Origin of the sequence: Pseudomonas putida (assembly GCF_001976065.1) — a bacterium.
Taxonomy (GTDB): Bacteria; Pseudomonadota; Gammaproteobacteria; order Pseudomonadales; family Pseudomonadaceae; genus Aquipseudomonas; species Aquipseudomonas serbica.
Genome location: NZ_MNAH01000007.1, coordinates 283,531 through 341,201 on the forward strand (window position 1 = coordinate 283,531; position 57,671 = coordinate 341,201).

The 57,671-nt window shown below is 62.5% G+C and carries 39 protein-coding genes and 1 pseudogene (2 of these 40 only partly in view); 22 read left to right on the top strand and 18 right to left on the bottom strand.

Annotated features, from left to right (window positions below):
• Nucleotides 1–362: the final stretch of a quinone-dependent dihydroorotate dehydrogenase gene (locus tag BKX96_RS23370; protein ID WP_077185604.1), read on the top strand. Its footprint begins 658 nt before the window's first position; 362 of the gene's 1,020 nt are visible here — the last part of the coding sequence; its start codon lies off the left edge, out of view; it ends in the stop codon at nt 360–362.
• Nucleotides 363–553: 191 nt separating this feature from the next.
• On the opposite strand, the gene rmf is transcribed toward BKX96_RS23370, so the two are convergent.
• Nucleotides 554–769 (bottom strand): ribosome modulation factor, encoded by a 216-nt coding sequence (gene rmf, locus BKX96_RS23375; RefSeq protein WP_003223300.1) that lies wholly within the window; start codon nt 767–769, stop codon nt 554–556.
• Nucleotides 770–1,298: 529 nt separating this feature from the next.
• Between rmf and rlmKL the strand changes: the two genes are divergently transcribed.
• Complete coding sequence (gene rlmKL, locus BKX96_RS23385; protein ID WP_046816192.1) at nt 1,299–3,569, top strand: bifunctional 23S rRNA (guanine(2069)-N(7))-methyltransferase RlmK/23S rRNA (guanine(2445)-N(2))-methyltransferase RlmL; 2,271 nt, start codon at nt 1,299–1,301, stop codon at nt 3,567–3,569.
• Nucleotides 3,570–3,588: 19 nt separating this feature from the next.
• Here the strand turns inward: rlmKL and BKX96_RS33285 are convergent.
• Nucleotides 3,589–3,669, bottom strand: a pseudogene (locus BKX96_RS33285) (outer membrane lipoprotein carrier protein LolA); the annotation flags it as partial.
• A gap of 106 nt (nt 3,670–3,775) precedes the next feature.
• Between BKX96_RS33285 and BKX96_RS23390 the strand changes: the two are divergent.
• Nucleotides 3,776–6,175, top strand: a complete 2,400-nt coding sequence (locus BKX96_RS23390) for a sensor domain-containing diguanylate cyclase (protein ID WP_046816193.1) — start codon at nt 3,776–3,778, stop codon at nt 6,173–6,175.
• A gap of 68 nt (nt 6,176–6,243) precedes the next feature.
• Here BKX96_RS23390 and dacB read toward each other — a convergent pair whose 3' ends face one another.
• Entirely contained in the window at nt 6,244–7,704 is a 1,461-nt protein-coding gene (gene dacB, locus BKX96_RS23395) for a D-alanyl-D-alanine carboxypeptidase/D-alanyl-D-alanine endopeptidase (protein ID WP_046816194.1), read from the bottom strand.
• 233 nt (nt 7,705–7,937) lie between these two features.
• On the opposite strand from dacB, the gene BKX96_RS23400 reads away from it, so the two are divergent.
• Nucleotides 7,938–8,282: a YggL family protein gene (locus BKX96_RS23400; protein ID WP_077185575.1), complete on the top strand. Its 345-nt coding sequence runs from the start codon at nt 7,938–7,940 to the stop codon at nt 8,280–8,282.
• A gap of 87 nt (nt 8,283–8,369) precedes the next feature.
• Here the strand turns inward: BKX96_RS23400 and BKX96_RS23405 are convergent, their stop codons facing one another.
• Nucleotides 8,370–9,560, bottom strand: coding sequence for a benzoate/H(+) symporter BenE family transporter (locus tag BKX96_RS23405; protein ID WP_077185576.1), 1,191 nt, complete (start codon nt 9,558–9,560; stop codon nt 8,370–8,372).
• A 355-nt stretch (nt 9,561–9,915) separates the two neighbouring features.
• On the opposite strand from BKX96_RS23405, the gene BKX96_RS23410 reads away from it, so the two are divergent.
• Nucleotides 9,916–10,680 carry a GntR family transcriptional regulator gene (locus tag BKX96_RS23410; protein WP_046816196.1) on the top strand — a complete coding sequence of 255 codons (765 nt, stop codon included), beginning with the start codon at nt 9,916–9,918 and terminating at the stop codon, nt 10,678–10,680.
• A 163-nt stretch (nt 10,681–10,843) separates the two neighbouring features.
• On the opposite strand, the gene guaD is transcribed toward BKX96_RS23410, so the two are convergent.
• The 4 genes from guaD to xdhA all read right to left on the bottom strand — a co-directional run bounded on the left by guaD (nt 10,844) and on the right by xdhA (nt 16,992).
• Nucleotides 10,844–12,148 carry a guanine deaminase gene (gene guaD, locus BKX96_RS23415; RefSeq protein ID WP_046816197.1) on the bottom strand — a complete coding sequence of 435 codons (1,305 nt, stop codon included), beginning with the start codon at nt 12,146–12,148 and terminating at the stop codon, nt 10,844–10,846.
• 25 nt (nt 12,149–12,173) lie between these two features.
• Nucleotides 12,174–13,031, bottom strand: a complete 858-nt coding sequence (xdhC, locus tag BKX96_RS23420) for a xanthine dehydrogenase accessory protein XdhC (protein WP_046816198.1) — start codon at nt 13,029–13,031, stop codon at nt 12,174–12,176.
• Nucleotides 13,032–13,145: 114 nt separating this feature from the next.
• Nucleotides 13,146–15,545 (bottom strand): xanthine dehydrogenase molybdopterin binding subunit, encoded by a 2,400-nt coding sequence (gene xdhB, locus BKX96_RS23425; RefSeq protein WP_077185577.1) that lies wholly within the window; start codon nt 15,543–15,545, stop codon nt 13,146–13,148.
• Nucleotides 15,538–16,992 carry a xanthine dehydrogenase small subunit gene (gene xdhA, locus BKX96_RS23430; RefSeq protein WP_046816200.1) on the bottom strand — a complete coding sequence of 485 codons (1,455 nt, stop codon included), beginning with the start codon at nt 16,990–16,992 and terminating at the stop codon, nt 15,538–15,540. The genes xdhB and xdhA overlap by 8 nt, the downstream gene beginning before the upstream one ends.
• 265 nt (nt 16,993–17,257) lie before the next feature.
• Between xdhA and BKX96_RS23435 the strand changes: the two genes are divergently transcribed.
• From BKX96_RS23435 to BKX96_RS23475, 9 genes are all read left to right on the top strand, one after another.
• Nucleotides 17,258–17,917, top strand: coding sequence for a GntR family transcriptional regulator (locus BKX96_RS23435; protein ID WP_046816201.1), 660 nt, complete (start codon nt 17,258–17,260; stop codon nt 17,915–17,917).
• 2 nt (nt 17,918–17,919) lie between these two features.
• Nucleotides 17,920–21,408 carry a chromosome segregation protein SMC gene (gene smc, locus BKX96_RS23440; RefSeq protein ID WP_046816202.1) on the top strand — a complete coding sequence of 1,163 codons (3,489 nt, stop codon included), beginning with the start codon at nt 17,920–17,922 and terminating at the stop codon, nt 21,406–21,408.
• Nucleotides 21,409–21,663: 255 nt separating this feature from the next.
• Entirely contained in the window at nt 21,664–22,518 is an 855-nt protein-coding gene (gene zipA, locus BKX96_RS23445) for a cell division protein ZipA (protein ID WP_077185578.1), read from the top strand.
• Between the two features lie 164 nt (nt 22,519–22,682).
• A complete protein-coding gene (gene ligA / locus BKX96_RS23450) occupies nt 22,683–25,040 on the top strand; it encodes an NAD-dependent DNA ligase LigA (protein WP_077185579.1) in 2,358 nt (785 codons plus the stop codon).
• 293 nt (nt 25,041–25,333) lie between these two features.
• On the top strand, nt 25,334–26,497 hold the full coding sequence (locus tag BKX96_RS23455) for a zinc-binding metallopeptidase family protein (RefSeq protein WP_077185580.1): 1,164 nt from the start codon (nt 25,334–25,336) through the stop codon (nt 26,495–26,497).
• Nucleotides 26,498–26,584: 87 nt separating this feature from the next.
• Entirely contained in the window at nt 26,585–26,893 is a 309-nt protein-coding gene (locus BKX96_RS23460; protein WP_046816208.1) for a PepSY domain-containing protein, read from the top strand.
• Nucleotides 26,893–27,216, top strand: a complete 324-nt coding sequence (locus BKX96_RS23465) for a PepSY domain-containing protein (protein WP_077185581.1) — start codon at nt 26,893–26,895, stop codon at nt 27,214–27,216. Before BKX96_RS23460 ends, BKX96_RS23465 begins: the two co-directional genes overlap by 1 nt.
• A gap of 3 nt (nt 27,217–27,219) precedes the next feature.
• Nucleotides 27,220–27,888 carry a response regulator transcription factor gene (locus BKX96_RS23470; protein ID WP_046816210.1) on the top strand — a complete coding sequence of 223 codons (669 nt, stop codon included), beginning with the start codon at nt 27,220–27,222 and terminating at the stop codon, nt 27,886–27,888.
• Nucleotides 27,885–29,198 carry a sensor histidine kinase gene (locus BKX96_RS23475; RefSeq protein WP_046816211.1) on the top strand — a complete coding sequence of 438 codons (1,314 nt, stop codon included), beginning with the start codon at nt 27,885–27,887 and terminating at the stop codon, nt 29,196–29,198. The genes BKX96_RS23470 and BKX96_RS23475 overlap by 4 nt, the downstream gene beginning before the upstream one ends.
• A gap of 13 nt (nt 29,199–29,211) precedes the next feature.
• Here the strand turns inward: BKX96_RS23475 and dusA are convergent, their stop codons facing one another.
• The 3 genes from dusA to BKX96_RS23490 form a co-directional block, all read right to left on the bottom strand.
• Nucleotides 29,212–30,207 carry a tRNA dihydrouridine(20/20a) synthase DusA gene (dusA, locus tag BKX96_RS23480; protein WP_046816212.1) on the bottom strand — a complete coding sequence of 332 codons (996 nt, stop codon included), beginning with the start codon at nt 30,205–30,207 and terminating at the stop codon, nt 29,212–29,214.
• 208 nt (nt 30,208–30,415) lie between these two features.
• A complete protein-coding gene (locus tag BKX96_RS23485; RefSeq protein ID WP_046816215.1) occupies nt 30,416–30,700 on the bottom strand; it encodes a type II toxin-antitoxin system RelE/ParE family toxin in 285 nt (94 codons plus the stop codon).
• Complete coding sequence (locus BKX96_RS23490; RefSeq protein WP_046816216.1) at nt 30,690–30,932, bottom strand: CopG family ribbon-helix-helix protein; 243 nt, start codon at nt 30,930–30,932, stop codon at nt 30,690–30,692. The genes BKX96_RS23485 and BKX96_RS23490 overlap by 11 nt, the downstream gene beginning before the upstream one ends.
• 530 nt (nt 30,933–31,462) lie before the next feature.
• Here BKX96_RS23490 and BKX96_RS23495 point away from each other — a divergent pair.
• Nucleotides 31,463–31,681 carry a hypothetical protein gene (locus tag BKX96_RS23495; protein ID WP_077185582.1) on the top strand — a complete coding sequence of 73 codons (219 nt, stop codon included), beginning with the start codon at nt 31,463–31,465 and terminating at the stop codon, nt 31,679–31,681.
• Nucleotides 31,682–31,720: 39 nt separating this feature from the next.
• Here BKX96_RS23495 and BKX96_RS23500 read toward each other — a convergent pair whose 3' ends face one another.
• Nucleotides 31,721–32,275 carry an RNA polymerase factor sigma-70 gene (locus BKX96_RS23500; RefSeq protein WP_077185583.1) on the bottom strand — a complete coding sequence of 185 codons (555 nt, stop codon included), beginning with the start codon at nt 32,273–32,275 and terminating at the stop codon, nt 31,721–31,723.
• A 373-nt stretch (nt 32,276–32,648) separates the two neighbouring features.
• Here BKX96_RS23500 and BKX96_RS23505 point away from each other — a divergent pair, with 373 nt between their 5' ends.
• Both BKX96_RS23505 and BKX96_RS23510 read left to right on the top strand, forming a co-directional pair.
• The gene (locus BKX96_RS23505; RefSeq protein ID WP_077185584.1) at nt 32,649–45,644 is read left to right on the top strand and encodes a non-ribosomal peptide synthetase; all 12,996 of its coding nucleotides are present in this window, start codon (nt 32,649–32,651) and stop codon (nt 45,642–45,644) included.
• A gap of 180 nt (nt 45,645–45,824) precedes the next feature.
• Nucleotides 45,825–46,649 (top strand): alpha/beta fold hydrolase, encoded by an 825-nt coding sequence (locus BKX96_RS23510; RefSeq protein ID WP_077185585.1) that lies wholly within the window; start codon nt 45,825–45,827, stop codon nt 46,647–46,649.
• A 90-nt stretch (nt 46,650–46,739) separates the two neighbouring features.
• On the opposite strand, the gene dsbG is transcribed toward BKX96_RS23510, so the two are convergent.
• The 3 genes from dsbG to dsbD are packed head-to-tail and all read right to left on the bottom strand — an operon-like array spanning nt 46,740 to nt 50,073.
• Nucleotides 46,740–47,507, bottom strand: coding sequence for a thiol:disulfide interchange protein DsbG (dsbG, locus tag BKX96_RS23515; protein ID WP_046816221.1), 768 nt, complete (start codon nt 47,505–47,507; stop codon nt 46,740–46,742).
• The gene (locus BKX96_RS23520) at nt 47,483–48,337 is read right to left on the bottom strand and encodes a TlpA family protein disulfide reductase (RefSeq protein ID WP_046816222.1); all 855 of its coding nucleotides are present in this window, start codon (nt 48,335–48,337) and stop codon (nt 47,483–47,485) included. Before BKX96_RS23520 ends, dsbG begins: the two co-directional genes overlap by 25 nt.
• Complete coding sequence (dsbD, locus tag BKX96_RS23525) at nt 48,337–50,073, bottom strand: protein-disulfide reductase DsbD (RefSeq protein WP_077185586.1); 1,737 nt, start codon at nt 50,071–50,073, stop codon at nt 48,337–48,339. Before dsbD ends, BKX96_RS23520 begins: the two co-directional genes overlap by 1 nt.
• Nucleotides 50,074–50,227: 154 nt before the next feature.
• Here dsbD and BKX96_RS23530 point away from each other — a divergent pair, with 154 nt between their 5' ends.
• From BKX96_RS23530 to BKX96_RS23550, 5 genes are all read left to right on the top strand, one after another.
• Nucleotides 50,228–50,908: a response regulator gene (locus BKX96_RS23530; protein WP_034151358.1), complete on the top strand. Its 681-nt coding sequence runs from the start codon at nt 50,228–50,230 to the stop codon at nt 50,906–50,908.
• Nucleotides 50,905–52,230, top strand: a complete 1,326-nt coding sequence (locus BKX96_RS23535; protein WP_046816225.1) for an ATP-binding protein — start codon at nt 50,905–50,907, stop codon at nt 52,228–52,230. Before BKX96_RS23530 ends, BKX96_RS23535 begins: the two co-directional genes overlap by 4 nt.
• Nucleotides 52,231–52,321: 91 nt before the next feature.
• Nucleotides 52,322–52,843 carry a GNAT family N-acetyltransferase gene (locus tag BKX96_RS23540; RefSeq protein WP_077185587.1) on the top strand — a complete coding sequence of 174 codons (522 nt, stop codon included), beginning with the start codon at nt 52,322–52,324 and terminating at the stop codon, nt 52,841–52,843.
• A 41-nt stretch (nt 52,844–52,884) separates the two neighbouring features.
• A complete protein-coding gene (locus BKX96_RS23545) occupies nt 52,885–54,297 on the top strand; it encodes an aspartate aminotransferase family protein (protein WP_046816227.1) in 1,413 nt (470 codons plus the stop codon).
• Nucleotides 54,298–54,378: 81 nt separating this feature from the next.
• Nucleotides 54,379–54,606 (top strand): MbtH family protein, encoded by a 228-nt coding sequence (locus BKX96_RS23550; RefSeq protein ID WP_077185588.1) that lies wholly within the window; start codon nt 54,379–54,381, stop codon nt 54,604–54,606.
• An 803-nt stretch (nt 54,607–55,409) separates the two neighbouring features.
• On the opposite strand, the gene BKX96_RS23555 is transcribed toward BKX96_RS23550, so the two are convergent.
• The 3 genes in view from BKX96_RS23555 to BKX96_RS23565 are tightly spaced (each overlapping or abutting the next) and all read right to left on the bottom strand, a layout consistent with a single transcriptional unit that may run on beyond the window.
• Nucleotides 55,410–56,312: a metal ABC transporter solute-binding protein, Zn/Mn family gene (locus tag BKX96_RS23555; protein ID WP_077185589.1), complete on the bottom strand. Its 903-nt coding sequence runs from the start codon at nt 56,310–56,312 to the stop codon at nt 55,410–55,412.
• Nucleotides 56,313–57,212, bottom strand: coding sequence for a metal ABC transporter permease (locus BKX96_RS23560; RefSeq protein WP_060540999.1), 900 nt, complete (start codon nt 57,210–57,212; stop codon nt 56,313–56,315). It lies immediately after the preceding gene.
• A protein-coding gene (locus BKX96_RS23565; RefSeq protein WP_077185590.1) for a metal ABC transporter ATP-binding protein crosses the window boundary here: on the bottom strand, nt 57,212–57,671 show its 3' portion. It continues 386 nt past the right edge of the window; 460 of the gene's 846 nt are visible here — the last part of the coding sequence; its start codon lies beyond the right edge, outside the window — the gene reads right to left on this strand; the stop codon is at nt 57,212–57,214. The genes BKX96_RS23560 and BKX96_RS23565 overlap by 1 nt, the downstream gene beginning before the upstream one ends.

Consider the following 57,671-nt stretch of genomic DNA (forward strand, 5'->3'; position numbering starts at 1 on the left):
ACATGACCGACGAAGAAACCGCTCAGGTTGCACAGGCGTTGATCGAAACCGGAATGGACGCGGTCATCGCCACCAATACCACCCTGAGCCGCGTGGGCGTGGAAGGCATGGAGCATGGTGACGAGGCGGGTGGTCTGTCCGGTGCACCGGTGCGTGACAAGAGCACCCACACCGTGAAGGTTCTGGCTTCGGAGCTGGGTGGCCGCTTGCCGATCATCGCAGCGGGTGGCATCACCGAAGGCAAACACGCCGCCGAGAAGATCAACGCCGGTGCAAGCCTGGTGCAGATCTACTCCGGCTTTATCTACAAGGGCCCGGCGCTCATCCGCGAGTCGGTTGACGCCATCGCTGCCCTGCGCTGATCCCTGTAAGAGCCGGCTTGCCGGCGATGACGATCTCAAGGACGCCATCGCCAGCAAGCCGGGTCTCGAATTACAGGCATAAAAAAGGGCCCCTTTAAAGGAGCCCCTGGGCCGTAGCCCGCCGTCCGGATGGGACGTGCGTGGTTAATTCGCTACATAATCAGATTGTGTGTCGGAGTGTCTGCCCTGTGTTAGCCGACGGCGTGAAGTTCGTTGAGTCTGTGGATTCCCGCAGTGCCGGTCATACCGTCCCAGTTGTCGCCGCGTCCTTCTCGCCAGCCGTTAATCCAGGCTTGGCGTACCGACGGTAGAGTAAATGGGCAAAGCTCACGGGATTTACCACCAACGCCATATTGATATCCGCGCAAAAATGCTCTTTCCAACGGATCACGCTTAAGTCTTCTCATAGGGTGTTGCCCTCACTTGTTGACTGTATTTATCGCGTCGACCTCAATCGAGGTCTGGCAGAAAAAACTCTGCCGTTGGGGGCTCGTTGCCGGCGTGACGAGCCAAGGTGTTGACGTCATTGCGGCGCCAACCTGTGTTGAGTTCTAACCAATGCGTCACATCGAGGGAATGATCGTTTTGTCATAAGGACGTAACCGTTAAGGTGGTATGGCACTAAGTAACATGATGTTTGTGGCGTCTTTATTGATCAAACCCCGGTATGATCGGCCCTGCGTTGGATGATCAGGTTAATCCTTTGCTGAGAATGCCTCCCGTTGCCGGGACGGACTATTCGACGAAGGGTCGACTTATGTCATTTTGTTGCATCAACTTTTTTATCTGTCCTTGCATCTAAGCTCATTTAACCCGGGCAGCAAGGGTGGAACGGCACACCTTCGTGCCACGCGGGCGCTCTTCGAGAAAAGCGCCTGATTGAAAACCGGTCCGGCAATGCGTTGCCGGTCCACTCAGCAAAGGCTCCGAATTCTCATGTCCGATCGTTTCGAACTCTTCCTCACTTGCCCTAAAGGCCTTGAAGGCCTGCTCATCGAGGAAGCCGTCGGGCTTGGCCTTGAGGAAGCGCGTGAGCACACGTCTGCCGTGCGTGGCATGGCCACCATGGAAACCGCTTACCGTCTGTGCCTGTGGTCGCGCCTGGCCAACCGGGTACTGCTGGTACTCAAGCGTTTCCCGATGAAAGACGCCGAAGACCTGTACCACGGCGTGCTGGACATCGAGTGGCAAGACCATATGCTCAATGACGGCACCCTGGCCGTCGAATTCAGCGGTCACGGCTCAGGCATCGACAACACCCACTTCGGCGCCTTGAAGGTCAAGGACGCCATCGTCGACAAACTGCGCACCCCGCAGGGCGATCGTCCGTCCATCGACAAGCTCAACCCGGACCTGCGCATCCATCTGCGCCTGGATCGCGGTGAAGCGATCCTTTCGCTCGACCTGTCCGGCCATAGCCTGCACCAGCGCGGCTATCGCCTGCAGCAAGGTGCGGCACCGCTGAAGGAAAACCTGGCAGCGGCGATCCTGATCCGTTCCGGCTGGCCGCGTATTGCAGCGGAAGGTGGCGCCCTGGCTGACCCGATGTGCGGGGTGGGCACCTTTCTGGTCGAAGCGGCGATGATCGCTGCCGACATCGCGCCGAACCTGCGCCGCGAGCAATGGGGTTTCACCGCCTGGCTCGGCCATGTGCCGGCGTTGTGGAAAAAACTCCATGAAGAAGCCAGTGAACGTGCGGCGGCCGGCCTGGCCAAGCCACCGTTGTGGATTCGCGGTTACGAAGCCGATCCGCGCCTGATCCAGCCGGGTCGCAACAACGTCGAACGTGCCGGCCTGAGCGAGTGGATCAAGATCTATCAAGGCGAAGTCGCGACCTTCGAGCCGCGTCCGGACCAGAACCAGAAAGGCCTGGTGATCTGCAACCCACCGTACGGCGAGCGCCTGGGCGACGAGGCGAGCTTGCTCTACCTCTACCAGAACCTCGGTGAACGCCTGCGTCAGGCCTGCCTCAACTGGGAAGCCGCAGTGTTTACCGGCGCTCCGGACCTGGGCAAGCGCATGGGTATCCGCAGCCACAAACAGTATTCGTTCTGGAACGGCGCCTTGCCGTGCAAGCTGTTGCTGATCAAGGTGTTGCCGGATCAATTCGTCACCGGCGAACGGCGTACTCCGGAACAGCGTCAGGCCGAGCGTGAACAGGCGGCCTACGATCAGGCGCCGAGTGAGCCGCAAGAGCGCCAGTACAACAAGAACGGCAACCCGATCAAACCGACGCCGGCCCCGGCGCCAGTGATCGAGCAGCCACGCCTGAGCGAAGGCGGGCAGATGTTTGCCAACCGCCTGCAGAAAAACCTCAAGGCGCTGGGCAAGTGGGTCAAGCGTGAAGGCATCGACTGCTATCGCGTCTACGATGCCGACATGCCGGAATACTCCATGGCCATCGACCTGTACCACGACTGGGTCCACGTCCAGGAATACGCCGCACCGAAATCCATTGATCCGGAGAAGGCCTCGGCGCGCATGTTCGACGCCCTGGCGGCGATCCCCCAGGCCCTGAACGTCGACAAGAGCCGCGTGGTGGTCAAGCGCCGCGAGCGTCAGAGCGGTACTAAACAGTACGAACGCCAGGCAGCCCAAGGCAAGTTCGTCGAGGTCAACGAAGGCGGGGTGAAGCTGCTGGTCAACCTCACCGATTACCTCGATACCGGGTTGTTCCTCGACCACCGGCCGATGCGCATGCGTATCCAGAAAGAGGCCGAGGGCAAGCGTTTCCTCAATCTGTACTGCTACACCGCCACCGCCAGTGTCCATGCGGCCAAGGGCGGCGCGCGCAGTACCACCAGCGTCGACCTGTCGAAAACCTACCTGGACTGGGCGCGTCGCAACCTGTCGCTGAACGGTTTCTCCGACAAGAACCGCCTGGAGCAGAGTGATGTGATGGTTTGGCTGGAAGCCTGTCGTGAAGAGTACGACCTGATTTTCATCGACCCGCCGACCTTCTCCAACTCCAAGCGCATGGAAGGGATCTTCGACGTGCAACGTGACCAGGTGCAACTGATCGACCTGGCCATGGCGCGCCTGGCACCGGGCGGGGTGTTGTACTTCTCCAACAACTTCCGCAAGTTCGAGCTCGAGCCCAACCTGAGCGAGCGCTACGCGATCGAAGAGATCACCGCCCAGACCATCGATGCGGACTTTTCCCGTAACGCCAAGATCCATCGCGCGTGGAAAATCACTGCTCGCTGAATGATCCACGGGTCTGGCCCACTGTAGGAGCGAGCTTGCTCGCGATGAACCTGAGAGCGCCGCGGGGCGTCAGGTTTTCAGCGTTATCGTTGACGACCATCGCGAGCAGGCTCGCTCCTACGGTACTGGTCAAATTAGTGGCTAATAGCTATAACTCAACTCATGGCCAATGGGCTTTCCCGCACATGGCGTTCTGAGTTGCGTCTATGTCGTTGCACGCCGTGCGCCCCAAGATCCTGGGTTTTTTCAGAGAAGATGTCTCGGCCGGGCTGATCGCGCTCATGGTCTTGCTCGTCGGCGGGATTCTCACGGCGATGCTCGCCTGGTCGACGCTTAACCTGTTTCACCATCAATTGCGGCAACGCTTCCAGTTGCTGGCCAGCGAACGCTACAGCCGTATCGAAGAACGTTTCCAGGATCAGGAGCAGCGCCTCGATGGCCTGCGTCGGTTCTTTGCCAACTCCGATGCGGTCTCCCGCGCGGAATTCGACGGCTACACCCAACCCCTGTTGCACCGGACCCAGGCGTACTCGTTCGCCGAACGGGTCACCCGAGACCAGCGGCCAGCGTTCGAGCGTCGGGCGCGCGAGGAGGGCCTGGATGAGTTCACTCTGCGCGAACTGAGTGCCGATGGGCAGCTGCGATTGGCCGGTGAGCGGGATGAGTACGTGGCGGTGCTGTACAGCCAGACTCAAAGCAACCTCGGCGCGCCGCTGGGCTATGACTTGCTGGCCCAGCCGTTGCGCCGCGCCGCGCTGGAGCGGGCCGATCAACGCCGGGGCATGGCCGTGTCGCAACCGATGCACCTGGTCAATATCGAGCCGGCTTATGCGCGAGGCGTACTCTTGGTGGCCCCGGTCATGCTGCGCAGTGGCGCCGCCGACGCCACGAGCAAACCGTTCGGTTATGTGATGGCGGTGATCAGCATGCGTCAGTTGCTGGCGGACGGGTTGCCGGAGGCGGGGCGTGATTATCTCTCGGTGCGCATTCTCGACCTGTCCGTCGATGAGCAGCATGAGGTGCTGTTTCAGTCGCCCAACCCGGCGGCGGCCAGCGACTTGTCTGCGACGCGCCTGTTACGCCTGGCCGATCACGATTATCAGGTCGACATCCAGCCCAGCGAGGCTTTCCTCAAGGCCAATCACTCTTCAGTGACCACGCTGGTCGTGCTCGGAGGCCTGCTCAGCGTGTTGCTCAGCGCCTTGCTCTATGTACTGGTCAGTCAGCGGCAACGGGCGCTGAAAATGGTCGAGCAAAGGACCGAGGAACTGCGCGCCCGCGAGCAGGAGCTGCGCGGCACCCATGGCCAGTTGCGCGGGGTGCTGGATGCCGCGACCCAGGTTGCCATCATCGCCACGGACCTGCGCGGGGTTATCAGCACCTTCAATGCCGGCGCTGAACAGATGCTCGGTTATACCGTCGCCGAAGTGGTAGGGCGTATGACCCTGGAAAACCTGCACTTGCCCCGGGAGCTCGCGATACGCTCGGCAGAACTGAGCGCGCGTTACGGCAAGCCGGTACCGACTTGCCATGCGATGCTGGTCGAGGGGCGTGTGGAGGGCGGCCATGAGGGGCGGGAGTGGACGCTGGTGCGGTGCGATGGCAGGCATCTGATCGTCAACATGCTGGCGACTCCTGTCTTCGATGAGCAGGGCCTGTGGGTTGGGCACCTGGCGATCTGCATCGACATCACCGAACGCAAGCGTGTGCATGAGGCCCTGGCTGCACGGGACCTGTTGCTGAAGAAGCTCAGTGCCCATGTGCCCGGAGGGATCTACCAGTTCAAGATGGAGTTCGACGGGCGTTTCAGCGTGATCTACGCCAGCGACGGCATCCGCGAGATCTATGAGCTGGAGCCCGATGTGTTGCTGCTCAACGCCGAAGCGATCTTCACGCGGATTCATCCTCAGGATACTACGCGCGTGCGTGCCTCTATCCGGGCCTCGGCCGAAACCCTCAGCCATTGGCGCGAGGAATACCGCGTGCAATTGCCCCAGCGCGGTCTGCGCTGGGTCCGCGGTGAGGCGACCCCGGAAGAACTGCCTGGCGGTGGCGTACTCTGGCATGGCTATATCTCGGACATTACCGACACCAAGCGCGTGGAAGAAGAACTGCGCGCGCTGTCGGTCACCGACTCCCTGACCGGTATTCACAACCGCCGGTATTTCCAGGAGCGCCTGACCACCGAGATGGCCCGGGTGGAACGGGGTGGTGGCGACCTGTCGGTGATCATGCTCGACATCGACCACTTCAAGCGCATCAACGACCAGTACGGCCATGCCGTGGGTGATCGGGTGTTGCAGGCCGTGTGCGAACGCGTTGGCCATCGGCTGCGGCGCACGGATGTGTTCTGCCGCCTGGGCGGTGAGGAGTTCATGGTCCTTTGCCCGGACATCGGTGGCGAGCAGGCTCATCTGCTGGCGCTGGAGCTGTGGCAAAGCCTGCGCAGCGCGCCGATCGATGAAGTGGGTGTCGTTACAGCCAGTTTCGGTATTGCCAGCTGGCGCGATGGCGAGGGCGCTGATGCGCTGTTGTTGCGGGCGGACTCGGGGGTATATGTGGCGAAGCAGGAGGGGCGGGATCGGGTGCAGGGGGAGATGAACTGATCCGGCCCACACACGATCTGTAGGAGCCCGCAAGCCGGCTCCTACAAAGATCGTTTTGTGTACGCCTGTTACAACACCGAAGCGGTCTGCGCCAGTTTCGGCTGGCGATACAGGTCCAGCAGCACCTGGTCGAGCACCGACGATGCACCAAACGGTGCCTTGTCGTTGAGGATCGCTACCACCGCCCAGGTGTTGCCGTTGACGTCGCGACTGAAACCGGCAATTGCCCGCACGGTGTTCAGGGTGCCGGTCTTGACGTGGGCTTCACCGCGCATGGCGGTAGTCTTCAGGCGTTTGCGCATGGTGCCGTCGGTGCCGGCGATCGGCATCGAGCTGATGTACTCGGCGGCGTAAGGGCTGCGCCAGGCGGCTTGCAGCATCGAAGCCATTTCCCGGGCACTGACGCGTTCGGCACGGGACAGGCCGGAGCCGTTCTCCATCACCAGGTGTGGCGCGGTGATGCCTTTCTTCGCCAGCCACTGACGCACCACGCGCTGGGCGGCCTTGGCGTCGTCGGCGTCGGCATCGGTGCGGTACTTCTGGCCCAGGCTCAGGAACAGTTGCTGGGCCATGGTGTTGTTACTGTATTTGTTGATGTCGCGGATGATTTCCGCCAGGTCCGGCGAGAACGCCCGCGCCAGCACCTTGGCGTCCTTTGGCGTTGGCGCCAGCACATCCCTGCCCTGGATACTGCCGCCCAGTTCTTTCCAGATCGCGCGCACGGCGCCGGCGGTGTAGGTGGCATGGTCCAGCAACGACAGGTAAGTCTGCGAGCTGCAGCCTTCGCCCAACTGGCCGCCGACCGTCACGGTCACACTGCCATCGGCCTGGGGTACCGGGTTGTAGCGCACGCCGCCGGTGCATTGCTTGGAATTGATGGCCTTGACCTGGTTGTCGATGCGGATGCTGGCGATTGGCGGTTCCACCGAGACCAGCACTTTGCCCGAGTCATTGCGCGCGACGAAGCGCAGGGCCTTGAGGTTGACCAGCAGCGCATCGGGCTTGACCAGGAACGGCTTGTTCTCGTCGTTGCCGTCGTCGTTGAATTCAGGCAGTTGCGGCGGCACGAAGAAATTCTTGTCCAGCACCAGGTCACCGGTGACCTGGGTCACGCCGTTGGCGCGCAGGTCGCGCATCAGCAGCCAGAGTTTTTCCATGTTCAGCTTCGGATCGCCGCCGCCCTTGAGGTAGAGGTTGCCGTTGAGGATGCCGCCGTTGAGGGTGCCATCGGTATAGAACTCGGTTTTCCACTGGTGATTGGGGCCGAGCATTTCCAGGGCCGCATAGGTGGTGACCAGCTTCATGGTCGACGCCGGGTTGACCGAGACGTCGGCGTTGAAAATGGTCGGGGTGCCGGGGCCGTTGAGCGGAATCATCACCAGCGACAGGGCGTTGTCCTGCAACTTGCTGGCCTTGAGGGCTTTTTCGACATTGGGCGACAGGCTGGTATTGATCGGGTCAGCGGAAACGGGGAGGGCCAGGGGGAAAAGCAGGCCGGCCAGGAGCAATGGACGCAACGATTTGATCATGTAGATAAAACCCTACAGCCGAGGGGAAAAAAAGATGAGGGCATGAAGATAAATTCCCTCAGTGGTCATGAAAGTGTCGGCATTATGCCCCAAGGTGCCACGGCTTGTGCCGTGCACGGGCCCACTAATGGGCTATTTTTTACCGACGGTAGGCGTCGCGGCCCAGAGAGTCGGGCAATTGGCGGCTTAAACTGCTAAAGTGCGGCCCGTTATTACTTAAGAGGATTGTTCCAATGGCGACTAACCGCTCCCAGCGTCTGCGCAAAAAACTGTGCGTTGATGAATTTCAAGAGCTGGGTTTCGAACTGAACCTGGATTTCAAGGAAAATCTGTCCGAAGAAGCCATTGATGCCTTCCTCGAGGCGTTCCTCAAAGAAGCCATGGAAGCCAACGGTCTGGGCTATGTCGGCGGTGATGACTACGGTCTGGTTTGCCTGATCAAGCGTGGCTCGGTCAGCGCAGAACAACGCGCCGCCGTTGAAGCCTGGCTCAAAGGCCGCACCGAGCTGACCAGCGTTGAAGTCAGCCCGCTGCTGGACGTCTGGTACCCGGAAAAGCCGATCAATCCGGTAGCATGATGTTCTGAAAAAAACGGCGACCCGAGGGTCGCCGTTTTTTTGCCCGCTTTTTGTAGGAGTTGGCTTGCCAGCGAAGCTTTGCCGGCCTCAAGCCTTGCGCCAATTCAGAATTACCAGCGTCACCACCCCCGCGACAATCCCCCAGAACGCCGAACCGATGGAAAACAGCGTCAGCCCCGATGCCGTGACCATGAAGGTGATCAGCGCCGCTTCACGCTCCTTCGCTTCGCTCATGGCGATGCTCAGGCCGTTGATGATCGAGCCGAACAACGCCAGGGCGGCAATCGACAGCACCAGTTCCTTGGGCAGTGCGGCAAACAAGGCTGCCAGCGTCGCGCCGAACACACCGGCAATGCCATAGAAAATCCCGCACCAGACCGCCGCCGTATAACGTTTGTTGCGATCCTCATGGGCATGTGGCCCGGTACAGATCGCCGCGCTGATAGCCGCCAGGTTGATCCCGTGGGAACCGAAGGGCGCCAGCAACAACGAGGCGATGCCCGTGGTGGTGATCAATGGCGAGGCCGGCACGTTGTAGCCGTCGGCGCGGAGTACGGCAATGCCCGGCATGTTTTGTGAAGTCATCGCGACCACGAACAACGGGATGCCGATGCTGATGGTTGCGGCGAGGGAGAAATGCGGCGTAGTCCAGACAGGGGTGGCCACTTCCAGGTGGAACGCGCTGAAGTCCAGCAGCCCCATCAAGCCGGACAAGGCCGTGCCGATCAGCAAGGCGCCCAGTACGGCATAACGCGGCGACAGGCGCTTGACCACCAGGTAGGTCAAGAACATGCCCAGCACCAGCGCAGTGCGATGCTGGGCCGCAACGAAAATCTCGCTGCCGATCTTGAACAGGATCCCCGCCAGCAATGCCGCCGCCAGGGACGCCGGAATATTTTTCACCAGGCGTTCGAAACTGCCGGTCAACCCGCAAATCGTCACCAATACTGCGCAGGTAATATAGGCGCCGATGGCTTCGCCGTAGGTCACGCCCCCCAGGCTGGTGATCAGCAAGGCCGCGCCCGGGGTGGACCAGGCAATGGTGATGGGGGTGCGATAGCGCAGGGACAGGCCAATCGAGCACACCGCCATGCCGATGGAAATGGCCCATATCCACGACGAAATCTGCCCGCTGGACAGACCTGCCGCTTGCCCGGCCTGGAACATCAGCACCAGGGAACTGGTGTACCCGGTCATCATGGCGATGAACCCGGCGACGATGGCTGAGGGTGATGTGTCGGCCAATGGGCGCAGTTGGGTATGCGTGGCGTCGTTCATGACGGTGGTGTTCCTTTTACGTATGAAGATGTCCGCTGTAACACTGGACCCCTGTGGGAGCGGGCTTGCTCGCGAATGCGGTGTTTCAGCTACATTAATGTCTGCTGACACACCCTCTTCGCGAGCAAGCCCGCTCCCACAGGGATTGCGTACAAAGGCGGATTCTGCGAACAAGCCTAAACTCAAACGTAATGGATCGTTGCGATACAGCGGATGTGACAAACAGCCGTACAGTCGTGTTGCCACTAACCATTGTGTACAATCGCAGTGATTTTTACGCGATACTTGCCAGCGACCCACTGTGCCGTATTACAGTCACCGTCAATTCGCCGCAGTTCTCCCGACTCGAGTGCCCATGAACGAACAGTTGCAACCCCTAAAGAAACAGCCGCGAGCAGGCAAAGCCGGCCGCAGCGGAACCCAGGACGATATTGTCTACGCGCATATCTTCGAGGCCATCCTCGAACAGCGCCTGGCGCCCGGCACCAAGTTGAGCGAAGAAGCGCTGGGGGAGATTTTCGGGGTCAGCCGCACCATCATTCGCCGCGCGCTGTCGCGCCTGGCCCATGAAAGCGTGGTGTTGCTGCGCCCGAATCGCGGCGCCGTGGTTGCCAGCCCGAGCGTCGAAGAGGCGCGCCAGGTGTTCATGGCCCGGCGTCTGGTGGAACGGGCGATCACCGAGCTTGCGGTCGAGCACGCCACTGCCGAACAAATTGCCGAGTTGCGGCAGATGGTCAACGACGAGCGCGACAGTTTTTCCCGTGGGGACCGTGGCGCCGGCATCCGCCTGTCGGGCGAATTTCACCTGAAACTGGCCGAAGCGGCGAAAAATGCCCCGCTGATCAGCTTCCAGCGCAGCCTGGTGTCCCAGACTTCGCTGATCATTGCCCAGTACGAAAGCGGCAACCGTTCCCACTGCTCCTACGACGAGCACACCCAGTTGATCGACGCCATTGAAAAGCGCGACGCGGAACTGGCGGTGAACCTGATGATGCATCACATGGATCACATCGACAGCAAACTCAACCTGGATGAGGAAAGTGCGTCGGATGATCTGCACGCGGTGTTCTCGCATTTGCTGCAGACCAAGAAGCCAGGGCGGTCGCCGGCGAAAATCTGATGGACCGCACCGCCTGATTCGCGAGCAAGCCCGCTCCCACAGGGGGGTTGTGAACGGCACACATCAAATGTGCGAGCGGACTTGGTCGCGAATCAGGACGCAAAGACACAAAAATCCCCCGGAACCTAACGATTGCGGGGGATTTTTTATGCCCGGCGAAAACTCAGCGCTGATGCACCAGGTTCCCCGCCGCATAAGTCTGCAACACCGTCCGGTCATCCCCCAGCGTCATCAGCACAAACAACGTCTCGGCGATGTTATTGGCCTGCTGCAGGCGATAGCTCAGTAGCGGCGTGGCGTTGTAGTCCAGCACCAGGAAGTCGGCGTCGGTGCCCGGCTGCAGGTTGCCGATCTTGTCTTCCAGGCGCAGCGCACGGGCGCCGCCGAGGGTGGCCAGGTACAGCGACTTGAACGGGCTCAGGCGCGCACCTTGCAGTTGCATGACCTTGTAGGCTTCGTTGAGGGTTTGCAGCAGGGAGAAACTGGTGCCGCCACCGACATCGGTGCCGATGCCGACATTGAGCTTGTGCTTCTCGGCCATCGGCAGGTTGAACAGGCCGCTGCCGAGGAAGAAGTTCGAAGTCGGGCAGAACGAGATGGCCGAACCGGTTTCTGCCAGTCGCGCGCACTCGTCGTCGCACAAGTGCACGCCATGGGCGAACACCGAGCGCTCGCCGAGCAACTGGTAGTGATCGTAGACGTCGAGGTAGCCCTTGCGCTCCGGGAAGAGTGCCTTGACCCACTCGATTTCCTTGAGGTTTTCGCTGATGTGGGTCTGCATGTACAGATCCGGGTATTCGGTCAGCAACTGACCGGCCAGGGTCAGCTGTTCCGGGGTGCTGGTCGGTGCAAAGCGCGGGGTGACCGCATAGTGCAGGCGGCCCTTGCCGTGCCAGCGCTCGATCAGCGCCTTGCTGTCCAGGTAGCTGGATTCGGCGGTGTCGGTCAGGTAGTCCGGGGCGTTGCGGTCCATCATGACCTTGCCGGCGATCATGCGCAGGTCCAACTGCTCGGCGGCTTCGAAGAACGAATTCACCGATTGCGGATGCACGCTGCCGAACACCAGCGCGGTGGTGGTGCCGTTGCGCAGCAGTTCCTTGATGAAGATGTCCGCGACCTGGTCGGCGTGGGCCTTGTCGGCGAATTGGCTTTCGCAGGGGAAGGTGTAAGTGTTGAGCCAGTCCAGCAGTTGCTCGCCATAGGCGCCGACCATACCGGTTTGCGGCAGGTGGATGTGGGTGTCGATGAAGCCGGGGGTGATCAGCGCATCCTGGTAATGGTTGATCTCGATATCGGCCGGCAGGGTTGGCAACAGTTCACTGGCATGGCCGAGGGCGCTGATCTTGCCGTTATCGATCACCAGCAAGCCGTCCTCGAAATATTCGTACGAGGCTTCGATCCCGACTTCGGCAGGGTCGGCGATGCTGTGCAGAATGGCGGCGCGGTAGGCTTTGCGAGTCAGAGGCATGGTTGTTCTCTATTTATGAAGCTCATCAATTGGAAGCTTTCAATTTTGTCGCCTGACTGCGGCGTGAAACGGGCAGCAGCTTGGCAATCGGTTCGGCGCTGGAGGTTTGCTGGCCGAAATTGGCGTTATAGGTGGCGATGATTTCGCCGGCGATGGAGACGGCGATTTCCACAGGCAATTTGCCTTTGACTTCGCCGATGCCCATCGGACAGCGCATGCGTTGCACGACGCTGCTGTCGAAACCGCGGTCGCGCAGGCGGTGTTCGAACTTCACCCGTTTGGTCTTCGAGCCGATCAGGCCGAAGTAGGCGAAGTCGTTGCGCTTGAGGATCGCGGCGGTGAGCTCGAGGTCGAGCTGATGGTTGTGGGTCATGACGATGCAGTAGCTACCGACGGGCAGGTCGTCGATTTCGTCCACCGGTTCTTCGCTGACGATCTTGCGCACGCCGTGGGGGATCTGCTGCGGAAATTCGTCTTCGCGCGAGTCGATCCAGCGCACCCGGCAGGGCAGGCTGGCCAGCAGCGGCACCAGTGCGCGGCCGACGTGGCCGGCGCCGAACACAGCGATCTGCGCCTGGACCTGGCCCATCGGTTCGAACAGCAGCACGGTCGCGCCACCGCAGCACTGGCCCAGGCTGGCGCCGAGGCTGAAGCGTTCGAGATGGGTGTCCTGCTTGCCGCTGGCGAGCATCTCGCGGGCGATGTGCATGGCCTTGTATTCCAGGTGCCCGCCACCGATGGTGTCGAACGCTTGGTGGGCGCTGATGACCATCTTCGAACCGGCATTGCGCGGCGTCGAGCCGAGCTCTTCGATGATGGTCACCAACACACAGGGTTCGCCCTGGTTTTGCAGGTCGGCGAGGGCGTCGATCCAGTTGTACATAAACACCTCAACATCTCTGTTGTCTGTTCCGGCCTCTTCGCGAGCAGGCTCGCTCCCACAGGGAATGCATTCCAAATGTGGGAGCGAGCCTGCTCGCGAAGGCCGCACCTCGGTCTAGAGCGAAGCCAACTCGGTCTCAGCCTCGACAGCCTTCGCCGCCTTCAACTGGCGCATCTGCTCACAGCCCCACAACACCCGCTCCGGCGTCGCCGGTGCGTCGATTTTCGGTTGATGCTTGTAGTCGCCCAGACTGGCCACGGCATCCTTGATCGCGCACCACGCGGCGATGCCGAGCATGAACGGCGGCTCGCCCACGGCCTTGGAATGGAACACCGTGTCTTCCGGGTTCTTGCGGTTTTCCACCAGCTTGACCCGCAGGTCCAGCGGCATGTCGGCCACGGCCGGGATCTTGTAGCTGGCCGGGCCGTTGGTCATCAGCTTGCCCTTGTTGTTCCACACCAGCTCTTCCATAGTCAGCCAACCCATGCCCTGGATGAAACCGCCCTCGACCTGGCCGATGTCGATGGCCGGGTTCAGCGAGGCGCCGACGTCGTGGAGGATGTCGGTGCGCAGCATCTTGTACTCGCCGGTCAAGGTGTCGATGATCACCTCGCAGCAGGCGGCGCCGAAGGCGAAGTAATAGAACGGGCGCCCACGGGCCTGGCTGCGGTCGTAGTAGATTTTCGGGGTCTTGTAGAACCCGGTACTCGACAGCGACACCTGGGCGAAATACGCCTGCTGGATCAGCGCTTCGAAGGTCAGGATGTGATCGCGAACCCGCACATGGCCGTTATGGAACTCAACGTCTTCTTCGCTGACCTTGTACTGGCGAGCGGCAAATTCGACCAGGCGTTGCTTGATGGTCTCGGCGGCATTCTGCGCCGCCTTGCCGTTCAGGTCAGCGCCGCTGGACGCCGCGGTCGGCGAGGTATTTGGCACCTTGTCGGTGTTGGTCGCAGTGATCTGCACACGGTCCATTTCCACCTGGAACACCTCGGCCACCACCTGCGCGACCTTGGTGTTCAGGCCCTGGCCCATCTCGGTGCCGCCATGGTTCAGGTGGATGCTGCCGTCGGTGTAGACGTGCACCAGGGCGCCGGCCTGGTTGAGGAAGCTGGCGGTGAAGGAAATGCCGAATTTCACCGGGGTCAGCGCCAGGCCTTTTTTCAGGACCGGGCTGTTGGCGTTGTAGCGACGGATCGCTTCGCGGCGCTCGGCGTACTGGCTGCTGGCTTCCAGTTCGGCGGTCATCTCTTCGAGCATGTTGTGCTCGACGGTCTGGTAGTAGTGGGTGACGTTGCGCTCGGTCTTGCCGTAGTAGTTGGCCTTGCGCACCGTCAGCGGGTCGAGGGCCAGGTGCCGGGCGATGGCGTCCATCACTTCTTCGATGGCGACCATGCCTTGCGGGCCGCCGAAGCCACGGTAAGCGGTGTTCGAGGCGGTGTTGGTCTTGCAGCGGTGACCGTTGATGGTCGCGTCGCCCAGGTAATACGAGTTATCGGAGTGGAACATCGCCCGGTCGACGATCGACGCCGACAGGTCCGGCGAGCAGCCGCAGTTGCCGGCCAGATCCAGGGCGATGCCATGCAGGCGCCCGGTGCGGTCAAAGCCGACGTCGTACTCGACATAGAACGGATGACGCTTGCCGGTCATCAGCATGTCCTCGACCCGCGGCAGGCGCATCTTGGTCGGCTGGCCGGTGAGGTGCGCGATCACCGCGCACAGGCACGCCGGGCTCGCCGCCTGCGTCTCCTTGCCACCAAAACCGCCACCCATGCGGCGCATGTCGACAACGATCTTGTTCATCGACACGTCCAGCACTTCGGCCACCAGCTTCTGCACTTCAGTGGGGTTCTGGGTCGAGCAATAAACGATCATGCCGCCGTCTTCGGTGGGCATTACCGAGGAGATCTGGGTTTCCAGGTAGAAGTGTTCCTGGCCACCGATGTGCAGGGTGCCCTGGATGCGGTGCTCGGCGGTGGCCAGCGCCGTGGCCGAATCGCCGCGCTGATGGGTGTGGCTGTCGAGCACGAAGTGACGCTTGCGCAGGGCTTCGACCACGTCCAGCACTGGCTCCAGGTCTTCGTATTCGATGATCGCGGCCATCGCCGCCTTGCGCGCGGTTTCCAGGTCCTTCGCGGCGACGGCGAGCACCGGCTGGCCGACGAACTGCACGTCGTCGATGGCCAGCAGCGGGTCACCCGGTAGCAGCGGGCCGATGTCTTTCAGGCCCGGCACGTCTTCGTGGGTGATGGCGATGCGCACGCCTTCGAAGGCGTAGCACGGCTGGGTGTCGATGCTGATGATCCGCGCGTGGGCGCGGTCGGACAAGCGTGCATAAACGTGCAACTGGTTGGGAAATTCGAGGCGATCGTCGATGTACTGCGCTTCACCGGACACATGCTTGGCGGCGCTGTCATGCTTGACGCTGCGGCCGACACCGGTGGTCAGGTCCTTGGCGAACAGTTCAGCCAGTTCGGCCTGGGTCTTCTCTACGGCGTGATGGTTAGACATAAGCGGTCACCCGAGTCTCGATGTGCGGCGTTTGCAGTTCGATGAAGTATTTGCGCAGCAGGTTCTGTGCACTGAGCAGGCGATATTCCTTGCTGGCGCGGAAGTCCGACAGCGGCGTGAAATCGTCCGCCAGGGCGGCGCAGGCGCGTTCCACGGTGGCGTTGTTGAAGGGCGCACCGATCAACGCGGTTTCGCAACTGTTGGCGCGTTTTGGAATGGCCGCCATGCCACCGAAGGCCACGCGGGCATCGGCGATCACACCGTTTTCCAGGCGCAGGTTGAACGCCGCGCACACTGCAGAGATGTCATCGTCCAGGCGCTTGGACACCTTGTAGGCGCGGAACAGTTGCTCGACGCTGGCACGCGGCACGATGATCTTCTCGATGAACTCGCTTTCCTGGCGCGCGGTGACGCGGTAATCGATGAAGTAGTCTTCCAGGGCCAGGGTGCGGCGGGTATCGCCCTTGCACAGGACAATCTGTGCGCCCAGGGCAATCAGCAGCGGAGGCGAGTCGCCGATGGGCGAGGCGTTGCCGATGTTGCCGCCCAAGGTGCCCTGGTTGCGGATCTGCAAGGAGGCGAAGCGCTGCAGCAGTTCGCCGAAGTCCGGGTACTCGGCCTTCAGGGCTTCGTAGCAGTCGGAGAGGGCGGTGGCGGCGCCGATTTCCAGGCGGTCGTCGAAGCGCTCGATGCGCTTCATCTCGGCGACGTTGCCGACGTAGATCATCACCGGCAGGGTGCGGTGGAACTGGGTCACTTCCAGCGCCAGGTCGGTGCCGCCGGCCAGCAGCCGGGCCTGTGGATAAGCGTCATAGAGGTCGGCCAGGTCGGCCACGGTCAAGGGCACCAGGCAGCGCTTGTCGCCACTGTTGAGTTCGCCGATGTCGGTAGGCGCGATAGCCTTGAGCCGGGCGATGGTCTGGGCTTCATTGGCATCGAACTGATCCGGTTGTTTACCGCAGCAGGACTGCTCGGCGGCTTCCAGGATCGGCCGGTAGCCGGTGCAGCGGCAGAGGTTGCCGGCCAGGGCCTCGTGGGCCTTGTGCTGATCCGGTGCGTCGCTGTTCTTTTGCAGGGCAAACAACGACATCACGAAACCCGGGGTGCAGAACCCGCATTGCGAGCCGTGGCACTCGACCATGGCCTTCTGCACGCTGTGCAATTCGCCCTTGTGCTTGAGGTCTTCAACGCTGATCAGTTGCTTGCCGTGCAGGGACGACACGAACGTCAGGCACGAGTTGAGACTGCGGTAGCGAATGTGTTCGCGGCCTGCGTCATCCGTCTGCAACTCGCCGACCACCACGGTGCATGCGCCGCAGTCACCGCTGGCGCAGCCTTCTTTGGTGCCGGGTTTGCCCACATGGTCGCGCAGATAATTGAGCACGGTCAGGTTCGGGTCCAGGGCGTGCTCGCTACGGAGTTCCTGGTTTAGTAAAAACTGGATCACGGAAGGCCTCGCAGACTCATTATTGTTGTTAACCGACATGAACCGAATTTAGCAGGTCTGACTTTCCGGTCAATGATTTTCTGACTTAAAGGTCAGGAAAATGCATTTTGTCGATTAACGCCGCTTTTCTTCATTATTGACCCTCGATCAATACCCTGCTTTTTGCTTGAATCGTGCCAAAACCAGCGGGCAGGCCCTGCGCCATGACGTATCAATTGCGCTACACTGCGCCGCTTGTACAAATCGAAGAGTTTGAAGGACAACCATGACGTTCAAGGCGCCGGACAGCCTCGCCGAGCAAATCGCGCATCACCTCGCCGAACGCATCATTCGCGGCGAGATGAAGCCCGGAGAGCGCATCCAGGAACAGAAGGTCACCCAGGCACTCGACGTCAGCCGCGGTTCGGTGCGCGAGGCCTTGCTGATTCTCGAGCGCCGGCACCTGATCGCCATCCTGCCGCGCCGTGGCGCCCACGTCACCGAACTCACCGCGCACAAGGTCAAGAGCCTGTGCACGCTGATGAGCGAGATGTACATCCTGCTCGCCAACGCCGTGGCCACCGGCTGGAAAGTCCAGGCCGACCTCGCGCCATTCGTGCAGATCCAGCAGCGCCTGACCGCCAGCTACGAGCGCCAGGACATCCATAGCTTCGTCGACGACAGTTTCAACGTGATGCGCGCCACGTATTCGTTCGCCAACAATCCGTACCTGCAGGAAACGGTCGAGAACCTGCAGCCGGCCATGAGCCGCGCGTATTTCCTCGCCCTCGACCAGCGCAAGGCCTCGATGAGCGAATACCTGGTGTTGTTCGAGCGCCTGCTCGCCGCCGTGATTGCCCGTGACTTTGCCCTGATCCGCGAAGTGCTGACCGCCTACGGCCAGCGCAGCTGCGATCTGGTGATCTCTGCCCTGACGGACGCATAAGCGTGCGGCTAAAGTGCATCAAGCTGGCGGGGTTCAAATCCTTCGTCGACCCGACCACGGTGAACTTCCCCAGCAACATGGCGGCGGTGGTCGGACCCAATGGTTGCGGCAAGTCAAACATCATCGACGCCGTGCGTTGGGTGATGGGCGAGAGTTCGGCGAAGAACCTGCGCGGCGAGTCGATGACCGACGTCATCTTCAACGGTTCGACCAGCCGTAAACCGGTGAGCCAGGCGAGCATCGAGCTGGTGTTCGATAACACCGACGGCACATTGCTCGGTGAATACGCCGCCTATGCGGAAATTTCCATTCGCCGCAAAGTCACCCGCGACAGCCAGACCACCTATTACCTCAACGGCACCAAATGCCGCCGGCGCGACATCACCGATATCTTCCTCGGCACCGGCCTCGGTCCGCGCAGCTACTCGATCATCGAGCAGGGGATGATTTCCAAGCTCATCGAATCCAAGCCTGAAGACTTGCGCAACTTCATCGAAGAAGCGGCGGGGATCTCCAAGTACAAGGAACGTCGGCGCGAAACCGAAAACCGCATCCGCCGTACCCACGAAAACCTCGAGCGCCTGACCGACCTGCGCGAAGAGCTCGAACGCCAACTCGAACGCTTGCACCGCCAGGCCGAAGCGGCCAAGAAATATCAGGAATTAAAAGGCGAGGAGCGTCAGCTCAAGGCGCAACTGTCGGCCCTGCGCTGGCAGGACCTGAACGAACAGGTCGGCCAGCGCGAAGCAATCATCGGCACCCAGGAAATCAGTTTCGAGGCCCTGGTGGCCGAACAGCGCAACGCCGATGCCAGCATCGAGCGCCTGCGCGACGGCCATCACGACCTCTCCGAGCGCTTCAATCTGGTGCAGGGGCGCTTCTATTCGGTCGGCGGCGACATCGCCCGGGTCGAACAGAGCATCCAGCACGGGCAGCAGCGCTTGCGCCAGTTGCAGGACGACCTGAAAGAAGCTGAGCGCGCGCGCCTGGAGACCGAGTCGCACCTGGGCCACGACCGCACGCTGCTGCTGACCCTCGGCGAAGAACTGGACATGCTCACGCCGGAGCAGGAAGTCACCAGCGCTGCCGCCGAAGAGGCCGCCGCCACGCTGGAAGAATCCGAAACCACCATGCACGCCTGGCAGGAGCAGTGGGACACCTTCAACCTGAGCGCTGCCGAGCCCCGGCGCCAGTCTGAAGTCCAGCAGTCGCGCATCCAGCAACTGGAAACCAGCCTGGAGCGCCTGGCCGATCGGCAGAAACGCTTGGGTGAGGAGCGCGCCTTGCTCTCGGCGGACCCGGAAGATGCGGCGATCATGGCGCTCAGCGAGCAGCTTGCCGAATCCGAGGCGACCCTCGAGGATTTGCAGACCAGTGAAGAAGCTCAGGTCGAAAAGCTCGAGCAACTGCGCCAGCAATTGCAGCACGCGCTGACGGCGCAGCAACAGGCCCAGGGCGATCTGCAGCGGCTCAACGGTCGACTGGCTTCGCTCGAAGCCCTGCAGCAAGCCGCGCTCGATCCGGGCACCGGCACCGCCGAATGGCTGCGCGAGCAGCATCTGGCGGATCGCCCGCGCCTGGCCGAAGGGCTGAAGGTTGAAGCGGGTTGGGAACTGGCGGTGGAAACCGTTCTCGGCGCCGACCTGCAAGCGGTGCTGGTGGATGACTTCAACGACTTTGACCTGTCCAGCTTTGCCCAAGGCGACCTGCGCCTGCTCAGCCCGGCCAGCGATGGCCAGCGGGTGCCCGGCAGTCTGCTCGACAAGGTCGAGGCACAGATCGATCTGTCGCCGTGGCTGGGCCAGGTCAAGCCGGTCGAGAGCCTGGAGCAAGCGCTGGCCATGCGTGGCCAGTTGGCCGCGGGCCAGAGCTTGATCAGCCGCGACGGCTACTGGGTCGGTCGGCACTTCCTGCGGGTACGCCGGGCCAGTGAAGCAGAAAGCGGCATGCTCGCCCGTGGCCAGGAAATCCAGAAACTGGGCCTGGAGCGCGAAGAGCGCGAGGCGGCGGTCGAGACCCTGGAAACCGAATTGCAGAACCTGCGGGCGCAACAGCGTCAGCAGGAAAACGGTCGCGAACACTTGCGTCGTTTGCTTCAAGACGAAGCCCGTCAGCAAGGCGAACTCAAGGCCCAGCTATCGGCCGGCAAAGCCAAGGCCGAGCAGTTGGCCCTGCGGCGCACCCGCCTTGACGAAGAAATCGAGGAATTGGGCGAGCAACGCGCCCTGGAGCACGAAAACATCGGCGAAGCGCGCCTGCAATTGCAGGAAGCCCTCGACGCCATGGCCCTGGATACCGAGCAGCGCGAACTGCTGCTGGCCCAGCGCGACAGCTTGCGCGAGCGGCTTGATCGGGTGCGCCAGGAGGCCCGCCAGCACAAGGATCACGCCCATCAACTGGCGGTGCGCCTGGGCTCGCTCAAGGCCCAGCACGATTCCACGCGCCAGGCCCTGGAACGCCTGGAAATGCAGGCCGAGCGCCTGACGGAAAAACGCGAGCAATTGAGCCTCAACCTGGAAGAGGGCGAGGCGCCGCTGGAAGAGTTGCGCCTGAAACTCGAAGAACTGCTCGACAAGCGCATGACCGTCGACGAAGAGCTCAAGACCGCGCAGATCGCCCTGGAAGATGCCGACCGCGAACTGCGTGAGGCCGAGAAACGCCGCAACCAGGCCGAACAACAGTCCCAGCTGATTCGCAGCCAGTTGGAAACACAGCGCATGGAATGGCAAGCCCTGACCGTGCGGCGCAAGGCGTTGCAGGACCAGTTGCTCGAAGACGGCTACGACCTGCACGGCGTGCTGGCCACGCTGACCGCCGAGGCCAGCGAGAAAGCCGCCGAGGAAGAACTCGAGCGCATTGCCGCGCGAATCCAGCGCCTGGGCGCGATCAACCTCGCGGCCATCGATGAGTACCAGCAACAATCGGAGCGTAAACGTTACCTGGACGCCCAGAACGACGATCTGGTCGAAGCGCTCGATACGCTCGAAAACGTGATTCGCAAGATCGACAAGGAAACTCGAAACCGTTTCAAAGATACCTTTGATCAGATCAATGGCGGTTTACAGGCACTTTTCCCAAAAGTTTTCGGTGGAGGCCGCGCCTATTTGGAACTGACGGGCGAAGATCTACTCGATACAGGGGTGACGATCATGGCGCAGCCGCCCGGAAAGAAGAACAGCACCATCCATTTGCTCTCCGGTGGCGAAAAAGCCCTGACCGCATTGGCCCTGGTTTTTGCGATCTTCAAGTTGAACCCGGCGCCGTTCTGCATGCTCGATGAAGTGGACGCGCCATTGGATGACGCTAACGTTGGACGCTATGCACGACTGGTCAAGGAGATGTCGCAGACGGTGCAGTTCATCTATATCACCCACAACAAGATCGCCATGGAAATGGCCGATCAACTGATGGGGGTGACGATGCACGAGCCGGGATGCTCGCGTCTGGTGGCGGTGGATGTCGAGGAGGCCATGGCGATGGTGGATGCCTGAGGCGCGGCTTTCAGGGGGGATTTTTTTGCAGTGGGACTCAATTAGCCATGCCGACTTGCTGGCCAATCGACATATTCGCGGGACCAAGGTGCCAGACGGTGTAAAGTTGCCTTTGGTCGTGCTAGTTTAATGTCAATTTTTCGTATACGTGGGCAAAACGCCTGTCAGAACATAGAGTTGGCGCCACGTTTTAAAGCGGTTTACAGAATGTAAGCCCCTTATTTTTCAGCATTTTTTATAGAGGCACGGGATTACATGGAAATCGGTCTGCGCGAGTGGCTGATCGTCATCGGCATTATTGTCATTGCCGGTATTCTTTTTGATGGCTGGCGCCGTATGCGCGGCGGCAAGGGAAAACTGAAATTCCGTCTTGACCGGAGCCTGTCCAACCTGCCCGAAGAGGACACCAGCCCCGAGCTGTTGGGCCCGTCTCGCGTGCTGGATACGCACAAGGAACCGCAACTGGACGAGCACGACCTGCCGTCGGTGAGCATGCCGGCCCGTGAGTCCCATGATTCGGGCTCCAAGCGCGGCAAGCGTGGCCATGGTGAGCCTTCCCAGGGCGACATGAACCTCAGCCTGGACCTGGATGGCGGCCCGAGCTTCAGCAGCCGTGACGACGATTTCCCGGATGACACCAAGCCCGCGCCATCGGTCAGCGACAAGGAACAGCCGCAAGCCGAAGAAGTGCTGGTCATCAGCGTGATCTGCCGCGATCCTGCCGGCTTCAAAGGCCCGGCACTGCTGCAGAACATTCTTGAAAGCGGCCTGCGTTTTGGTGAAATGGACATCTTCCACCGTCACGAAAGCATGGCGGGTAATGGTGAAGTGCTGTTCTCCATGGCCAACGCGGTCAAGCCTGGCGTCTTCGACCTGGACGACATCGACCACTTCAGCACCCCTGCGGTAAGCTTCTTCCTCGGCCTGCCAGGCCCGCGTCATCCGAAGCAGGCCTTCGACGTGATGGTGGCGGCAGCGCGTAAATTGTCGCAAGAGTTGAACGGCGAACTGAAGGACGACCAGCGCAGCGTACTGACCGCCCAGACGATCGAGCATTACCGTCAGCGCATCGTCGAGTTCGAACGTCGCGCACTGACCCAAAAACGTTAAAACCAGCAGTGTGTGGCGACTTCCACACCCTGTAGGAGTCCGGCTTGCCGGCGAAGGCGATTTCAAATACGCCTTCGCCGGCAAGCCGGACTCCTACAATGATTTGTACAGCATCAACAAATTGAGCAGCCTCGGCTGCTCTTTTGCTTTATGAGAGACCACCCATGACTGCCGCCCAAGACCGCATTCTAGAGCTACGCGCCGAGCTGGATCAGCACAACTATCGCTATCACGTACTGGACGAGCCGAGCATCCCGGACGCCGAGTACGACCGGTTGTTCAACGAGCTCAAGGCCCTCGAAGCGGCCCATCCCGACCTGGTCACCCGCGACTCGCCCACCCAGCGGGTCGGCAGCGCGGCGCTGTCGGCCTTCACCCAGGTGCGCCACGAAGTGCCGATGCTCAGCCTGGGCAACGCCTTCGAAGAAACCGACATGCGCGAGTTTGACCGTCGGGTGACCGAAGGCCTGGACCTGCCGGCCGGTGACCTGTTCGGCGCTGGCGCGGCGGTGGAATACAGCTGCGAACCCAAGCTCGATGGCCTGGCGGTCAGCCTGCTTTACCAGGACGGTATGTTGGTGCGCGGCGCCACCCGCGGCGACGGCACCACCGGTGAAGACATCAGCGTCAACGTGCGCACCGTACGCAACATCCCGCTCAAGTTACACGGCAGCGGCTGGCCGACGACCCTGGAAGTGCGCGGCGAGGTGTTCATGTCCAAGGCCGGTTTCGAGCGGCTCAACGCCACGCAACTGGAAGTCGGCGGCAAGACTTTCGCCAACCCGCGTAACGCCGCGGCCGGCAGCCTGCGCCAGCTGGATTCGAAGATCACCGCCAACCGTCCGCTGGAGTTCTGCTGCTACGGCATCGGCCAGGTGTCTGCGGACATCGCCGATACCCACATCGGCAACCTGCAGCAGCTCAAGGCTTGGGGCATGCCCATCAGCCATGAGCTGAAACTGGCGAAGGGCATTGATGAGTGCCTGGATTACTACCGCGACATCGGCGAACGCCGCAACGCGTTGCCCTATGAAATCGACGGCGTGGTGTTCAAGGTCAACAGCATCGCCTCCCAGCGTGAACTGGGCTTCCGCGCCCGCGAACCGCGCTGGGCCATCGCCCATAAATTCCCCGCCATGGAAGAACTCACCGAGTTGCTCGACGTCGAGTTCCAGGTCGGTCGCACCGGCGCGGTGACGCCGGTGGCGCGCCTGCGGCCGGTCAAGGTCGCCGGTGTCACCGTGGCCAATGCAACGCTGCACAACATGGACGAAGTGGCACGCCTGGGCTTGATGATCGGCGACACAGTGATCATCCGCCGCGCGGGCGATGTGATTCCGCAAGTGGTGCAAGTGGTCAACGAACGTCGTCCGGAAGACGCCCGGCCGGTGCAGATCCCGCAGCAGTGCCCGGTGTGCGGCTCCCATGTCGAGCGTACCCAGCTGGTCAAACGCAGCAAGGGCCGCGAGACCGTCAGCGAAGGCGCGGTGTATCGCTGCGTCGGGCGCCTGGCCTGTGGTGCGCAGCTCAAGCAGGCGATCATTCACTTCGTCTCCCGCCGGGCCATGGACATCGAAGGGCTGGGCGACAAGAGCGTCGAACAACTGGTCGATGAAGGCCTGGTCAGTTCACCGGCCGACCTGTACGCCCTGAAGTTCGAAGACATCGTCGACCTTGAAGGTTTTGCCGAGCTGTCGAGCAACAAGCTGCTCAGTGCCATCGCCGACAGCAAGAAACCGAGCCTGGCACGCTTCATCTATGCCCTGGGCATTCCCGATGTTGGTGAAGAGACGGCCAAGGTGCTGGCGCGTTCCCTGGGTTCGCTGGAGCGGGTGCAGCAGGCCTTGCCGCAAGTGCTGACCTACCTGCCGGACGTCGGCTTGGAAGTGGCGCACGAGATTCACAGCTTCTTCGAAGACGCGCACAACCAGCAGGTGATTGCCGAGCTGCTCAAGCACGGTCTGCAGATTCAGGACCAGGGCGAGCTGGGCGCCGAGTTTGCCGCCAGCACTACGCTGGGCGGTTTCCTCGACAAGCTGCACATTCCATCCGTGGGGCCGGGCGGGGCGCAGAAACTGGCTGACAAGTTCGGTACGTTGCAAGCGGTGATCAGCGCCGACTGGCTGGACATGCGCCAGGCCTTGCCCGAGAAGCAGGCCACCTCGGTTCGCGAGTTTTTCGCCGTCGAGGCCAATCGCCAACTGGCCCAGGACGCCGAGAAGCAACTGGCCGATTTCGGCATGCACTGGCAGAGCGAGAAGAAAGTCGTCGAAGGCCTGCCGCTGGCCGGCCAGTCCTGGGTGCTCACCGGTTCGCTGGAACTGATGAGCCGCGATGTGGCCAAGGACAAACTCGAAAGCCTGGGCGCCAAAGTGGCCGGCTCCGTATCGGCCAAGACCCACTGCGTGGTCGCAGGGCCGGGGGCGGGGTCGAAGTTGACCAAGGCCAATGAGCTCGGGCTAAAAGTGCTGGATGAAGAAGCATTCGTCGAGTTCCTGAGCAAACAAGGCATAACCGTATAACGCCATTTGCCGGCAGCCATCCCCTACAGAACCCCACAACCCTGTAGGAGCTGGCTTGCCAGCGAAGACGGCAGCAGCCCCACCAAAAAGCGCATGATCCACCCCCATCCCCCTGTAGGAGCTGGCTTGCCAGCGAAGACGGCAGCAGCCCCACCAAAAAGCGCATGATCCACCCCCATCCCCCTGTAGCTGGCTTGCCAGCGAAGGCGATCTCCACCCCACCACAAGAAACCGGGAACGATCACCCCCCAGCCATGATCTAGTCTTGGCAAGCCCCCAGGGAGAGATCGCTCATGTACCGCTTCTTCGAACAGCTCACTTCGCGCATCGCGGCACCCTTCATGGGCGAAAGCTCGCGCAACAGCAAGATCTGGCCCTGTCGTTGCGGCCAGTCGCTGTTCTTTCGCAACAGCCAGTGCCTGGCGTGTTCCGCAGCCCTGGGTTATCAACCGGAACAGAGTCGCCTGTCCTCGCTGCAACCGGGCGTGCAACCCGACACCTGGCTGCTCGATGCCGACCCTGGTGCCGGCGTGTTCCGTCGCTGCGCCAACCTCGATTCCCCAGCCGCCTGCAATTGGCTGCTAGCGGCAAACCACCACGATGCCCTGTGCATCGCCTGCAGCCTGAACCGTACCATCCCCGATTTATCCATCGCCGAGAACCACGAGCGCTGGCGCAAGGTGGAAACCGCCAAGCGTCGCCTGATCGCGCAGCTGCTCAGCCTTGGATTGCAAGTCATCCCGAAAACCCAGGACGAAGAAACCGGCCTGGCCTTTGACGTCATCGGCGTCGACCTCGAAGGCAAGGCACCCACCACCGGCCACGCCAACGGCCTGATCACCCTCGACATCAAGGAAGCCGACGACGCCCACCGCGAACAGGTGCGAGTGCAGATGCACGAACCCTATCGCACCTTGCTCGGGCATTTCCGTCACGAAGTCGGGCATTATTATTGGGACCGCTTGATTGCCAACAGCGATTGGCTGCAACCCTTTCGCGACCTGTTCGGCGATGAACGCGCCAGCTACGCCGACGCCCTGGAACGGCATTACCAGCAAGGCGCGCCGCTCGACTGGCAGCAGCAGTACGTCAGCGCCTACGCCACCATGCACCCTTGGGAAGACTGGGCGGAAACCTGGGCTCACTACCTGCACATGATGGACGCCGTCGACACCGCGCTCGGCTTTGGCATGAGCGCGCGGGAAATGGACTTCGACTACCAGCCGTTTCCCTCCAGCACCCTTTACGATCCGCAGCACCCCGGCGGCGCTGCCTTCCTGTCATTCGTCAATGCCTGGATCGAACTGGCCGGCATGCTCAATGAGCTGTCGCGCAGCATGGGCCAGCCGGATTTCTACCCCTTCGTGCTACCACCCGCGGTGATCGCCAAGCTGCACTTCATCCACCTGGTGATCCAGCGCGAGGGCGGCCGGGCGGATGAAGTACTGGCACAATAGTTGTGCATGATGGCAATTCAGTTTCAATTAAGTTCGTTTCGCTAAGGTGACCTCCGTAAGCAACACATAAAAAATACGGAGACACCCATGAGATCCTTTACTGCCCTGTTCCTCGCATCGCTCATCGGCCTGACCGCCAACCTCGCCCAGGCGCGCGACCTGGGGCCCGACGAAGCCCTGAGGCTGCGCGACGCTGGTACCATTGTGTCTTTCGAGAAGCTCAATGCCACTGCGCTGGCCAAGCACCCAGGCTCCACCGTCACCGAAACCGAACTGGAAGAAGAGTACGGCAAGTACATCTACCAGATTGAACTGCGCGACCCGCAGGGCATCGAGTGGGACCTGGAGCTGGACGCGGTCAGCGGGCAGATTCTCAAGGATCATCAGGACAGGTAATGACGCTGCAATCCTTTTCCCATCGACGCGCCAGCGGCCGCCTGGCCCTGGCGCTGCTGGTTTTCTGCTCGGTGGCCATGGCTCGCGACCTCGACCAGGACGAGGCCCTGCGCCTGCGCCAACAGGGCGTGATCCTGCCGCTCGAGCAGCTTCTGCAACAAGCGCTGGATCGTTATCCGGGGGCCAAGCTGCTGGAAGCCGAGCTCGAAGAAAAACACGACGTCTACATTTATGAAGTCGAATTGCTGACCAGCGAAGGGGTGGTCCGCGAGCTGGACATCGACGCCACCACCGGCCGTTTACTCAAAGACAAGGAAGATTGACCCATGCGTTTGCTCCTGGTGGAAGACCACGTGCCGTTGGCCGACGAACTGCTGGCCGGCCTCAATCGCCAAGGCTACGCCGTGGACTGGCTGGCTGACGGCCGCGATGCAGTGCACCAGGGCAGCACCGAACCCTACGACCTGATCATCCTCGACCTCGGCCTGCCGGGGCTGCCCGGGCTAGACGTGTTGGCGCAGTGGCGCGCCGCTGGCCTGGCGACACCTGTGCTGATCCTCACCGCCCGTGGTTCCTGGGCCGAACGCATCGAAGGCCTCAAGGCCGGCGCCGACGACTACCTGACCAAGCCTTTCCATCCCGAAGAACTGCAACTGCGCATCCAGGCCCTGTTGCGCCGCTCCCACGGCCAGGTCAATCAACCGACCCTGAAAGCCGCCGGCCTGCAATTGGATGAGGGGCGCCAGTGCGTGACCCGCGACGGCGCCGACATCCAGCTCACGGCCGCCGAGTTTCGCCTGTTGCGTTACTTCATGCTGCACCCGGAACAGATCCTCTCCAAAAGCCACCTGGCCGAACACCTCTACGACGGTGAAACCGAGCGCGATTCCAATGTGTTGGAAGTCCACGTCAATCACCTGCGGCGCAAACTCGGGCGCGACGTGATCGAAACCCGTCGCGGTCAGGGTTACCTGCTGGGTGGGCAAGCCCGGTGAGGTCGATCCAGCGCCGGTTGAGCCTGGGCCTGATCAGCGTGATGGTGATCGTCGGCCTGGTGTTGGCGCAAACCAGCCTGTGGCTGTTCGAAGTGGGATTGCAGCGCTACCTCGAAGCCGGCTTGCGCAACGACAGCGAAAACCTGCTGGTGGCGCTGGTGCGCGGCCCCCAGGGTTTGCAACTGGATGAGCGGCTGCTGTCGCCGGCGTATCAGCGACCGTTTTCCGGCCACTATTTTCGCATCGACTTTGCCGACAGCCATTGGCGTTCCCGTTCACTCTGGGACCAGGAACTGCCACGCCTCGAACGCCCGGGCCTGGAGAGCAACCTGCAACTGGGCCCGGAAGGCCAGCAGCTGCTGGTGCTGCGTTCGGACTATCGACGCCTGGGGCAGTCGATCTCCATCAGCGTGGCCCAGGACTACACACCGGTGCGCGAGAGCTTCCAGCGCATGCAGCAAATCGGCCTCGGCCTGGGACTGGCGGGCCTGCTGCTGATCCTGCTGCTGCAACGTCTCACCGTGCGCCGCGCCCTGCGCCCGCTGGAAAAGGCCCGGGAACAGATCGCCCAACTGCAACAGGGCCAGCGCTCGCAACTCGACGACCAGGTGCCGATCGAGCTGGAACCGCTGGTGACCCAGATCAACCATTTGCTGGCCCACACCGAAGACAGCCTCAAGCGCTCGCGCAATGCCCTGGGCAACCTCGGCCACGCCCTGAAAACCCCATTGGCGGTGTTGTTGAGCCTGGCCTCCAGCGAGCAACTCGACGCCCACCCGCAACTGCGCCAGGTGCTCAAGGATCAACTGGAACAGGTCCGCCTGCGACTCAACCGCGAACTCAACCGCGCCCGCCTGGCCGGCGACGCATTGCCCGGGGCCTTGTTCGATTGCGATGCCGAACTGCCGGGATTGCTCGCCACCCTGAACATGATTCACGGCGACCACCTGCACCTCAGCTACATCGCGCCCACCGGCCTGCAATTGCCCTGGGACCGCGAGGACCTGCTGGAACTGCTCGGCAACCTGCTGGACAACGCCTGCAAATGGGCGGACGCCGAAGTTCGCCTGAGCGTGGTCGAAACCGCACAAGCCTTTGAGCTAAGCGTGGAAGACGACGGTCCGGGCATTCCCCAGGACCAGCGCGATCAGGTGTTCAGCCGCGGCACCCGCCTGGATGAACAGACCGACGGCCACGGCCTGGGCCTGGGCATCGTGCGCGACATCGTCGACAGCTGGGGCGGGCAGCTACTGCTGCAGGAAAGCGAGTGGGGCGGCTTGAAAGTGACCATCGATTTGCCCAAACGCTGAGACAACGGGGCGGTCAACGCCCCTCGAGCAAGCCGGCCGCCTGATCCAGCAATGCCAGCGGATCCTTCGCCTTGTGGATATCCACCGACAGCAACTGGCGAAACTTGCGCGCCCCCGGAAACCCGGTGCCCAGCCCCAGCACATGACGGGTGATATGGTGCATGGCGCCACCAGCGTCCAGGTGCGCGGCGATATAAGGCCGCAACTGCGCCAACGCCTCGGCGCGCGTGATCACCGGCGCGGTGCTGCCAAACAACTGCTGATCCACCTCGGCCATCACATAAGGGTTGTGATAAGCCTCACGCCCGAGCATCACCCCGTCGAACGTCTGCAAATGCTCGTGACAGGCTTCCAGAGTCTTGATCCCGCCGTTGAGAATAATCTCCAGCTCAGGGAAATCCGCCTTCAACCGCGCGGCCACGTCATAACGCAGCGGCGGAATATCGCGATTCTCCTTCGGCGACAACCCCTCCAGAATCGCAATCCGCGCATGCACGGTAAAACTGGTACAACCGGCATCACGCACCGTGCCAACGAAATCGCACAACTCTTCATAGCTGTCACGCCCATTGATCCCGATCCGATGCTTCACCGTCACCGGAATCGACACCGCATCGCGCATCGCCTTCACACAATCGGCCACCAATTGCGGATGCCCCATCAGGCACGCGCCGATCATATTGTTCTGCACCCTGTCACTGGGGCAGCCCACATTCAAATTCACCTCATCGTACCCATGCTCCTGCGCCATCCGCGCACACGCCGCCAAGTCCAGCGGCACACTGCCACCCAACTGCAACGCCAACGGATGCTCGGCCTCGTTGTGCCGCAGAAACCGCTCGTGATCGCCGTTGAGCAAGGCACCGGTGGTGACCATTTCGGTGTAGAGCAGCGCGTGCTTGGAGAGCAGGCGCAGGAAGAAACGGCAGTGACGGTCGGTCCAGTCCATCATCGGGGCGACGGAGAAACGGCGGGAGAGCGGGGCGGGTGTGGCGTTGGATACGGACATTGGGGATCTGGAATCGGTGAGGCTGGGAGGTGGGGGAGTTTATCAGGATTGGGGGTTTGGTGAGTCTTGCGCTTTCTGACAACCATCGGAAACGCCGTAATCAATTACGTTTTCAACGGCAGTTGAGCGCGTGTTTAAAAACACTCAGTGATACTTCACGCTGACTACGGATGAACAGGAGGTGTTGGGAAGACGAAGTCCTCTACCTTCACCACTTGGTGCGGGGGCGTTGTCGAGTGTGAAAGACACCGAGGATTTGAAGGCGATCGCCGCGCACGCGATAAGGAATTAGATAGGACCAGTTTGGTACTGCCCATTCGCGCGTCTGTTTGACTCGCCCTTCACGGCCCATGGCCGGAAACTGAGCCAATTTATCTACACTGGCGAAAATTGCATCGGAAAAGTCGTCAGCGGCCTTGGGATTTTCAAGAGCAATATAGTTGGCTTCGTCTTCCAGGTTTTTGAGTGCTTTTTCCAGCCACTCAACCCGCATTCCGACTCCAGCGCCGAGCGCGCATCGCCGCCACTTGGTCTTCGCTGGCGAAATTGCCTTCGTCAGCTTCCTTTACCGCCAATTCGATCTGTGCGGTCAAGGTCCTTTCGTGCTCGATATAGTCGCGCAGAACATCCATCGCCAGGTAGCTTGCAGTTTGGCCGTTTGTCTTGGCCAGTTCGACGAGAGAATTCGACAGGTCTTCCGGCAGGTCCAGGGATATCCCAGTCATGGCAGCCTCGATGTTGGACGTTTGTCGGGCATCTTACACCGTCAGGTGCCCGCTTGAATCAACAGGCTGTCGCGAGGTGTGTCTCGACATAAATCATTGTCTTTTCTGCACAGATTTGGCCGGTTGCTGGAGATGATAGAGGCTCAAAGGAGCGCTGGCTAAACAAGGTCATCTTCATCGTCTCGCAGGTGGCGATACCAACCATACAACGCCAACGCAAGGGTGGCGAAGATGATGACTATGAGGAGGATGACTATGTAACGCATTTTACTCAGTGCCTTCGGCGTGAGTGTCTGGTTGAAATGCGTCCTTGCCGGTGAGCGAATGTAAGCTCCCGGAAAACAGCTGTCTTTAATACATAAGTCTGGGAGAGGGGGCAGGTTTGACGGACGTCGGGAGAGTTGTGCGCAAAACCACCGGTCCTGAACGAACCCTGTCACTCATTCAGGTTTCATTATAGGCGATGGGTCAGCGGCCTAGGATGGAGGCGTCAGCTCAAACCGTCATGCCTCCCCACAGGAATCTGAAAAATGATCTCAACCCAAATCAAAGTCGCGCTAATCGCCAGCGCTTTGCTGTTGAGCGCCTGTTCGGGGACGAGTACCCACAGCTGTTATTCCGAAGACTGCCAGCCGTCTGCGGGCTTTACCCCCAGCCACAGCAACACCCCCGGCAAACTGAATTTCCAGGGCAGTGCGCTTGGCAGCAGTTTCAGCGAATACAGCTCAGGTTTGCTGCAGGGCGACTGATTCGTCCCGAATTTCAGAATGGCTTTATTGATCCAACGATCAAGCCTCACGCTGGGCAAACGTATCCGCCCGACTCCCCGACACCTTCCGGCAATGCACCAGCGCATCGCGAATCATGAAGTTCACCAGTGTCGGTGACACCCCCAACTCCTTGGCAATGTCCTTCTGCGGCACGCCATGCAAGCGGTACATCTCGAAGGCATAACGCGTGCGGCTTGGCAGTTCGGTCAGGGCGTCGGCGATGTTTTCCAGGGTGGAGAAGTTGATGTGCGAGGTTTCCGGTGAGGCGCCCTGGATGACCACGTTGAGGCCTTCTTCTTCAGGGCCGGAGTATTTCTGCTCCAGTGCCTGCTTGCGGTAGTGGTCGATCGCCAGGTTGCGCACGATCTGGAACAGGTAGCTGAGCTGCGCCTTGAACGAGGAGGTGATGTTCGGCGCCGATTGCAGGCGGAAGAACGCGTCCTGGACCACATCTTCAGCGCGCGAGCGGCAGCCGGTGATGCGCGCTGCAATCTTGACCAGTATCAGTCGATTGTCGACGAATGCCTGAAGTAGCGGCGATTCGCACCTGCTTGTGGACGCTTGTTCCGTCATGGAGATCACCTTGCTGCCAATAGGTTAGTGGGACGACAAGAAGGCCGGGGCCGCCCTACACATCGAGCGACAAATTAGGTTGAATGATAATGATTGTCAATTGAGAAAGAGAACTAATGCTCCTCAAAGGTGCAGAGTGAGAACTGCGACACGCTGTCGCGCCTTGGCCTGGTTGATGCGCAGGGCAGTCGACTAATTATTTGCGCAGGTCATCCGTTCTCATTGGTGAATGGCTTCGGGCGGCAGCCCCGGACACCACAGCATTGCCAATGCCTTGCGCGGTCGGCGAAGACCGCGTCCTGCATGCCCTCCAATAGGGCGTGACGTTACGACACCGATTCCAATTGCAAGCCGAATTCAGGCAGGAAACCTCATGACCGACGCGTTCGAACTCCCCAGCACTCTGGTCCAAGCCCTCCAGCGCCGCGCGGCCCTGACGCCGGATCGAGTGGCCTTGCGTTTTCTCGCCGAAACCCAGGACCAGGCTGTGGTGCTCAGTTATCGCGAGCTGGATCAGCGGGCGCGGACCATTGCCGGCGCGCTGCAGGCCGAGGCCGGTTTTGGCGATCGCGCGGTGTTGCTGTTTCCCAGTGGTCCTGATTACGTCGCGGCGTTTTTCGGTTGCCTGTATGCCGGGGTGATCGCGGTGCCGGCTTATCCGCCGGAGTCGGCGCGCCGGCATCACCAGGAACGCCTGTTGTCGATCATCGGCGATGCGCAGCCGCGCCTGCTGCTGACCAGCGACGGCCTGCGCGATTCGCTGTCGAAAATCGAAGGCGCGCCGCCGCTGTTGTGTGTCGATACCCTCGACAGCGCCCACGCCGAACGCTGGGTCGCGCCGAACCTGGCAGGCGATGACATCGCCTTCTTGCAATATACCTCCGGTTCCACGGCATTGCCTAAAGGCGTGCAGGTCGGCCACGGCAACCTGGTGGCGAATGAATTGCTGATCCGCCACGGTTTCGGCATCGACCTGAACCCCGACGACGTGATCGTCAGCTGGCTGCCGCTGTACCACGACATGGGCCTGATCGGCGGTCTGTTGCAGCCGATTTTCAGCGGCGTGCCGTGCGTGTTGATGTCGCCGGCGTACTTCCTCGGCCGGCCGTTGCGCTGGCTCGAAGCGATCAGTGAATACGGCGGCACCATCAGCGGCGGGCCGGATTTTGCCTATCGCCTGTGCAGCGAGCGGATCAGTGAGTCGGCTCTGGAGCGCCTCGACCTGAGCGGCTGGCGCGTGGCCTATTCCGGGTCAGAACCGATTCGCCTCGACACCCTGGAACGCTTCGCCGAGAAGTTCGCCAGCTGCGGTTTCAGCGCAGACAGTTTCATGGCCTCCTACGGTCTGGCGGAAGCCACGCTGTTTGTTGCCGGTACCCCGCGCGGCCAAGGCATCGGCAATCTGCGGGTGGACGACACGGCCCTGGCGCAAAACCGTGCCGAAGCCGGCGAGGGCAGCGCGATCATGAGCTGCGGCATCAGCCAGCCGGAGCACGCGGTATTGATCATCGACCCGGCGTCGCTTGGCGAGCTGCTGGACAACGCGGTTGGTGAAGTCTGGGCCAGCGGCCCGAGCATCGCCCACGGCTACTGGCGCAACCCCGAGGCCTCGGCCAAGACCTTCGTCCAGCACGCAGGCCGTACATGGCTGCGTACCGGTGACCTGGGCTTCATGCGCGACGGCGAGCTGTTCATCACCGGGCGCCTGAAAGACATGTTGATCGTGCGCGGGCACAACCTTTATCCACAGGACATCGAGCAGACCGTCGAGCGTGAAGTGGAGGTGGTGCGCAAGGGGCGCGTCGCGGCCTTTGCGGTGAATATCGACGGTCAGGAAGGCATCGGTATTGCCGCGGAAATCAGCCGCAGCGTGCAGAAAATCCTGCCGCCCGACGCCTTGATCAAGGCCATCCGCCAGGCCGTGGCCGAGGCCTATCAGCAAGCGCCGAGCGTGGTGGTGCTGCTCAATCCGGGCGCCTTGCCCAAGACTTCCAGCGGCAAATTGCAACGCTCGGCGTGCCGCAATCGCCTTGCCGATGGCAGCCTCGACAGTTACGCGCTGTTCCCTTCGGCTGCCAGCGAAAGCGCAGGCAACAGCGAAGCCGGCTCGGAGTTACAAAGCCTGATTGGCCAGATCTGGTGCGAGCAATTGCAGGTCCAGCAGGTGGCTGCCGACGATCACTTCTTCCTGCTTGGCGGCAACTCCATTGCGGCCACGCAAGTGGTGGCGCGCCTGCGCGAACAACTCGGCCTGGAGCTGAACCTGCGCCTGCTGTTCGAAGCGCCGACCCTTGGCGCATTTGCCGAAGCGGTGGCCCGGCAGCAGCAGGATGGCGGCCTCGCCCAAGGTGCGATCAGCACCCTGTCGCGTACCGAGGCCATGCCGCAATCCCTGGCGCAAAATCGCCTGTGGATCACCTGGCAACTCGATCCGCAGAGCAGCGCCTACAACATTCCCGGTGCCTTGCGCCTGCGCGGCGAGCTGGACGAAGATGCCCTGCGCGCAAGTTTCCAGCAGTTGATCGAGCGCCACGAATCCCTGCGCACGCGCTTCTTCGAGCGTGACGGGGTGGCGTTGCAGCAGGTTGATGCGGCCGCTGAATTCAATCTGCAACGCATCGACATCAGCGATGTGCCGATGGCCGAACGTGAAGCCCGGGCGCTACAAATCCGCGAGGACGAAGCGCGCACCCAGTTCGATCTGGAGAAAGGTCCGTTGCTCTGGGTGACGCTGGTGCGCCTCGATGATGAAGATCACCAGTTGCTGGTGACGATGCACCACATCATCGCTGACGGCTGGTCGATGAATGTGTTGATCGACGAATTCTCCCGGCTGTACGCAGCGGCAACCCAAGGTCAACAGGCCACGCTCGCGCCGCTGCCGACCCAGTACGCCGACTACGGCAGCTGGCAGCGCCAATGGCTGGAGCAAGGGGAGGGCGAGCGCCAACTGGCTTACTGGAAGGCGCAGTTGGGCGATGAGCATCCGACTCTCAGCCTGGCCACCGACCACCCGCGCTCGGCGCAACAGTTGCACAGTGCCGCGCGCCACAGCGTGCGCCTGGACGCGACGCTTTGCGATGAGATTCGCCGCACCGCCCAGGCCCACGAAGCCACGCCGTACATGCTGTTGCTCGCCGCGTTCCAGTCCTTGTTGCATCGCTACAGCGGTCAGCGCGACATCCGCGTCGGCGTGCCGAATGCCAACCGTCCACGCCTGGAAACCCAAGGCCTGATCGGCTTCTTCATCAACACCCAGGTGCTGCGCGCCGAGGTGGATTCGCGTCTGCCTTTCGTTGAGCTGCTGGCGCAAACCCGGCAAGCCGCGTTGGGCGCCCAGGCGCATCAGGACTTGCCGTTCGAGCAACTGCTCGAGGCCTTCCCTCAGGCCCGTGAACAAGGCCTGTTCCAGGTCATGTTCAACCATCAGCAGCGCGATCCCGGCGCTTTGAAACGCCTGCCCGGGCTGCTCGCCGAAGAGCTGCCGTGGCACAGCCGCGAGGCCAAGTTCGACCTGCAGTTGCACAGCGAAGAAGACCGCAACGGGCGCTTGAGCCTGTCTTTCGACTACGCCAGCGAACTGTTCGATGCAGCGACCATCGAGCGCCTGGCCGACCATTACAGCCACCTGTTGCGCGCCGTCAGTGAGCAACCGGAAACCGCCATCGGCGACCTGCCACTGCTGACCGCTACTGAAATAAATCTGCAAGCCGAGTGGGCCGTTGCACCGTGCCCGCCCGCCAGCCAATGGCTGCCGGAACTGCTCAACCAACAGGCGCGCCAGACCCCGGAGCGCACCGCACTGTTGTGGGACGGCGGCAGCCTCGATTTCGCCGAGTTGCACACCCAGGCCAATCGCCTGGCCCACTACCTGCGCGACAAAGGCGTCGGTCCGGATGTCTGCGTGGCCATCGCGGCCGAGCGTTCGCCGCAACTGTTGATCGGCCTGCTGGCGATCATCAAGGCAGGTGGCGCCTACGTGCCACTCGATCCGGATTACCCGGCCGAACGCCTGGCCTACATGCTCAGCGACAGCAAGGTCGATTTGCTGCTGACCCAAACCCAGTTACTCGATCGCCTGCCGGCCAGCGAAGGCGTCAGCGTCATCGCCCTGGATGCCCTGCACCTGGAGAGTTGGCCGAGCCATGCGCCGGGCCTGCACCTGCACGGCGACAACCTGGCCTATGTGATCTACACCTCGGGTTCGACCGGCCAGCCAAAAGGCGTCGGCAATACCCATGCGGCACTCGCCGAACGCCTGCAATGGATGCAGGACACTTACCGCCTGGATGAAACCGATGTGCTGATGCAAAAAGCGCCGATCAGTTTCGACGTGTCGGTGTGGGAGTGCTTCTGGCCGTTGATCACCGGGGCCCGGCTGCTGCTTGCCGGGCCGGGTGAGCACCGCGATCCCCATCGCATTGCGCAGCTGGTTCAAGCGTACGGCGTGACCACGCTGCACTTCGTGCCGCCGCTGCTGGCGTTGTTCATCGACGAACCGCTCAGCGCCGAATGCACCAGCCTGCGCCGGCTGTTCTGCGGTGGTGAAGCGCTGCCCGCGGAACTGCGCAACCGTGTACTGGAACAACTGCCTTCGGTGCAACTGCACAACCGCTACGGCCCGACCGAAACCGCGATCAACGTGACCCATTGGCATTGCACCGCCGCCGATGGCGAGCGCTCGCCCATCGGCCGGCCGTTGGGCAACGTCGTCTGCCGTGTGCTCGACAGCGACCTCAACCCGGTACCGGCCGGTGTGCCAGGGGAACTGTGCATCAGTGGCATCGGCCTGGCCCGGGGTTACCTGGGTCGTCCGGGCCTGACCGCCGAGCGTTTTGTCGTCGATCCACTGGGCGAGCACGGCGCGCGTCTGTACCGCACCGGTGACCGTGCGCGCTGGACCGCCGATGGCGTGATCGAATACCTCGGACGTCTCGATCAGCAGGTCAAGCTGCGCGGCTTCCGTGTTGAACCCGAGGAAATCGAAGCGCGGTTGTTGGCGCAAGTCGGCGTCACCCAAGCGGTGGTGCTGGTCCGTGAAACCTCGGCCGGCGGTCAGTTGATCGCTTACTACACCGCCGATTCCACCGAATCCGCAGAAGCCCAAAGCACCCACCTGAAAACCACGCTGGCGGCCGAACTGCCGGAATACATGGTTCCGGCACAGCTGATGCGCCTGGACGAAATGCCCCTCAGCCCGAGCGGCAAACTCGACCGTCGCGCCTTGCCGGAACCGCAGTGGCAGGTGCGCGAACACGTCGAGCCTGTGACTGAACTGGAACAGCAGATCGCCGGCATCTGGCGTGAAGTGCTGGGTCTTGAACAAGTCGGCCTGCGCGATGACTTCTTCGCCCTCGGCGGCCATTCGCTGCTGGCCACGCAAATCATTTCTCGCACCCGCCAGGCCTGCGACGTCGAGTTGCCGCTGCGCGCGCTGTTCGAACACAGTGAGCTGGGCGCGTTTGCCGAACAGGTGCGCCTGATCCAGGCCAGCGGCCGCACCAACGAACAGCCGCCGATCGTCAGGGTCGACCGCAGCCAGCCGGTGCCGCTGTCCTATTCCCAGCAGCGCATGTGGTTCCTCTGGCAGATGGAGCCGGACAGCCCGGCCTACAACGTCGGCGGCATGGCGCGCTTGCGCGGGGTGCTGGATGTCGGGTGTTTCGAGGCCGCGTTGCAGGCCTTGATCATGCGCCACGAAACCCTGCGCACCACTTTCCCGAGCGTCGATGGCGTCGCGCGTCAGCAGGTGCATGCCTCCACCTGTGTGCGCCTGGACTGCAAGGACTTCACCGCGCTGGATGCCGATGGCCGCGAGTGGCAAGTGCAGCAATTGGCCGATGATGAAGCGCACCAACCCTTCGACCTGGAAACCGGGCCATTGCTGCGCGCCTGCCTGGTCAAGACCGCCGAGCAGGAACACTACCTGGTGCTGACCCTGCACCACATCGTCACCGAAGGCTGGGCGATGGACATCTTTGCCCGGGAACTCAGCGCGCTGTACGAAGCCTTCATCGACGACCGCGAATCGCCGCTGGCACCCTTGCCGGTGCAGTACCTGGATTACAGCGTCTGGCAGCGTCAATGGCTGGAGTCCGGTGAGCGCCAGCGCCAGCTCGACTACTGGACGGCGCAACTGGGTCGCGAGCACCCGCTGCTGGAATTGCCCGCCGACCGTCCACGCCCGCCGGTGCAAAGTCACCAGGGCGAGCTGCACCGATTCGACCTCAGCGATGAGCTGGCGGCACGGGTCCGTGCCTTCAATGCGCAAAACGGCCTGACCCTGTTCATGACCATGACCGCCGCCCTCGCCACGCTGTTGTACCGCTACAGCGGGCAGACCGACCTGCGCATCGGCGCGCCGGTGGCCAACCGCATTCGCCCGGAAAGCGAAGGGCTGATAGGCGCATTCCTCAACACCCAGGTGCTGCGTTGCCAGCTCGACGGGCAGATGTCCGTTGGCGAGTTGTTCGAGCAGGTGCGTCACACCGTGATCGAAGGCCAGTCCCACCAGGACCTGCCGTTCGACCATCTGGTGGAAGCCTTGCAGCCACCGCGCAGCGCCGCCTACAACCCGTTGTTCCAGGTGATGTGCAACGTGCAGCGCTGGGAGTTCCAGCAGAGCCGCACCCTGGCCGGAATGACCGTCGAATACCTGGCCAACGATGCCCGTGCGACCAAGTTCGACCTCAACCTGGAAGTCACCGACCTCGACCATCGCCTCGGTTGCTGCCTGACCTACAGCACCGATCTGTTCGACGAGCCGCGCATTGCGCGCATGGCCGCGCATTGGCGCAACCTGCTGGAGGCGTTGATTGCCGATCCCCGGCAGCGCCTCAGTGAGTTGCCCTTGCTCGACCCTGACGAACAGCAGCAATTGCTCGGCAGCCTCGGCGTCGAGCCGGGCGCGCATCGTCTCGACCAGTGCATCCACCAGCTGTTCAGCGAACAGGCCCTGGCGCGCTCCGATGCGCCGGCACTGACCTTCGCCGGGCAGACCCTGAGCTACGCCGAACTCGATAGTCGCGCCAATCGCTTGGCCTGGATGCTGCGCGAGCGCGGCGTCGGCCCGCAGGTGCGCGTGGGCCTGGCGCTCGAGCGCTCGCTGGAGATGGTCGTTGGCCTGCTGGCGATCCTCAAGGCCGGTGGTGCCTATGTGCCGCTGGACCCGGAATACCCGCTGGATCGCTTGCACTACATGATCGAAGACAGCGGCGTCGGTTTGCTGCTCAGTGACGCGGCGATGTTCCAGGCCCTTGGTGATCTGCCCGCGGGCGTCGGCCGTTGGTGCCTGGAAGAGGACACGGCGGCGCTGGCCAATTATCCATTGTCCGAACTGCCAAACATCAGTCTGCCGCAACACCAGGCCTACCTGATCTACACCTCGGGCTCCACCGGTAAACCTAAGGGCGTGGTGGTGTCCCACGGCGAAATCGCCATGCATTGCCGCGCGGTGATTGAGCGTTTCGCCATGCGCCCCGACGACTGCGAACTGCACTTCTATTCGATCAACTTCGACGCCGCCACCGAGCGTCTGTGGGTACCGCTGCTGAGCGGTGCCCAGGTTGTGCTGCGGGCCCAGGGCCAATGGGACGCGGAAGAAATCTGCGGATTGATCCGTCGCCACCATATCAACATCCTCGGCTTCACCCCGAGCTACGGCAGCCAGTTGGCACAGTGGCTGGCAACCCAGAACGCAACCCTGCCGGTGCGCATGATCATCACCGGCGGCGAGGCGCTGACCGGTGAACACCTGGCGCGGATTCGTGCAGCGTTCAATCCGCAAACGTTCTTCAATGCCTACGGCCCGACGGAAACGGTGGTCATGCCACTGGCCGGTCTGGCGCCCGAAGTGTTGGAGGAGGGCGCCGCAAGCGTGCCGATCGGCAGCGTGATCGGCGACCGTGTGGCCTACATTCTCGACGCCGACCTGGCGTTGGTGCCGCAGGGCGCAACCGGCGAGTTGTACGTCGGTGGTGCCGGCCTGGCCCAGGGTTATCACCAGCGCGCGGGCATGACCGCGGAGCGTTTTGTGGCCGATCCTTTTGCCGGCAACGGCGGGCGTATCTACCGCACCGGCGACCTGGTGCGCCAGCGCGCCGATGGCCTGGTGGAGTACCTCGGGCGTATCGACCATCAAGTGAAGATTCGCGGTTTCCGCATCGAGCTGGGTGAGATCGAAACCCGGTTGCTGGAACATGCATCGGTGCGTGAAGCGGTGGTGTTGGCGCTCGATGCGTCGAGCGGCAAACAGCTGGTGGGTTATCTGGTCTGCGACGTCGCCGAACAGGACGAGTCCCGACAAAGCGCACTGCGTGAGTCACTCAAGTCGCACCTCAAGTCCCAGTTGCCGGATTACATGGTGCCCTCGCACCTGATCCTGCTGGCGAGCATGCCGCTGACCGCCAACGGCAAACTCGACCGCCGCGCCCTGCCGGCGCCAGACCCGGAGTTGAACCGCCAGCAGTATGTGGCACCGAGCAACGAGCTGGAGCTGACATTGGCGCAGATCTGGTGCGACGTGCTGAACGTCGAGCAGGTCGGGCTCAACGATAACTTCTTCGAGCTCGGTGGCGACTCGATCCTGTCGATCCAGGTGGTCAGCCGCGCGCGGCAGCAGGGCATTCACTTCAGCCCCCGCGACCTGTTCCAGCACCAGACCGTGCAGACCCTCGCCACCGTGGCGACACGCACCCAGCAGGTCACCGCCGAGCAAGGCTTGATCAGCGGCGAGTCGCGCCTGACGCCGATCCAGCATTGGTTCTTCGACACTGCTATTGCCGAGCGCCAACACTGGAACCAGGCGTTGCTGCTGCAGCCGAGCGTGACCCTGGAACCCCATCGCCTGGAGCAGGCGCTGCTGGCGGTGATTGAACAGCACGATGCGTTGCGCCTGCGCTTCAGCCGGGTGGGCGGTCAATGGCAGGCGCAACACCAGGCGATGTCCGATGTGCCGGTCCTGTGGCAAGTGCGCGTCGCGTCCATGGACCAATGCGCCGAGCTGTTCGCCGATGCCCAGCGCAGCCTCGATCTCGCTGAGGGCCCGTTGCTGCGGGTGTTGCTGGTCGATGGGCCTGAAGCCCGGCAACGCTTGTTCATCGCGATTCACCACCTGGTGGTCGATGGCGTTTCCTGGCGCGTGCTGCTCGACGATCTGCAAAACGCCTATCGCCAACTCGAGGCGCAACAGCCGCTGCAACTGCCGGCCAAAACCAGCGCCTTCAAGGACTGGACCGCACGTTTGCAGGCCTATGCCGGCAGCGAATCCCTGCGTGAAGAACTCAACTGGTGGCAGGCGCAATTGGCCGGGCCGAGCGCCGAACTGCCCTGCGATCATCCGCAAGGTGGCCGTCAGCATCGCCATGCGCAAACCGTCAGCGTGCGCCTCGACAGCGAGCGCACCCGGCAATTGCTGCAACAGGCGCCGAGTGCTTATCGCACCCAGGTCAACGACCTGTTGCTGACCGCGCTGGCCCGTGTGCTGTGCCGTTGGAGCGGTCACGAGTCGGCGCTGATTCAACTCGAAGGCCATGGCCGCGAGGCGCTGTTCGACGAGCTCGACCTGACCCGCACCGTCGGCTGGTTCACCAGTGCCTATCCGCTGCGACTGTCGCCCTCGAACATCGAGGAGGCGGCTGGGCAGGGCGCCTCGATCAAGGCGATCAAGGAGCAACTGCGCGCGGTGCCGCACAAGGGGCTGGGCTATGGCGTGCTGCGTTACCTGGCGGATGAGCCGAGCCGCCGGCGCATGGCCGGGCTGCCGGCGGCGCCGATCACCTTCAACTACCTGGGGCAGTTCGACCAAAGCTTTGCCGCCGATGCGCTGTTCCATCCACTGGATGAAGCGATCGGCGCGGCCCACGATGCACAGACGCCGCTGCCCAATGAATTGAGCGTCGACAGCCAGGTCTACGGCGGCGAGCTGGTGCTGCGCTGGACCTTCAGCGCCGAACGTTATGAGCCCCAGACCATCAACGAGTTGGCCGATGCTTACCTGGGCGAATTGTGCAGCCTGATCGAGCACTGCCTGGGCGCTGACGCGGGCGGCCTGACGCCGTCGGACTTCCCTCTGGCGAAACTGACCCAGGCGCAACTGGACGCGCTGCCGATTGCCGCAGCCGCGATCGAGGATGTCTACCCGCTGACGCCGATGCAGGAAGGCATGCTGCTGCACACCTTGCTGGAGCCGGGCACGGGCCTGTACTACATGCAGGATCGCTACCGCATCAACAGCGAGCTTGATCCCCAGCGTTTCGCCCAGGCTTGGCAAGCGGTGATCGCCCGCCACGAAGCACTGCGCGCTTCCTTCTGCTGGAACGTCGGCGAAGACATGCTGCAGGTTATCCACAAGCCGGGTAGCACGCCGATCGAGTACCTGGACTGGAGCGATATCGCCGACGCCGAGCAGGAGCCCAAGCTGCAGGCCTTGCTCAAGGCCGAGCGCGAGGCCGGCTTCGATCTGCTCAATCAGGCGCCGTTCCACTTGCGCCTGATCCGGGTGAGCGCGGCGCATTACTGGTTCATGATGAGCAACCACCACATCCTGATCGATGCCTGGTGCCGTTCGTTGCTGATGAACGACTTCTTCGAGATCTACAGCGCCCTCGGCGAAGGCCGGGAAGCGCAGTTGGCGGTGCCGCCGCGTTACCGCGACTACATCGCCTGGTTGCAACACCAGAGCCTGGCCGAAGCACGGCAGTGGTGGAAAACCAACCTGCAAGGCTTTGAGCGGACCACGCCGATCCCGAGCGACCGGCCGTTCCTGCGCGAACATGCCGGCGCCAGCGGCGGCATGATCGTCGGCGACCGCTACACCCGTCTCGATGCCCGGGACGGGGCACGGCTGCGTGAACTGGCCCAGGCCCATCAGCTGACCATCAATACCTTAGCCCAGGCTGCGTGGGCCTTGGTATTGCGCCGCTTGAGCGGTGATCGCGACGTGCTGTTCGGAGTCACCGTGGCCGGGCGGCCGGTGCAGATGCCGCAGATGCAGCGCACCGTCGGCCTGTTCATCAACAGCATCGCGCTGCGGGTGAAGATGCCCGAAGACCATCAGCGTTGCAGCGTGCGCCAATGGCTGAGCACGTTGCTCGACAGCAACATGCAACTGCGTGAGTACGAGTACCTGCCGCTGGTGAGCATTCAGGAAAACAGCGAACTGCCCAAGGGCCAGCCGCTGTTCGACAGCCTGTTCGTCTTCGAAAACGCCCCGGTGGAAGTCTCGGTGCTGGACCGTGCGCAAAGTCTGAACGCGACGTCGGACTCGGGCCGCACCCACACCAACTTCCCGCTGACGGCGGTATGTTATCCGGGGGATGACCTGGGCTTGCACCTGTCCTATGACCAACGTTATTTCAATGAGTCTACGGTCGAGCGCATGCTTGGCGAGTTCAAGCGATTGCTGTTGGCACTGGTCGAAGGTTTCCACGGCGACATGGCGGACCTGCCGCTGCTGGGGGCCGAAGAACAGGACTTCCTGCTTCACGGCTGCAACCAGAGCGAACACGCTTACCCGCTGGAGCAAAGCTACGTTGCCTTGTTCGAAGCGCAAGTGGCTGAGCATCCGCAGCGCATTGCTGCCAGTTGCCTGGATCGGCAGTACAGCTACCTGGAATTGAACCAGCGCAGCAACCGCCTCGGCCATGCGCTGATGGCGGCGGGCGTCGGGCTTGATCAACCGGTGGCGCTGCTGGCCGAGCGTAGCCTCGATCTGCTCGGCATGATCATCGGCAGCTTCAAGGCGGGAGCGGGTTATCTGCCGCTGGATCCGGGGCTGCCGAGCCAGCGCCTGAGCCGGATCATTGACCTGAGTCGCACGCCGATGCTGGTGTGCACTCGGGCCTGTCACGAGCAAGCGCGGGGGTTGCTGGATGAGTTCAGCTGCGCCAGTCGGCCTCGATTGCTGGTCTGGGAAGAGGTGCAGGCGAGCGATGTTTCGGTGGCCAATCCGGGCATTCACAACGGGCCGGATAACCTGGCCTACGTGATCTACACCTCCGGCTCCACCGGTTTGCCCAAGGGCGTGATGGTCGAACAGCGCGGCATGCTCAACAACCAGTTGAGCAAGGTGCCGTACCTGGACCTGAGCGCGGTCGACGTGATCGCCCAGACCGCTTCGCAAAGTTTCGATATTTCCGTGTGGCAATTTCTCGCCGCGCCGTTGTTCGGTGCGCGGGTGGACATCGTGCCGAACAGCATCGCCCACGACCCGCAAGGTTTGCTCGCCCATGTGCAAAGCCAGGGCATCACCGTGCTGGAAAGCGTGCCGTCGCTGATCCAGGGCATGCTCGCCCAGGAGCGCATGAGCCTCGATGGCCTGCGCTGGATGCTGCCGACAGGGGAGGCGATGCCGCCGGAACTGGCCCATCAATGGCTGCTGCGCTACCCGCAGATCGGCCTGGTGAATGCCTATGGCCCGGCGGAGTGCTCGGATGACGTGGCGTTTTTCCGCGTCGACGTGGCCTCCACCCGTGGCAGCTATTTGCCGATCGGTACGCCGACCGACAACAACCGCCTGTACCTGCTCGACGGTGCACTGGAACTGGTGCCGCTGGGTGCGGTGGGCGAGTTGTGCGTCGCGGGCACCGGGGTCGGGCGTGGTTATGTCAGCGATCCGCTGCGCACCGCCCAGGTGTTCGTGCCGAACCCGTTCGGCGCACCGGGCGAGCGTCTGTATCGCACTGGCGACCTGGCCCGCCGTCGCAGTGACGGCGTGCTCGAATACGTCGGGCGTATCGACCATCAGGTGAAGATTCGCGGCTACCGCATCGAACTGGGTGAAATCGAAGCGCGCCTGCATGAGCAACCGGAAGTCCGCGACGCGGCGGTCAGTGTCCAGGAGGGGGTCAATGGCAAGCATCTGGTGGGCTATCTGGTGGCGGCGGATTCAGCGCTCAATCCGCCTGAACGCCTGGAGCGCATCAAGCAGCGCCTGCGCGCCGAGCTGCCGGAATACATGGTGCCGCTGCACTGGCTGTGGCTCGACAAGCTGCCGCTCAACGCCAACGGCAAACTCGACCGCAAGGCCCTGCCGGCGCTGGAGATCGGCCAGCTGCAAAGCCAGGACTACCAGGCGCCGCGCAACGACCTGGAGCAGACATTGGCGGCTATCTGGGCCGAGGTGCTGAAGGTGGAGCAAGTCGGCATCCGCGACAACTTCTTCGAACTGGGCGGGCATTCGCTGCTGGCCACGCAGATCGCTTCGCGGGTGCAGAAAAACCTGCAGCGCGATGTACCGCTGCGGGCGATGTTCGAGTGCAGCACGGTGGAGGAACTGGCCGGGTACATTGACGGGTTGGCAGCCAGTGAGATCACCGAGGAGAAGGTGGGCCGGTTGAATGACTTGATGGCGGAGTTGGAGGGGCTTTGATTCTTTAGCGCCTGCTCCGGCCTCTTCGCGAGCAAGCCCGCTCCCACAGTAGATCGCGGTCAAATGTGGGAGCGGGCTTGCTCGCGAAGGCGGTTGTAAAAACGCATACATTCGCGTGATTGACTACGGGCGCTCAGCCGCTCAGTCTTCCTGCTCCCTTTCCACCGGCGGAGCCACTTGATGCCCTTCGTAACGATAGACGGCCAACCCTTGCACTACATCGATCAAGGCACCGGCCCGGCAGTCCTGCTGGCCGGCAGTTACCTCTGGGACCAGGCCATGTGGGCCCCGCAAATTGCCGTGCTGTCACAACAGTATCGGGTGATCGCCCTGGACCTGTGGGGCCACGGTGAGTCCGGGCCGCTGCCTGCTGCTACGACGTCGCTGGATGACATCGCACGCCAGGCACTGGCGCTGCTCGATCACCTCGATATCGATCGCGTGACCCTGGTCGGCCTGTCGGTGGGTGGCATGTGGGGTGTGCGTCTGGCGCTGTCGGCACCGCAGCGGCTCAACGGCCTGGTGTTGATGGACACCTATCTCGGTGTCGAGCCGGAACCGACCCGCCAGTACTACTTTTCGCTGTTCAAGATGATCGAAGAAACCGGCGTCATCTCGTCGCAGTTGCTGGATATCGTGGTGCCGATCTTTTTCCGTCCGGGCATCGATCCGCAGTCGGCGCTGTTCCAGGACTTTCGCGCCAAACTCGCCGCGCTGCCGCCTGAGCGATTGCGTGAAAGCATCGTGCCGATGGGGCGGATTACCTTTGGCCGGGATGACCTGTTGCCGCGCCTGGGCGAATTGAACGCCGCAAACACGCTGCTGCTGTGTGGCGATCAGGACAAGCCACGTCCGCCGAGTGAAACGCAGGAAATGGCCGGGTTGATTGGTTGCCCCTATGTTCTGGTGCCGGAGGCGGGGCATATCTCCAACCTGGAGAATCCTGAGTTTGTCACCGAGGCATTGCTCGAGTTTTTAGCCCAGAGAATTAGTGGTTATTACTGACGCCTTCGCGAGCAAGCCCGCTCCCACAGGTTTTGTGAACGCCACAAATCCACTGTGGGAGCGAGCCTGCTCGCGATGGGGGCGGTAAGGTCACTTAGGCCCAAGAATCTGCGCCAGCTTGTCCGGCGAAGGCGCGCCTTGTTGCTGCTGCAACTCGCCCTTGTCATCCATATAGAAAATCGCCGGAGTGGCCTGCAGTTCCAGGTCTTCCATCAATTGCATATTGGCCGCGAGCTTGGCCTGGATCGCCGGCGGCACTTCTTTCAAGGCCTTGAGCGAGCTGCCCTTGCCAGCCGCTTCGTGGTCCGCCAGGGCTTTTTGCGGGTCCTTCGCAGCCAGCAGCGCCGCAGATTTTCCGGGGCTGTCCTCGCGAATGATCCCGACCATGATGTGCCGCAACTGCACCTTGCCGGCCTTGACCCAGGGCCGCGCCTGTTCCCAGAACATGTTGCAGTAAGGGCAGTTCGGGTCGCTGAACATGTAGACGATGCGCGGTGCATCCTTCTTGCCGTCGGCGATCCAGTTGCTCGTTTCCATCTTGGCCCAGACTTCCTTGGACATAGGCGCGTATACCAGCTTCTGCAACGGCGCGCTGCTCAGGTCATTGCCTTCGGCGTCGTACAGGTTGCCCAGCAAAACGTGCTTGCCATCGGGCGTCAGGTACAGCGCCATGCCACGGTTCTGGTATTGCGCCGCGTACCCGCGCAGGCCGTCGGGGGCGTCGAATTGACCGACGATTTTTGCGCCCTTGGCCTCGATCTTCTTGATCGCCTCGGGCAGCTCTTCGGCCTGCACCATTGGCAGGTGCAGCAGGGCGGCACCCAGGCTCAGGGTCAGCAGGTGGCGGAGGCGGGACATGGCAGTTTCCTTGAAGAAGTGGCAGGAACGGAATCGAAGTTTTCCAGCGCGCGGGCCAGGCTGGCTTGCGACAGCTCGCCCAGATGACTGCCCAGCAGGCGACCGTCGGGGCTATAGAACAGCGTAGTCGGCAACGCCATGGAGCCGACGGCTTGACCCAGGCGACCGCTGCCGTCGAACAGCACGTTGGACAGGCTCAGGCCCTGGGTTTCCAGAAAGGTGCTGACACTTTGCATGCTTTCGGCCTGATTGACGAACAGAAAGGTCAGGTCCGGGCGTTGCATCTGGGCGTTCTCCAGCACCGGCATTTCCCGGCGGCAGGGCGGGCACCAGGTGGCCCAGAGATTGATCACCAGCGGGCCGCCCTTGTAGTCCGCCAGTTGCACGGTTTCACCGGCGGAATTGCGCAGGCTGATGTCCGGCAGGCGAGTGCCCTGTTCATAAATGGTCAGCGAGAAAGTCGCCAGCAACCAGAACGCCAGGCCGCTGGCCACACCGAAGCCCAGCGGACGGCGCAGGCCCGGGCGACGCCAGCCCCGGTACAGTGCGGCGAGCACCAGCGCGATCACTCCCGGCCAAGCGAGAAAACCGCCGTCGCGCAGGTCGATGACCTGCCAGGGATCGCTGCGATAGTGGGGCCAGTAAACGGCGACAAAACCGATCCGCGCCGCGAGCATGCCGATCAAAAACAGACTGAACAGCACCGACTCGGGGTTCTCGCCACCACGCTTGGCCACCCGCCAACCGACGAATGTCGCTAGCACCAATGCACTGATCAGCAGCAAGTGGTTAAGCGCGATGGCAAAGGTGCCGAGGGTAAAAGTCAGCATTAACGGGCGTCTCGGGTGGTGGTCCAGCGTTGCAGAAAGGTATCGGCATCGACCTCGCCGGTGATGCGCTGGCTGCGTCGCTCAATGCCGTCGGCACCTACCCACAGCAAGCTCGGCGGGCCTGGCACTTTGTAACGGCCGAGCAGCTCGCGGCTGGCAGCATTGTCGGCGGTGACGTCCAGTCGGAGCAAGCGCACGTCGCTCAGGGCTTGCAGGACGTGAGCTTTGCCGAACACTTGTTTTTCCATGACCTTGCACGACACGCACCAGTCGGCGTAGTAGTCCAGCAGCACCCACTGGCCCTGCGTTTGCGCCGCGTCGAGTTCGCGCTGCAGGGCCGCCGGGTCCTTGATCGTGGTGAAGGCGTCGTGGCCGGTTGGCACAGCGGCGACGGCCGAGCTGGAAGCGCGGAAGACCTGCAACGGCTTGAACAGATCATCACTGCCTGCCGCCGCACCGATCATCAACAGGCTGCCCCACAAACCCAGCAGGAGCGAGCTGGCGCCGAACAGATGAGCGATGCGCCCAAACCCTTCTGACTGTTTAAAGGCGCTGTAGGCCGCGACCAGCAGCAATGCACCACACAAACCGATCCATAGCGATTCATCCAGCACCGGGCGCAGCATCAGCAACGCCGTGGCGAGAAACAAGAAGCCGAAGATGCCCTTGAGCAGGTTCATCCAGGCGCCAGGCTTGGGCAGGAAGCGATTGCCCACCGTCACCAGCAGCAACAACGGCACACCGATGCCGATGCCCATGGCAAACAGGATCAACCCACCGTGCAGCGCGTTACCGCTCTGCGCGATGTAGAGCAGCGCACCGGCCAGCGGCGCGGTCATGCACGGGCCGACCAGCAGGCCGGACAAGGCGCCCAAGGCACCGGCGCCGACCAGGCTGCCACCGCGCTGATTGCGTGAGACGTGTTCCAGGCGGTCACGCACCGCCACCGGCAGTTGCAGCTCGAAGAAGCCGAACATCGGCAAGGCCAGCAACACGAAAATCGCCGCGAAACTGCCCAGCAGCCAAGGGTTCTGCAACCAGGCTTGCAGGTTCGCCCCCAAGGAGGCGGCCAGCACACCCATCGCCGCATACACCAGCGCCATGCACACCACATAACTGCCGGCCAGGGCCACGCCGCGCCGGGGTGCCGCGCCGCTGCCGACGATTAACCCGGCCAGGATCGGCAGCATCGGCAGCGAACACGGGGTGAATGCCAGCAATAGGCCCAGACCGAAGAAGACCAACAGGCTCCAACCCAGCGCGCGTTGCTGCAGGTTGCTGGCCAGGGCCTGGTCCGGTGCTTCGTTGGCCGTGCTCAGGGCGTTCGAGTTGCCCAGGTCCACGACCCGGGTTTGCGGTGGATAACACAACCCGGCATCGGCGCACCCCTGGTAACTGACCTTGACCTGACCGCTGGCGCCCGCCGGGATCTTCAGCTCCACCCCCTGGCGATAGACCTGCTGTTCACCAAAAAACTCGTCGCTGTGGGCTTCGCCCTCCGGCAGCGCGGGATGCTGGTCGGCAGGCAAACCGTCGAACTTCAAGCGTTTCTGATACAGGTAATAGCCGTCGGCAATCTGCCAGAACAGCTGGGTTTCGCCGGACTCAAGGCGTTCGGAGGTGAAAACGAACGCTTTGTCGACGGGCAGGAAATCGGGTTTGGTCTCGAACGGATTGCCCCCCGCCTGGGTCAGGCCGGAAAACAGCAGGGCGACGAGTAGAAACAGCTGACGCATGGAAAAGCCTTATCCTTTAGCAAGTGAGCTGCACAATGGGTGGCGGCGATTAACCGATGATTAACCCTGGCCGCCTTGTGGCAGGGGCACCTGCGGCATAATGTCCGCTTAATCGGTCAATGGCCCAATCAGCGTTATTTACACGAGGCTCTCCATGCACGTACTGGTTTGCGAAGACGATGAGTTGATTGCCAGCGGCATCGTCGCCGGCCTGACAGCCCAGGGCCTGACCGTGGAGCATGTCGCCACCGCGTCAGCGGCCAGGGCGATGCTCAAGGTCGCCGAATTTGATGTGATGGTGCTGGACCTCGGGCTGCCGGACGAAGACGGACTCAAGCTCCTGCAGCAACTGCGGCACAACGGCCTGGAGTTGCCGGTGCTGATCCTCACCGCCCGCGATTCGGTCACCGACCGGGTCGACGGCCTGCAGGCCGGGGCCGACGATTACCTGCTCAAGCCGTTCGACCTGCGCGAACTCGCCGCGCGCCTGCACACGCTGTTGCGGCGGGTGGCCGGTCGCAGCGTCAACCTGATCGAGCACGGTGCGCTGACTTACGACCCGAGCAGTCGCGAAACCACGCTGGCCGGCCAGCCGGTGGACTTGTCGCGCCGTGAGCAGTCGCTGTTGCAGGCGCTGCTGCATAACCGTGGCCGGGTGTTGTCGACCGAGCAGCTCAAGGACAGCGTCTACGGTTTCAACGATGAGCTGGAGAGCAATGCCCTCAACGTCCATATCCATCACCTGCGGCGCAAACTCGGCAACGGTATTGTCGAGACCGTGCGCGGTCTGGGCTACCGCCTGGGCCCGGCCGATGGCGGAGATCAATCGAAGTGATGAGCCTGCGTTTGCGCCTGAGCCTGACACTTGGCGGCGCCTTTGCCCTGATCTGGGCGCTGGCCGCGGCCTGGATGCTCAGCGATTTGCGCAATCAGATGATGTTTTCCCTCGACCAGCGCCTGGTGGCCTCGGCGCGCATGGTCGCCGGGCTCATGGAGCAGTTGCCGGCGTTGCCGAGCAAGGGCGAGGGCACTCATTTCAGTGCTGAACAACTGAATATTCCTGGTGGCATGGCATGTCAGGTCAGTTCGTTGCGCGGGGAAATCCTCGCCCGCAGTCACAGTGATCCGGGGCAGACCCTGGAAGCCGAGAAAATGGGCTTCCACGACCAGATCATCGATGGCGCGCCGTGGCGCAGTTTCACCCTGGCCCGTGGCGACCTGCGGATCACCACGGCCGACCGGCAGATCGAACGCGAAGCGCTGAACATGTCGATCCTGCTGGCCGCTTCGGTGCCGGTGGGCGTGGCATTGCTCGGTTGCCTGTGCCTGCTCTGGCTCGGCATCGGCCAGGGACTGGCGCCGCTCAATCGAATGCGCGACGCCCTGATGCGCCGCAGCCCCGACTCACTGGAACCTTTGCAGGTCCAGCCGTTGCCCAGCGAACTGCAACCCTTGCTCGACACCCAGAACCAGCTGTTTCAGCGCATCGGCAAGACCATCGAACGCGAACGTCGGCTGACCGGTGATGCCGCCCATGAACTGCGCAGCCCGCTGACCGCGATCAAGACCCACCTGCAAGTGGCGCGCATGACCGAAGGCGCGGCCCGGGATCAATCCTTGGCCCGGGCTGAAGAGGGCGCCGACCGCCTGCACCGCACGCTCGAACAATTGCTGTTGCTGGCGCGGGTCGAGGGTAGCCTGTCGTTTGACGATGGCGTGCAATGCAGTGCCGAGCAGGTGGCGAAACTGGCGATCCAGGACGCGGCCGGGGGCGATCGCCAACGCATCAGGCTTCAGTTGCCGACCAGGGTTTCTCCCGCCCCGGTGAAAATGCCCGCGGTGCTGTCGATTGCCGCACTGCGCAACCTGCTGGACAACGCCTTGCGCCATACACCTGGCAACGGGCCGGTAGAACTGAGCCTGCAAACCTCTGGTAACCGCGTGCAGTTCGTGGTGCGCGACCATGGCCCGGGCATTGCCGAAGACGACCTGCAACACCTGACCCAGCGTTTCTGGCGCAACGGCCAGAGCAACGGCTGCGGCCTCGGCCTGGCGATTGTCCAGGCGATCGTCCAGCGTTGCGGCTGCACCCTGCGTTTCGACAGTCGGCCGGATGGGTTGCGGGTGGAGCTGACGATGCCCTTGCAACCCCTCTGACGCACATGAGATGTAACTTCTCTGCATTGGCCGCCCGGGCCATGCAGGGCTATCGTTTTGTTCACACTCAACGGATTGAGGTGACAACACCATGGAAACATCCATACACACCTGCCAGGCAACCCCGGCCGACGCCGGCATCATCAGCCGCATCATCGAGCGCTCGATTCGCGTCGGTTGCGCGCTCGACCATCGCAACGATCCGCGCATCGTTGCCACCTGGACCCACAACAAAACCATCCAGCACATCCAGCCTTGGCTGACCGATCAGCGGTTGTACCTGAGTATCGCCCTGCTGCAGGACAAACCGGTTGGCGTCGCCATGGCCGCGACCAGCGGCACGCTCGCGTTCTGTTACGTGCAGCCGGAATCGTTTCGGCGAGGGGCAGGGCTGGCGCTGGTGCAAGATCTCGAAGGCTGGTTGGTCGCGCGAGGCCTGCGCCAGGCCCGACTCTATAGCACCCGGACCAGCGAAGCGTTTTATCGGCGTTTGGGCTACCAGCGGTGTGCCCGATCCTTCATGGTCGCGGGGCTTCACGCCATCCCCATGCACAAAGGCCTGGCATCACCCTCATGGAAAGACGATCGAGGGTCTAAATCCCTGGCGCCCTGATGCGTTTCCAGAACAGGAAAACCTTATTGAGGGGTCGAGAGATGTCAGTCGCTACCAGGCTTATGGAAGACCAGTCGGCCCGGATAACTCCGGTGCCGGCCGAGACGCTTTATCAGTTCAACGAATCGCCGTTGCTGGCGCGTCAAAGCCAGCAGGAGTCCAACGCCCGCAGTTACCCGCGACGCATTCCCCTGGCACTCAAGCGCGCCAAGGGCCTGTATGTCGAAGACGTCGAAGGCCGCACGTTCATCGATTGCCTGGCCGGTGCCGGGACGCTGGCCCTGGGTCATAACCACCCGGTGGTGATCGAAGCGATCCAGCGCGTGCTGGCGGATGAACTGCCGCTGCACACCCTGGACCTGACCACGCCGGTCAAGGATCAGTTCGTCCAGGACCTGTTCGGCTTGTTACCGCCGGCCCTGGCCGCTCAAGCGAAGATCCAGTTCTGCGGTCCCACCGGCACCGACGCGGTGGAAGCCGCGCTTAAGCTGGTGCGTACCGCCACCGGCCGCAGCACCATCGTGTCGTTCCAGGGCGGCTACCACGGCATGAGCCAGGGCGCGCTGAGCCTGATGGGCAGCCTCGGGCCGAAGAAGCCCTTGGGTGCCTTGCTCAGCAGCGGCGTGCAATTCATGCCGTACCCATACGATTACCGTTGCCCGTTTGGCCTGGGCGGCGCCCAAGGGGTGAAAGCCAATCTCAACTACCTGGAAAACCTGCTGAACGATCCCGAGGCCGGCGTGCAACAGCCTGCGGCGGTGATCGTCGAGGTGGTGCAGGGCGAGGGCGGGGTCATTCCGGCCGATCTCGACTGGTTGCGCGGCTTGCGTCGGATTACCGAAAAAGCCGGCGTGGCGTTGATCGTCGACGAGATCCAGAGCGGCTTCGCGCGCACCGGCAAGATGTTTGCGTTCGAGCACGCCGGGATCATTCCGGACGTGGTGGTGATGTCCAAGGCCATCGGCGGCAGCTTGCCATTGGCCGTGGTGGTCTATCGCGACTGGCTCGACACCTGGTTGCCGGGCGCCCATGCCGGGACCTTCCGCGGCAATCAAATGGCGATGGCCGCCGGATCCGCCGTGATGCGTTACCTGGTCGAACACAAGGTTTGCGAACACGCTGCCGCCATGGGGGAGCGCCTGAGCGAACACCTGCGCATCCTGCAGCGCGACTTCCCGCAGTTGGGCGATATTCGGGGTCGAGGCCTGATGCTCGGTGTGGAACTGGTTGATCCGGCCGGCGCGCCGGATGCGCTGGGTCATCCTCCGTCATTTGCGCGACTGGCGCCGCTGGTGCAGCGCGAATGCCTCAAGCGCGGCTTGATCCTTGAGCTGGGTGGCCGGCATGGCGCCGTGGTGCGCTTCCTGCCCCCGCTGGTGATCACCGCTGCACAAATCGATCGAGTGGCCGAGATTTTCGGCCGGGCCATGGCCGCCGCCACAGCCAGTCTCTAAATTTCTCGGCCCTTGGAACGTTCCTTCTACATAGCGGCTGCACATAGCGTACAGCCCACCCTACAGCGATGGAGAGACAGCATGACGTCAGTATTCGACCGTGAGGACATCCTCTTTCAGGTCGTGGTCAACCATGAAGAGCAATACTCGATCTGGCCCGACTACAAAGCCATACCCGAGGGGTGGCGTACCGTGGGCAAGAGCGGGCTGAAAAAGGAATGCCTGGCCTACATCGAAGAAACCTGGACCGATATGCGTCCGCTGAGCCTGCGCCAGAAGATGGATGAACAGGTGGCTGTGCCGCACTGAGTCAGTACCTGCAAAAAGCCCGCTGAGCCGGTCAGGTCAGCGGGCTTTTTTTGCGTCTGAGGGGGCGACATGCCCTTGTAGGAGCCCGGCTTGCCGGCGACGGCACCCTCGAGGGCCTCTTCGCTGGCAAGCCAGCTCCTACAATGGGTTGTGCAGCGCGTGATCGGTGGCCGCCGCGGACCTGTAGGCGCCCGGCTTGCCGGCGACGGCGCCCTTAGGGTCTCTTCGCTGGCAAGCCAGCGCCTACAATGGGTTGTGCAGCGCGTGAATCGGTGGCCGCCGCGGACCTGTAGGAGCCCGGCTTGCCGGCGACGGCGGCCTCGAGGGCCTCTTCGCTGGCAAGCCAGCGCCTACAATGGGTTGTGCAGCGCGTGAATCGGTGGCCGCCGCGGACCTGTAGGAGCCCGGCTTGCCGGCGAMGGCGYCCTCGAGGGCCTCTTCGCTGGCAAGCCAGCKCCTACAATGGGTTGTGCAGYGCGTGAATCGGTGGCCGCCGCGGACCTGTAGGAGCCCGGCTTGCCGGCGAMGGCGCCCTCGAGGGCCTCTTCGCTGGCAAGCCAGCKCCTACAATGGGTTGTGCAGTGCGTGAATCGGTGGCCGCCGCGGACCTGTAGGMGCCCGGCTTGCCGGCGACGGCGCCCTCGAGGGYCTCTTCGCTGGCAAGCCAGCGCCTACAATGGGTTGTGCAGCGCGTGAATCGGTGGCCGCCGCGGACCTGTAGGAGCCCGGCTTGCCGGCGAAGGCGTCCGAAAGACCAGCGCAACGTTCAAGGACGCCTTCGCTGGCAAGCCGGACTCCTACAGTCAAGCGCCGCTCAATCCCTTGATCACCAGATCCACATTCCCCTCCAGCTCACCGACCGGATCCTCGGCATCGGTGCTCAACACCACCAACCGACTCCCGCCCTCGGCAACAGCCGATTTCACCGCATCCGACGGCTGCCGATGATGCAACACCACCGCCACGTCGTTGTCCTTGAGCGTCGCCGTCAAGGTCTTCAGTGCCTCTGGTGTCCACTCGGAATCCTGCCGCGCATCCAGCCCAACCAATTCCAGGTTGAGCCCGCCGATGAGGTAGCCGAAGTGATCGCTCAAACTCATCACGCTGAGATTGTCGGCGGCGGCCAGGCGCGCTTCGCTGGCGGCGCTGAGTTTGAGCAAGCGCTGTTTCAACGCCGCCAGGTTCGCTTCGATCGCGGGCTTGGCCGTGGGGGCCAGGCGCACCAGGTCCGCCGCCATCACGTCGGCCATGCGTCCCATGTTGTTGCTGGCCAGCCACGGCTGACTGTTCAAGCCATCGACCTGGTTGCCCGGCTGCACGGCAATGCCGGGCAGGGCGCCATCCACTGGCCGGGCGGCGTCGACTTCGATGATGCGGATATTGCTGCGCCGGGAGATCGGGTACAGCGGATCGTCCGGCCACAGTGAACGCAAGCCGATCACCGCATCGGCGTCGGTCGCCAATTTCGCCAGCGCCGGGGCACCACGGCCAGTGAAGTAGGCGGTCTGGCGACTGCCTGGCAGGTTGGCGGGCGCCGCGCGCTCAAGGCTGACGTCGGTGCCCTTGAGCAGTACTTCACCCAGGCCGTAGGTGATGGGCAACGACGCCAGCACCCGCAGCGGTTGGCTGCCGTCAGCGGCCAAGGTTGTGGTGGCGAGTCCGCACAGGGCGAGCGCCAGGGTCAGTTGTCGCAGAGAAAATGACATTTATCCAAGGTTCCCTTTGAGGCTGGGGACGACGCCGCGCGCAATGGCGGCCAGGGCGAAGGCGATACCGGCCACGAGGATGATCGCGGCACCGGACGGGATCGGCAGGTCAAAGATGATCGGCGCGAGAATCCCGCACAGCGTGCTCACCGTGGCGATCAGCACCGAGCACCAGAAGAAGCCCTTGAGTGACTGGCTGAGCAAGCGCGCGGCCGCGGCCGGTATCACCAACAGCGCACCGACCAGGATGGCGCCGATGACTTTCACCGCAGCGACGGTGATCAGCGTCACCAGAATCACGAACAGATAATCCAGGGACTTCACCGCCACCCCGCGCACCGCCGCCAATTGCGGATTGAAGCTGGCGAGCATGATGCGGTTGTACAGCGGCAAGGCCAGGGCCATGACCAGCGAACCGACGATGGCCAGCACCAGCAGGTCATTGCCGTTGACCGTCAGCACCGAACCGAACAATACGTTCTCGAGGATGTGCACGTTGATCTTGCCCGCCAGGATCAGCAGCAGGCTCGCACCCAGTGCCAACGACACCGACAGGAACACACCGATCAAGGTATCCGGCGCCAGGCCCGTGCGGTTGCGCAGGTAGTTGAGCAGGATGCCGAACAGCAGACAGTAGCCGAACAGGCTGCCGTAAGGCCCGGTGTAGGGTTCGCCCAGCAGGATGCCGATGGCCACGCCGGTCAGCGCCGCGTGACCCACCGCTTCGGAGAAAAACGCGAAGCGCTTGACCACCACCAAGGTGCCCAAACCGCCCAGCACCGGGCCGATCAACAGCCCGGCCAGCAACGCATTGACGACAAATCCATAGGCCAGCGCCTCAGGCAGGTAACCCGACGAGGCCCAGCCCTGGACCATCAAGCGAAAGGCTTCATAACTCATCAGGCAAGGCTCCGTGGATGGGTCGAAAACAGCGTCAGCAGGCGATCCGGGGTCAGCGCCTGTTGCGGCGTGGCGTCGAACAGCACCCGGCGGTTGAGCCCGGTGACGTGATCGGCCAGGCGCCCGACCGCTTCCAGATCGTGCTCGATCCACAGCACGGTGATGCCCGTCGCCCGCCAATCACCCAGCAAACGTTCAAACACGCGGATGCCGGCTTCATCGAGGGCCGACATCGGTTCGTCCAGTACCAGCAGCTGCGGCGCCGGAATCAACCCTTGCGCCAACAACACCCGCTGGCGTTCGCCGCCCGACAGTGCGCCCATGCGCCGCTTGCGCTTGTCCTGCATGCCGACCCGCTCCAGCGCCTCGCCGATCGCCTTGGCGTAATGCTTGCCCAAACCGAGGAACGCCGGACGTCGCTGGCACATCGCAGCCATGAAATCGTCCACGGTCATCGGC

Coding starts and splice junctions, on each gene's coding strand:
- BKX96_RS23520 (WP_046816222.1), bottom strand. CDS start 48,337: ATGCTGACTTTTACCCTCGGCACCTTTGCCATCGCGCTTAACCACTTG.
- zipA (WP_077185578.1), top strand. CDS start 21,664: ATGGAAATCGGTCTGCGCGAGTGGCTGATCGTCATCGGCATTATTGTC.
- BKX96_RS23500 (WP_077185583.1), bottom strand. CDS start 32,275: ATGACGGAACAAGCGTCCACAAGCAGGTGCGAATCGCCGCTACTTCAG.
- BKX96_RS23435 (WP_046816201.1), top strand. CDS start 17,258: ATGACGTTCAAGGCGCCGGACAGCCTCGCCGAGCAAATCGCGCATCAC.
- BKX96_RS23410 (WP_046816196.1), top strand. CDS start 9,916: ATGAACGAACAGTTGCAACCCCTAAAGAAACAGCCGCGAGCAGGCAAA.
- guaD (WP_046816197.1), bottom strand. CDS start 12,148: ATGCCTCTGACTCGCAAAGCCTACCGCGCCGCCATTCTGCACAGCATC.
- BKX96_RS23540 (WP_077185587.1), top strand. CDS start 52,322: ATGGAAACATCCATACACACCTGCCAGGCAACCCCGGCCGACGCCGGC.
- xdhC (WP_046816198.1), bottom strand. CDS start 13,031: ATGTACAACTGGATCGACGCCCTCGCCGACCTGCAAAACCAGGGCGAA.
- dusA (WP_046816212.1), bottom strand. CDS start 30,207: ATGTCCGTATCCAACGCCACACCCGCCCCGCTCTCCCGCCGTTTCTCC.
- BKX96_RS23530 (WP_034151358.1), top strand. CDS start 50,228: ATGCACGTACTGGTTTGCGAAGACGATGAGTTGATTGCCAGCGGCATC.
- BKX96_RS23495 (WP_077185582.1), top strand. CDS start 31,463: ATGATCTCAACCCAAATCAAAGTCGCGCTAATCGCCAGCGCTTTGCTG.
- BKX96_RS23560 (WP_060540999.1), bottom strand. CDS start 57,212: ATGAGTTATGAAGCCTTTCGCTTGATGGTCCAGGGCTGGGCCTCGTCG.
- BKX96_RS23470 (WP_046816210.1), top strand. CDS start 27,220: ATGCGTTTGCTCCTGGTGGAAGACCACGTGCCGTTGGCCGACGAACTG.
- rlmKL (WP_046816192.1), top strand. CDS start 1,299: ATGTCCGATCGTTTCGAACTCTTCCTCACTTGCCCTAAAGGCCTTGAA.
- BKX96_RS23400 (WP_077185575.1), top strand. CDS start 7,938: ATGGCGACTAACCGCTCCCAGCGTCTGCGCAAAAAACTGTGCGTTGAT.
- BKX96_RS23505 (WP_077185584.1), top strand. CDS start 32,649: ATGACCGACGCGTTCGAACTCCCCAGCACTCTGGTCCAAGCCCTCCAG.
- BKX96_RS23510 (WP_077185585.1), top strand. CDS start 45,825: ATGCCCTTCGTAACGATAGACGGCCAACCCTTGCACTACATCGATCAA.
- BKX96_RS23405 (WP_077185576.1), bottom strand. CDS start 9,560: ATGAACGACGCCACGCATACCCAACTGCGCCCATTGGCCGACACATCA.
- BKX96_RS23460 (WP_046816208.1), top strand. CDS start 26,585: ATGAGATCCTTTACTGCCCTGTTCCTCGCATCGCTCATCGGCCTGACC.
- BKX96_RS23485 (WP_046816215.1), bottom strand. CDS start 30,700: ATGCGGGTTGAGTGGCTGGAAAAAGCACTCAAAAACCTGGAAGACGAA.
- xdhB (WP_077185577.1), bottom strand. CDS start 15,545: ATGTCTAACCATCACGCCGTAGAGAAGACCCAGGCCGAACTGGCTGAA.
- BKX96_RS23490 (WP_046816216.1), bottom strand. CDS start 30,932: ATGACTGGGATATCCCTGGACCTGCCGGAAGACCTGTCGAATTCTCTC.
- BKX96_RS23465 (WP_077185581.1), top strand. CDS start 26,893: ATGACGCTGCAATCCTTTTCCCATCGACGCGCCAGCGGCCGCCTGGCC.
- ligA (WP_077185579.1), top strand. CDS start 22,683: ATGACTGCCGCCCAAGACCGCATTCTAGAGCTACGCGCCGAGCTGGAT.
- BKX96_RS23550 (WP_077185588.1), top strand. CDS start 54,379: ATGACGTCAGTATTCGACCGTGAGGACATCCTCTTTCAGGTCGTGGTC.
- BKX96_RS23545 (WP_046816227.1), top strand. CDS start 52,885: ATGTCAGTCGCTACCAGGCTTATGGAAGACCAGTCGGCCCGGATAACT.
- BKX96_RS23390 (WP_046816193.1), top strand. CDS start 3,776: ATGTCGTTGCACGCCGTGCGCCCCAAGATCCTGGGTTTTTTCAGAGAA.
- rmf (WP_003223300.1), bottom strand. CDS start 769: ATGAGAAGACTTAAGCGTGATCCGTTGGAAAGAGCATTTTTGCGCGGA.
- dsbD (WP_077185586.1), bottom strand. CDS start 50,073: ATGCGTCAGCTGTTTCTACTCGTCGCCCTGCTGTTTTCCGGCCTGACC.
- dacB (WP_046816194.1), bottom strand. CDS start 7,704: ATGATCAAATCGTTGCGTCCATTGCTCCTGGCCGGCCTGCTTTTCCCC.
- BKX96_RS23555 (WP_077185589.1), bottom strand. CDS start 56,312: ATGTCATTTTCTCTGCGACAACTGACCCTGGCGCTCGCCCTGTGCGGA.
- dsbG (WP_046816221.1), bottom strand. CDS start 47,507: ATGTCCCGCCTCCGCCACCTGCTGACCCTGAGCCTGGGTGCCGCCCTG.
- BKX96_RS23455 (WP_077185580.1), top strand. CDS start 25,334: ATGTACCGCTTCTTCGAACAGCTCACTTCGCGCATCGCGGCACCCTTC.